This is a genomic window from Streptomyces viridochromogenes, assembly GCF_001270495.1.
Taxonomy (GTDB): domain Bacteria; phylum Actinomycetota; class Actinomycetes; order Streptomycetales; family Streptomycetaceae; genus Streptomyces; species Streptomyces viridochromogenes_A.
Window position 1 is genome coordinate 1 of sequence record NZ_LGUR01000207.1, and the last position, 57,671, is coordinate 57,671.

The window sequence follows — 57,671 nt, forward strand, 5'->3', positions numbered from 1 at the left end:
CCGTAAAGGAGGCCGTGTTCGAGCAGATAGCCCGCATCAGCGCGTTCCCGGTGAATGATCTGCACGCCGGTCAGCGGCTGGTGGACGACCTCGGGTTCGATTCGCTGATGCTGACCGACCTGTTCACGTCGCTCAAGCGGCGCTGGCCGTCCCTGACGGTCGACGAGAGGTGCGCCCGGCCGACGGTCGGGAGTGTCACCGCGATCGTCCGGAACGAGGCCCCGCCCCGTCCCCCGGCCGGTCTGCGCCTGGTACCCCAACCCATGGACGCCCCGGTCCCCGAGCCCAGGCACCCCGCCCCCGCACAGGCACAGGCACCGACACCGACACCGACAGAGTCCCCGGCTCCCCAAGTCGGTCTCATCCCACAGGATCAGACCCGCATCGAGTGCTTCCCCGAGGTGACCGCACATCAGGAGCGCATGCAGCTGCTGGACCGGCTCGACCTGCCGAACCCCTACTTCCGGGTGCACGAGGGCGGTATGGCGGACACAACGGTCATCGACGGCCGTGAGCTGGTCTCGTTCTCCGGCTTCAACTACCTGGGTCTGGCAAGCCACCCCCGTATCACCGAAGCGGTGGAGGAGGCCGTCGAACAGTGCGGCACGTCGGCGTCCGCCAGCCGGCTGCTGTCCGGCAGCCGCCCGCTCCACCTCCAACTGGAGCGGGAACTCGCCGACACCCTCGGGACCGAGGACGCGATCACCCTGACCAGCGGGCACGCCACGAACGTCACCGTGATCGGTCATCTCGTCGGGCCGGGCGACCTGATCGTCCACGACTCGCTCGCCCACGACAGCATCCTTCAGGGCTGCAAGCTCTCCGGGGCCACGCGACGGCCCTTCCCGCACAACGACGCCGCCGCCCTGGACACCCTCCTCACCCGGATCCGGCACCAGTACCGCCGGGTACTCGTCGTCATCGAGGGCGTGTACAGCATGGACGGCGACATCGCCGACCTGCCCGCGCTCATCGAGGTCAAGCGGCGGCACGGCGCACTGCTGATGGTCGACGAGGCGCACAGCATCGGCGTGATCGGCGCCACCGGGCGCGGCATCGGTGAGTACCACGACGTCGAGCGCGGGGCCGTCGACCTGTGGGGCGGCACCCTGTCCAAAGCGCTGGCCGGGTGCGGCGGCTACATAGGCGCCGGGCGAAGCGTCGTCGAGTACCTCAGGTACACCGCTCCGGGCTTCGTCTACAGCGCCGGCATGACGCCCGCCAACACCGCCGCCTCCCTCGCCGCGCTGCGGGTGATGCGTGCCGAACCGCAGCGCTTGGCGCGGCTACGGGAGAACTCCGCGTTGTTCGCGACCCTGGCACGCCGGGCCGGTGTCGACATCGGCAGCAGCCACGACTCGCCCATCGTCCCGTGCATCGTCGGGGACTCGGCGAAGACCCTCCAACTGGCCGAGGCGCTGTTCCGTCAGGGCATCAGTGTCAACCCGATCCTGTATCCGGCCGTACCCGAGGAGTTGACCCGGCTGCGGTTCTTCGTCACCTGCGAGCACACTCCCGAACAGATCCACCACACCGTCAGGACACTGCGCCGGCACCTGCCGTACGCCGCCGCCACAACCGCCACAGCGGCCTGAGGCTTTGACGTCGTGCAAGTGCCTGGACACAGGGATCTGAAACCGCCTCAGCCGACCGCGAGGTGATCCGTGCCATGGCGAGACCGCGGCGAAGAATCTCGCGGACCGCGCGGAGTACCCGAAGATCACCGCGATGGAAGAGCGCTGCGTACGGATGCTCGCCCGGCTCTGGCACGCACCGCGTCCGGAACAGGTCCGCGGCTGCTCCACCACCGGTTCGAGCGAGGCGGCCATGCTCGGCGGCCTCGCGCTGAAGCGCCGCTGGCAGGAGCGCCGCCGCGCCCAGGGCAAGGACACCGCACGCCCGAACCTCGTCAGCCTGAGCGAGACATTCTCCATGCCCCGCATGCCCAGGGTGTCCCATGCGCCTGCGGAATCGATAGTCACCTGTTCGCGCCCATATAGACCAGGGACACCTCGTGGACAGGAGCATCCTCAGATGCCCGAAGGGTCACCAGGCCCCCGTCGGCATGGGCTCCGCCCGAGACGACGGGGGCTGGCGATCCACGTGGAGACCGTCCGAGCTGCGGACAACGGGAGACTGAGCAGTGACAAAGCGCCACCCCTTCGTCGCCTCAGTGGTGACTGATGCAAGGTAAGTCCCCCCTCACGCCACCGAGGGCAACAGCTCCTCCTTTCCCAAACCGCCGTAATCAGTGGGCACGAGGAAGCCGAGTAGACCCGCCGCGCGCACGGCTTCCATGCTCCGGACGGGAAAGGCAGCCTCCTCATCGGCCTGGGCCGCATGCTCGCAGTGTCTTCACCATGGACGGCAGGACGTCGTCAACGCTCTGCCGAGACGCCGTCATTCCTGCAGCTCCGTCGCACGCAGTCCGGAGACCGCCTCCCACAGGGCCCCCGCGGTGGCAAAGGTGGTCGGCTGCAGCAACTCGTCCGGGATCTCCACGGCGTAGGTCTCCTCCAACTTGAGCAGCAACTCGACGCTGGCCATGGAATCCAGTCCTGCTGCCGCCAAGTCCTGATCGGGCCTCAACGGCGCATCATCCGGCAACGCCCGCAGCAGCGAACGCAGGATTGTCTCGAAGGCTTCATCCCAAGGGACCGTCATTCCTCAACGCCTTTCAGTTGTGTCGCAGTCACTTCGAGCCGTCGCACGTGCACCTCATCAGCGCCGTCGACAATTACCTCCGTAGCCGGAGGGTGGCTAAGAAAAGCCAGCAGGCTGGCGGTCAGGCCATAGGCCCCGGTGTTGGGGATCCGCAGCAAGTCTCCGGCCTCCGGCCGTCCGAGTGAGGCTGACCGATTGAGCACGTCGAGCGGGGTACAAAGGGGGCCCACCAGGGTGGTGGCATTCTCGGCCGGCTCGGAACATGCTCCCTCTCCCATGCCGTCGCCTCGACCGGCGTCCGTGCAGGGGACAGCAGCGGGGGCCATGATTCTCCCGAGCCCGGACATGCCGCCAAGGACATGCGTTCCCGCGTCGAGGATCACGTACGTCCGGCCACCGCTGCGCTTGACGTCCAGCACCGTGGTGAGCAGAGTGCCGCACTGAGCCGTCAGATGGCGCCCTGACTCGAAGGCGATGGCAGGACGGCCATGGCGCCACTCGGGAAAACACCTGTCGAGAGCCGTCTCCAGAACCTGCCGCAGGCCAGAGTAGTCCGGCAGATCTCCCGGTCGGGCAAAGGGCGCGGCGAAGCCACCTCCGAGATCGATCAGCGAAGGCACGAACCCCGTCTTCGCCCGGACGGCAGCCGCCGTCTCCACACTGAGCTCGAACTCACGCGCCAGCGCCGCCGGATCGGCGACATTCGTGGCGGGGAAGAAGTGCATACCCAAGGGCCGTAGTCGACCCGCGGCCCGGAACAGTTCTGGGGGGACGCACGCCTGGTCGAAGTCGATGCCGAACTGCGACGGGACGCCTGTCATACGCAGTCCGGTGCCCCCCGCAGCCGCGCCAGGAGCATTGATCCGTACCAGGTAATCAACGTCCTTGGCCTCGTCCGCGGCCGCGTCGGCAAGCCGGCTTCGCTCGGCCATCGACTCCACGGAGAACCGACGAACCCCGGCACGGATCGCCATGCGCATATCGCGGAGCGTCTTGCCGGGGCCCGTGTAGAGGATGTCGGCCGCGGCCTGCCCGGCCGCCAGGGCCGCTTGCAACTCGCCGGACGAGCTGATCTCCGCCTGCACTCCCACAGCCGCGAGTTCCTCCACGATCCGCGGGTGGGGGTTCGCCTTGAGTGAGTAGTAAAGCCGACAAGGTTCGGGGAGGGCCCGTCGAAGAGCAGCCGCTGCCTCCCTCACCTTCTCCAGTCGGTACACGTACAGCGGAGTACCGTAGCGTTCGGCGTACTCGATCACGTGGTGGTTCCCGTCGTGGTTCCCGTCGTGGTCTCGGCAACGTCAGCCACGTGTCCCGGCACGTTCCGCTCCGCCTGGCGCAGCCGCTGTCTGTCCACTCTCCTGTGCGGTGTCTGCGGAAGCCGGTCCTGCACCCAGCACTGGTCCGGGACCTTGGCGGGACCCGGCCGCTCGGACAGACCTCGCAGGACATCGGCGCCACCGCCCCGGGAGACGACCCAGATGTGCAACACGCCGTCCGCGCCGGGAGGATTGACAGCGGCCTGTGTGACCCCCGGAACGTCCAAGGCCGTCGCCTCGATTTTCGTCGTACTCGTCCGCCCACCTCGGCGCATGAAGATCTCGTCATCGCGCCCGAGGAACGTCAACCGGCCGACCCGTCCAGAACCCCGAAATCCCTCGTGAACGCCTCCGCCGTGCGTTCCTGTCTGATCCCTGCGGGCGCCAGGCGTGGACAGGCTCGTCATCCGGCGCGGCCGCCCGACATCAGAGTCCTGGATTCCAGCGCGAGCAGCTCGCGAACCTGGCGCTCGGCAGTGCGAATGTGTGTCAGGCCAGTCCTGTGTGCGTCGGGCCCGAACCGTGCGATCACCGTCGCCTCGACGTCGGCGCTCCGCGTTACTGCCTCGGTGATCACCTTCAGAAGGTGTGGCGAACGGCAGGAGAAGATCCGGTTCCCTGACGTCCATACCGATGCCTTCGCTCGGACGGGGTCCCGGAGACTGACTGTGCGCAGGACGTCCCCCTCCACGAGGGACAGCAGCCTGGGGTCCGTAGGCGTCGTGCGACTGTCCTCGGCGTCGTACTTGAATCTGATGCGAGTGCCGTGATGCGTCACCTCCGCCCATGTGCCCGATTCCTGACGGGTGATGTCCGGTCGGCTTGGGCTCGGCGTGTCCTGTCGGGTTCGGCGGAACTCCATCAGGTCACCGCGGCGCCATCCGTCCGGGACGCCTTCCAGCCCGCCCGCGACAAGTGCCGATCGCTCGAACGGTGGTGAGGTGTACCCGAGGTTGCCTGTGGTGATCCCATGTGGCTTCAGACCGCAGTCCCGGGCCCATCGCTGGATGGACTCCCGCTCCGCGAGCACACCTGGCCGTGTACCGATTGAGGGTTGAGCCAGCAGAATCTCGGCTCCCGGACGACTCAGGCGAGCGGCAGCCCAGAGGAACAGCCGGGTATCGGAGGTGTACCAGGGAGGGTCCGCGACCACGACCTTGGCCTTCAGAACCGGCAGGTCATCGCGTGCCAGGTCGCACTGCACGACATGGCCGGCCTGAACGTGCTCCATGGCCCGCAGGGCGGATACGGTCTCCTCGCTGCGTTCCAGTAGGTAACACGTTCGCCCGTCCTGAGAGGAGCGGATCGCCCGCTGGAAGAGGCTCGGCGTGCCGAGGAAAGCTACAACATCTCCCGGTTGAGTGGCCCTCAGGCATCGCTGCAGCAGCTCCTGTGCTGTGTCCTCCTCAAAGCGCCAGTCGTAGTCCAAGGGGTGAGGGATGGGCAGGGAACTATCGTTCTGGTCCGCTCCGGGCGCACCGCCGGCGAATGCGGTCGGCCGTAGCCTGCGAAAGGTGACCGAATCGATCAGCTGCCTGGCAGCGAGGGACTCGAGCACCTTGACGACCTCAGTGGGATAGAGGCCGGGGACCGAACGCAGAACGTCCGAAAAGGTTGCACAATGTGGTGCATGGTGTGCCACCATGGCGGAGATAGTGGCCTGATAGGCGTGTTCTTCAGCGCTCATACGATCCCCTCAAGCCGTTTGTGACGCCATATTTGCGGGCCGAGTCGACGACATCCCAGTAAATGGTGCGGCCGATACCCATGAGGCTCCAACCAGTAGCTAGACAGTTCCAGGCGCGATTCGGATGAGTTTGCGCCACCATGAACAAGTCCTCATGCCAACGTGGGATCATCGACTTGATACGGTCACGGTTGATCGGCTGCCAAAGCCTTTCACATCCGCGACTCTTCAGCCACGCGACAACGTCCGACCTCCCGGACGATTCATCTAATTTTCCCGTGGGTATCAATATATGTTGGCGTATAAAGTCCAGACGTCGGTTACGTCGCTCGGAGTCAGAAAATTCGTGGACCTTGACGGAAATCTCACTCCACCACGGCCTGCTGTAGTGGCGCCATGACACATTCGATATCGTGACGGTCAGCTGGGGAGGGACACTCCCCCGGGTCAGATCTGCAATATCGTATCCCGGCCCCAGTAGCTCAATGCTGATCTCGCCGCTGCCATTGATCGCGTCCCGATCCAGCCGAAAGAGTGCGTTGAGGCGGTTGTCCAGTCGATCGGTTGGCTCCAGGAGAAGAACCGCGCGGCCGTCAGCGAGCAGCGGGGCTGCTTCTCTCTCCAGGTCCCTTACAGGGAAGACCTTTCCACCTCGGTAATACTTCTTGGTCTCAATTCCTCCATCGGACCGCAGCATGAGACGATCGGTCTTACAAGCCGCTGCCATCGTCGCTATTGCCTCTGTCAGCGCGCCACTCCGGCCTGGAGGCACCATGCACGTGTTCACGACGGGTAACCCCAGCGCGTGGAGGTGACAGACGGTAGCCCATTTCGGCCACTGCCTGCTTCGACCCTGCTGCCATGCCTCGTCTTTTGTCATTTGATGCAGTGGAACAGGTTGATAAATGGACGCCATTTCTCGATCTCGCTAGGCGGCAGACGGATAAGGCTGCTGATGGTCAGACCGAGACGACGAGCAGCTTCGCAACCTGCTCCGCAGTAGCGTCTCCGGGATCCACGGCCTTCCAGTTCTCCTTTTCGAGGAAGGGACCGTACCCCTCCCTGAGGAGGTTCTGATACACAACGAAGTTGGCCATCTCCTGCTCCCGGGAAGGACGATCCTTCGCCGTGCTGCCCGTCTCCGCCCAGGAGAATTCTCCCTTGCGTGCCGCGGATTTCTCGGCTGTGACATCGAGATAGAAGACGGTATCCGGCTCCAGGAGACCCTCAAAGCAAGAAAGGACCGTTGCCAGTTCCTTTCCACTTGCCAGGCTGATGCGTAATACGAATTTGTAGAACCAGTTGTCGACCACGACTGTGGTACCCGCTGCGAGCAAGGGGCGTACGCATGCGTGCTCGAAGGCGAAAAAATAGGAGGCAACGGCGTGGATCCAGTGGTCGTAGCCCAGGAGATGAGTGGGGGCGTGCTTGGCCTTGGTCCAGATGATTTCTGCGAGTTTATCGAGGTGCTCCCTGACGTAAGGTTCATCGCTCACTACAGCACGTTTCGGCAGGAAAATGCAGGAGCCTCCCTGCTCGCGGATCGCATCGGAGAGCGCCTCGGCGGTTGTTGTTTTTCCGGAACCGTCAATTCCCTCAAAGACAATCAAGCTTCCCTTAGCACCCATACATGCCTCCAGTGGATATCGAGCAGGTTGTCACGATCCGGTAGACTCATTCGCTTTATCCCCTAGCCAGATAATCCCGCGAGTGAAACCTCCCTTCGCCTGGAATTTCCTTTGGCGGATGCGCTCCAGTTCCGCAGCCTCGATCCCCAATGATTGGGCAAGCGCCCGCACCACTTCCAGGACATCGGCAAGTTCTTCCGGCGCCTCGGCCTCATCGGCGTCCAAGAACTCCTGGACCTCTTCGTTCAGTTTCTCCCTCAGACGCTCCATGTATTCGGCGTTTTCCGCGATATAGGTAGTCGGATCTCCGCCATCCTGTCGAATGATCTCGGGAATTTTGTCCCGAACGAGCTTCCCTGCTTTGCGCATCACGAGTTCCTTGGAGGTCGCCGCCGCTCATCTTGCGGCGTGAGCACGCAGCGTAGTGAGAGATCGGCACACGATGCGACAGCGCATGGGCTGCGACGGGCGCCCGAAGTCGAACCGTCGCTCCGGACAGGGATCTCGGTCGAGGCTGGATGGTGCCGGCAATGTGCTGCTCGTGGTGGAACGACGGTGCGGGAGGAGGCGTCTGTTCGCCGAAGGGTGGATACCCTGCTCGGTCCCGGACGACCGCTCCGGCGACGTGATCGCGTTGCCCGAGCGGTCAGACGCCGATCTCTCTGCCCCGGCCATGCTCGCCGCCAGCTGCCAGCAGCTGATCAGCCATTCGGAAAGACCCGAAACGTCTCGATCGTCGAGCGAAGGTGCTCGATGCCGGGGAAAACAGCCCAGTCCCACTCGTCGGCTCGCCCGAGCTGGGCGACGATGATGCGGCGCACATACTGCGAAAGTGCGCTGGGCGCATCACAGATCCACATCTGGCCGTCATCGGAACGCAGCCACAGATAGGGTTTCTGACGTTCCTGAACCTGATGCCGAAGAGCGGGTAGGAAGTCGTTGACCGAGCGGAGTTCGAAATCTCTCCGCAGCCCTGCGGCGATGTCGATCTCGGGCACGGCGGGGAACATATGCAAGTGTGCGTGGTCAGTGCATGATCCCCCTCGGTTGCGGAACGACTCAGCGCCGTGCTCGAAGGCCAGCACGCGTTCGCCGTAACGCTCCCTGAGGAATCCGGCTGTTCGCCGGCATACGTCGTCCAGTTCGGCATCCAGAGCCGAGCCCAGATGCCCGAACGAAAGGACATGTTCTTTCGGTGAGATGAGCACGTACCCGTCACACACGGCCCCCACTCCAGGTATCACAACGAAGTGGTCACTCTCGAACAGGATGAAGTCCTCTACCGCGTAGTCCGGCAGGAGTTCGCCCAGTAGATTGTGTTCTTGCTTGAAGTGTATTTCGGCGCAGAAACTGCAGATTTCGCGATAGTCCTCATGCCTCACGAGATCGCTCAGATCCGGGGTGGTGACAGGTAAAATCTCCGTAGCATTATCCGCCGTCCCGATTGTGAACCCTTCACCAGTCACAGACGCCTCCCCCATAGTGTCGTGGTGCAACTCGGTTACTGAAAGGCGGCTCTTGCCGCGGCATGTCTTCGCGCTTGCGACGACTGAGGCCATCGGTAGCCTGAGGCAGAACCGGGCGAGGTGCAAGCGCTTTCTCGATCAACATAGGTTGCCGTACACGCCTCCAACCAGCCGACTGAGAGGCTGAATCGGCTCCTTACCTGCGGCCATGGTCGAAAGCCGAGCTTGCCCGACGGATGTGAAGTCGCAACTGTGCAACATGATGCATTGTCACCACCTTTGTCCTGCTGTTAGGTTGCGGCGTCCTTGCTACATGACGATCGAAAGCACCGCTAAGGGGAGCCGTGGGAACCATCGAGGGTGAATCTCCCAATTCTGGGACCATACCGCCTCATCCGCGCAGAGCGGACATAGGTCTTTTTATCGCCCTGAGTGACCCCTGGATGCACCAGGCCGGCGCCGAACGGTTACGAAAGACGCTGGTGGAGCGTCGAGGTGACATCGACTGGGAGTGGGTGGTCAATCAGGGAGTCCGTCACCGGACTCTGCCTCTGATCGGCTACAACGTTAAGAAATTCCGGCTCTACCGCTCCACCCTTGGTGATATTGAGCTCATACCCAATCACTGGGTGTTCACAAGCGTTTTCGAGGGCAATCGTCGCCGCAATGAGGAGCTTCGCGCAGAATTCGGACGGATCCTGGCGGCGCTCAACGAGACTGGGGTTCGCTACGCGATTCGGAAAGGGCCATTGCTGTGTGAGCGCCTATTTCCGGATCCGGGCGCTCGCCGCACAAACGATTTCGACCTGCTGGTGACATCTGCCGGGGCTCGGGAAGTGTCGGCGATGCTGGCGGATCAGGGCTATAAGCAGGGCCTACTCTCCACCGATGGCCAGGTACGGCCCTACAAGCGCTCCACCCGGGCCTTCTGGGGACTGCACGTCAACAACGCCCTGCCCTTCATCAAAGCCACTACCGCATCCGGGGTCGAGGCGTTCCTCGTCGATCTCTGCCTATCCATTCTTCCCGAGCGGGACCGCCGCGTGGTCGGCTCAGAGGAATTCCTTGCCCGTGCGGTTCCTGTGGTGTCCTGCGGCGTGGATGCATTCGCTCTGAGTCCGGCTGATGAACTCCTCGACCTGTGCCAGCACCTCTACAAGGAAGCCGACGCGAGCTTCTACATCTCCGCGGGGCGCGATATCGCGTTGTCTAAATTCATCGATGTCGCCAGCGCTGTCGCACTCGCTGACCAGGACACCCTCACCACCTTCGTCGAGCGCGCCAAGCACTACGACATCGTGCGCAACGTCTATTACGCCATTTCCCACACGGCGGAGTTCTACCGGGACGTCGTTCCGGCATGGCTGGTGGAGCAGCTTCGCCCCGAGGGCGACCTGTCGTATCTGGACGAGCACGGACATCTAGAAGGAAATGTCCGCAGTTGGCAGTCCGGCTTCGTGGAGCGGGCTTTCGGCTCTGACCGGACCTCGGCGGTGGAGGAAGGCGGCAGCGTTCCTCTCGCTTGATCTCGTGAAAAGTGCCCGAAGAGGTCGACGGGCGGGGTCCGCCGCACGGGTCCAGGCAGAGCACCGGAACCTGAATCTCTCAGGGCTGTCAACACTTGACGCACTGCAGTCACGTCCGGAACAGTGACTGCGATTCATCGAAGCGCTTCGACACGATCGATGGAGGAAACCCGACATATGTGTGCTGCGGCGGTCGCGTGCCTGATATCGGAGCCCTTATGGGCCCAGCGGGCAGCCGGTTTCGCTCGCGACGCCAACCCCACGCTCTTCGCAGCGGAGCGGGACGTGGAGAGCGGCCACTGGGACACCGCCGTGGTGGGGGTGACGCCCACGCGGACATGGTCTGTACGAGGTCGAGGCCAGTCACCGGCGATCGCTCCTGGGTGGGCACGATGATGTCGACACAGGCTGATCAGCCGGCAACCGGCGTGCTCAGGCTGGTCCTTGCCGCCCTCGAACGAGTGAACGCGGCAGAGCGATGGCGCCTCCTCCGGGCCCTGTCCGCAGCAGGAACGCCATTGATGTGCCTGACGATCACAGTGCAACTCATGCAGAGTCTGACACCGGCCGCCACGGCCGTGGCAATGGCGACGCTGGTCGAACATGTCGCGGTGGAAGCCACGCCATTCACGCAAGTGGCCGTGGTGTTGGGGATGTACGCGACCGTAATCGTCGCGAGCCACGTCCTTGAGGCGGTTTCCGTACCGCTGCAGTACGCCGTGAAGGCGCGCATGGATGGTGCGCAGCGCGCCGAGATCGCGAGCCTTGCGGCCACGTCGGAAACGATCGAGGTTCTGGAGAGGCCGAAGGTCCAGCAGTTGATCCGGCAGGCCAGAGCAGAGCCCGTCAACTGGACCGAGCGCACCGTCGGTGACGGCGCTCACTCACAGCTCGCCATCGTGACGGGGATGGTCGGCGTGATCGCCTCCTGTGTCGTTCTGGCTCAACTCGCCTGGTGGCTGGTGCCACTGGTCTTGTTGCCCGCCGTCCTCAACAGCCTCATCCGCAGCCGCCAAGCGCTGGAATTCTTCCACGAGTGGCGCCGTGGGGCTCCAGCCGGACTGCACGCAGAATCCTGGTCGCGGATCCTCATCGCGCCGGAGGCGAGCAAGGAGGTGCGGATCTTCGGATTCGCGGGACTCGCCACAGCCAGGATGCGCCGCCATATCCTCGGGATGTTCGAGCCTGTCTGGGGCATCGCGGTACGCAGTCTGCGACAGCAGTGGAGCAAGTTCGTACTCGTCACCGGAGGGCTGGGTATCGCCTACGTCGTGGCTGTGGTCGATGCCGTGGAAGGAAGCGGATCCGTGGCCCTCGAGACCGCGGTGTTCGCCGCCGGGTGGGCGATCTACCAGGGCTTCGGTCACGACCCTCGAGCGGTGACTGGCGCGCTGCCCGGCATCGCGGCGCTCACGGAGCTGCGAACCGCCTTCGCGGAACCAGCGCACGACCGGACGACGCAATCGACCGCTCACGACGGCGCCGATCGGGCGGACCACGTCTCAACCGCCGCACCCGGTCCGGCAGCGCGTCCGCCCTTGGTGCGGTTTGAAGGAATCGGGTTCCAGTACCCCGGAACCCAACACGCGGTTCTGGACGGCCTGGATCTGGAGATCCGACCGGGGGAGCTGCTGGCTGTCGTGGGCCTGAACGGAGCGGGTAAGTCGACTCTGATCAAGCTGCTCTCCGGGCTGTACCGCCCCACCAGAGGGCGTATCACGGCGGACGGCACCGATATCGAAGAGCTGGGTTTGGCCGCGTGGCGCAGGGGACTCTCGGTGGTCTTCCAGGACTTCGTCAAGTACCACCTGACACTCGCCGACAACGTCGCCCTGGGAATGGCGGACGCCCCGAGGGACCGGCGGATGCTCGAGGCCGCGGCCCAGGAGGCAGGGCTGACATCGGTGATTGACGATCTCCCGCAAGGCTGGGAGACCCCGCTGGCTCGCTCACGCCAAGGCGGTGTAGACCTCTCCGGTGGTCAATGGCAGCAGGTGGTCCTCGCCCGCACTTTGTTCGCCGCGCGTTCGGGGGCAGGGCTACTGGTGCTCGACGAGCCGACCGCACACCTTGACGTGCGGACCGAGTTCGAGGTGTTCAGGAAGATCGTCGAGCGCCGGCGCAAGGTGAGCATCGTATTGATCTCGCACCGTCTGTCGACCGTCCGCTTCTGCGACCGAATCGTGCTGCTCGACGGCGGGAGGATCACCGAGACGGGTTCCCACGACGAACTCGTGGCGCTGGGCGGCCAGTACGCGAGACTCTTCAAGATCCAGGCCGAGCGATTCGCCGCCGGATACGACGATCGCGCCGAGGAGGCAGCCCCATGACCAGGCGGTACCTCGGAGTCTGGCGGGAACTGCTGGCATTGTCGTGGCGCAAGGTGCCGGGCCTCACCGCATGCATGATCGGTGCCCAGGTGGTGTCCGTAGTCCTGCTGGCCGCCAGCGCTCTGGCCCTGCGGCATGCCGTCGACGCCACGCTGGCCGATGACCTCCCCGGCGCCGTGATCGGCGCGCTGTGCGCGGCGTGCGCATATGGGGCGACCGTGTTGGCCAACGCCTTTCGCAACACACTGCGCGTGTTGTTGGTGGAGCAGGTCGGGATGACCGACCTGCATGAGCGCATCCACATGGACATCGCGACCATCGAGGGCTTGGACCACCTGGAGAACAGTGAGGTGCAGGACCGGGTCACGGTCGTCGGCGGTGCCGCCTGGGGCATCGTGGACGGGATGTGGGGCGCGGTCGAATCCGTTTTCAGCGTCCTTCAAATAGTCGTCTCCCTGACGCTCCTCGGCGCCCTCAGCCCCTGGCTCTTGGTTCTGCTGCTGTTCGCACTGGCGCCCCTGTGGTGCGACAACCGTGGTCAGCGGCTGATCTCCCGGGCGGAGACGGACTCGGCTGAGGCATTCCGGCTCCAGCAGCATCTGTTCGGTCTGGTCACCGATGCCTCCACAGGTAAGGAGATCCGAGTCGCCGGAGCCGGACCGGAATTGACGCGCCGCCAGGTCAGTGCCTGGGACGAAGCACACGCGCTGCGCTATCGCGCTCGTGTCGCCGCGGCCGCTTGGAAACTGGCGGGATGGACGGTGTTCACGGCAGCCTTCGTCCTCGGGTTGGCCCTGGTGACGTACCGTGCGTTCCACGGGAACGGAAGTGTGGGCGATATCGTCCTGACCATCACCCTCGCCCTGCACCTGCGCCAAGCCGTCCACATCGCGGTGTCCCGGGCAGCCGCCACAGCAGGAGCCGGGCGGCTCATCGAACCGTTCCTCTGGCTACGCGATCACGCGGCCCGCGAGCGCGCGCTACCAGGGGGCACCGTGGCCGCCCCGCACCGGCTGACGGACGCTCTGGTATTCGACCAGGTCAGCTACACCTACCCGGGCACGGTCAACGCGGCTCTCCGGAACGTCTCCGTACGTATCCCGGCCGGCAGCGTGGTCGCTGTCGTCGGCGAGTACGGGTCAGGCAAGACGACGCTCGTCAAGCTTCTGGCCAAGTTCTACCGTCCGGACCAAGGGGCGATACGGCTGGACGGAACCGCACTCGCGGATCTCGAAACAGAGGGGTGGCGGTCCCGAATCAGCGCCGCGTTCCAGGACTTTGGGCGGTACCACACCAGCTTCGCCGAAGCGGTGGGACTGGGCGCTCCAGAGCACATCGAGGACCGGGAACGCATTGAGGAGGCCATCCGCTCAGCTGATGCGGAGCAGGTGGTGCGCCGACTGCCAGACGGCTTGGACACCCAGTTGGGCCGACGACTGGATGGCGTGGAACTCTCGGAGGGCCAGTGGCAGAAGACGGCCTTGGCACGCGCGTCCATGCGGCAGGAGCCGCTCCTCTTCATCCTGGACGAACCCACCGCGTCCCTGGACGCGCCGAGCGAACGCGCCGTCTTCGGGCACTACATGACCCGAGCGCGTCGCCTGGCCGAGTCGACCGGAGCGATCACCATCATCGTCTCGCACCGGTTCTCCACCGTCACCGGCGCGGACCTGATCCTTGTACTCGACCACGGTGAACTGGTGGAGGCCGGAACACACCCGGAGCTCATGGCTCGAGGCGGCCCCTACGCCGGGCTCTACCACATCCAGGAGCGCGCATACACCAAGGCCGTCACCGAGGGCGATGCCCTTTGGGACCCTCGCTGACACGGGATGGACAACAGCATGCAGAAGACCGCCTCTCATCTCCTCTCCTTCTCCGGCTGCACCTCCGGAACCCACTCCCTGGCCTGGGCGCAGATCGCAGCAGTGCGTTCGATCGAGCGAATCGGTGGCGCGCTCACCCCGCCGCACGTCCGAAAGGACGGCCCGCTGACCGGTGTACGGCGCATAGAGGACGTCCTCTCCGCGATCCTGAAGGTGGTTCAGCGGTACGAGGCGCTGCGAAGCCATTGGGAACGGACCGGGGACGGACGACTCGTGCAGGTCGTAAGAGCCGAGGGCGCCCTCTCGATAGATCAGTACGAGGTCGCGGCTGACGATGTGTCGGGCGCGGCTCACACTGTCAAGGAGCGGCTGGCTCTGGAGGACTTCGCTCCAGGGGAACTGCCCGTCCGAATCGCTTTGCTCACCGTGCGGGGAACTCCCGCGGCCATCGCCATGCTGCTGCACCACGTCTTCGCCGACGGGGTCGCGTCGGCGATCGTGTACGAGGAGATCGTCAACCTGAGCATGGGCCGTACCACGCCCGAGCCATCGGCATGGCAACCTCGCGAGATCGCCGCCTTCGAGGACAGCCCGCTTGGCAGGGCTCAGGCCCGGCGGGCGGATGTGTTCCTGCGGAAAGAGCTACGCAGGGCCCCTGTTCCGGCACCCCCCTGTGCGATTCCTGCGGACAGGCAACCAACCTTCGTGTGGGCCCAGTTGGAGTCCCCCGCCGCGGCTGCCGCCATCGCCGGCCTCGCCCGCGGACGAGGCGTCAGTTCGGCAAACGTTATCCTCGCGGCTTATTCGGCCGTCCTGGGGCGATGGACCCGGCAGCCGTCTGTAACCTTCCGCCTCACAGTCGCGAACAGAGCTCACCCCCGCACTCGACACGCGGTGACCAATCTCTTCCAGTCCGTCCCACTCACTGTCCCAGCACAGGCAGATTCCTTCGGTGACCTCGCCCGCGACGTCGCCGTGACCGCCCTCCGTGGCTATCGGCACGCGTGGTACGACCACGACCGGTTCATGGAGTCAATTTCCGAGATTTCTGCGGAGCGTGGTCATCACGTGACGGTGCCCTTCGGCGTGAATCTCCGCGTGATCGGGCAGAGTGATTTCGAGGGTCCACAGTCGCTGGCGGAGAAAAGCGTTCTTGACACGCTGGCCGATCTCAGCCCGGACGATCTGCGTAGGCTGACAGCCGCGTCGCAGCTGACGGAGAACTACGACTCTGCTGCTCTACCCGACCTGAACGTGCGGTTCTCGGTCTGGGCCCTCGCCCGAACCGCGGTTATGACGCTGATGGGTGACACTACGGCCATCGCACGTCATGGCCCAGGTCTTCTGCTTTCCGGACTCGACGCCATCCTGGTACGCGCCGCTCTCGCGTCTGCTGATGCTCCGCTGCACCAGCTTGCGGAGCAGGCGCTCGATCAGGCAGCGGACAAGCGACGCAGTCTCACGAAGGAGTCGCTGGGAGACGGCTGAATCCATAGCTATGGACGCTGCACGTGAAGGTCGTACGGCTCGGCGGCGGTCAGCACGTCCTCGCGTTGCTGCAGGGCTGCTCCGGTTCAGGCACGCAAGGTACCGAGATTTCTCGGCCACCCCAGGGCGATCTTGCTCATCCCAGGAAGCTCAATCGCACCTTCCGGTCGGGGTTGTCTCGGTTGGTGTCCGCCAAACTCCGTTAAGACAACGGTCAAGGTACCCGAGCGCGGAACCTCCACCGGATACATTTCGCGGTCTTTCGGGCGGGTGCCGGGGTCCTCAGTATCCGCCCGCATCGTGCGAGCCGTGGCGAGCTGCTTCTGCGACAGGTCGATCCCGGTCGGGTGGGCCCCTGCTCTGGCCGGCCAAGCGGAAACGTAGGAACTTGCCGCTCGGTCCGTGGATGCTGGACGGCCTTCCAGGCCCGGTACGTGCCCACGGGGAGCCATGGACCGTCCTAAAATGGAACAAATTATCCATCGATGATCGAGGGCAACGTGTCGGCCAACGGTGTGGCATCGAACTTGTACCCGTTCGGCGCCGCAAGTGTCGGCGAGGCGCCCGAGCGCGACGACGCGCTGGTCAGTGCCATCGTCGGTGCCGTGGAGCTGGCCGGAGCGCATACCGGAAGCGTGTTTCTGCTCTCCGGCGACCACCGCTCGCTCGTAGTAGCCGCGTCGTGCGGGTCGCCACCCTCCCTGCTCAGTGGGTGGCGTCGGATCCCGGTGAACAGCGGTCTGCCGGTGGCGGAGGCGTACCGCTCCGGGCGCATGGTCCATCTGGCCGGCGCGGAGGAGACGATGCGGCGCTTCCCGCAGCTCTCGGTCGCCCTGCCCTACCCGTTCGGCTCTGCGTCGGTCCCCGTACGGGCGGGCGAGCGGACCTTCGGCGCCATGGCCGTGGTGTGGACGGCCAGGCCGGACGGGACAGGGTTGTCGAGGGCGCAGCGCCGGAAGCTGCGCTCCGCCGCCGACCGGCTGGGCACCACCCTCGCCGGACTGCGGGCCCGCGGCGCGCTCGGTGAGTACGACGAGCGAACGGCTCCGGTGGTGGTCCCGCTGCCATCCGCTCCGGTGATCCGGGTGGGTCTGTTCGACTGGAATCTCGAGACCGGAGCACTCACGGCCGACGACGAGCTGTGCGCGATCTTCGGAATGCCGCCCCGCGAGTTCGACGGACGGGCGGCCACCCTGGCGGCCATGATCGAGCCCGCGGATCTGCCCGGCTTCCGGTCCGCCGCCCGTGCCGCGGTCCAGGAACGCCACGTACTGGCACACTGCCTGCGCATCCGGGACGGCCGCGGAGGCTGCCACACCGTCGAGCTGTGGGGCCGGGTGCCCGAGAGCCCTGACGACCTGGAGGCCCCGTCCCATCTGGTCGGCGCCGTAATCGACTCCGGGAGCCGCATGGCCGCCGTGGCGGCGATCGAGCGGCTCACGGACGGCTTCTTCGCGCTCTCGCCCGACGGACGCCTCTCCTACGCCAACCACAGCCTGGAGAATCTGCTGCGGGTCCGCCAGGACGAACTGCTCGGCCGACGCCCCTGGGACGTCCTGCCCTGGCTGGCCGATCCCGTGTACGAGGACCGCTACCGGGCCGCCCTGGTCTCCCAGCAACCGGTCTCCTTCCTGGCCCGCCGCCCACCAGACAACTGGCTGGTCTTCTCCCTCCACCCGGGTGCTCAGGGCATGACGGGGTGGGCGGCACCGGCGCGACAGCCCGTACGGGCCGACACCGGACCCGGTGCAACCACCCTCACGGCAGGGGGGCCGCCCGCCTCCTGGTCACCTCCGCCCGCGGCCCCGCGCGTGGGTTCCCTCTACCGGGTGCTCACGCTGGGCAGCGCGCTCACCGAGGCGGTCACCGCGCACGAGGTGTTCGAGGCCGTCGCGGAGCAGCTGCTTCCCGCTTTCGGCGGTCAGAAGCTGGCGATCGCTGTGGTGGAGGAGCGGCGCCTGCGCCTGCTCGATCAGCGCGGCTACTCGAAGCGCTTTCTCGCCCGGTTCGAAGGCACCCCGCTGCATGCCCGGCTGCCCGTGACGGACGCGCTGACCTCCGGGGCCCCGCTGTTCGTCGAGTCCCGTGAGGAGCTTCTCGAGACCTACCCCGGGATCATCGTCAGTCCATCCAACTCCTGGGCGTTCCTGCCCTTGATCGCCTCGAACCGCCCGGTCGGCGTCTGCCTGCTCGGCTTCGACGACGTCCACCGATTTCCCGACGAGGAGCGCGGAATCCTCACCGCGCTGGGCGGCCTCATCGCCCAGGCCCTGGAACGCGCCAGGCTCTACGACGCCGAATTCGCCCTCGCCCGCGGCCTGCAGAACGCGCTGCTGCCGCACGGGCTGCCCACACTGCCGGGCCTCGATGTCACCGGGCGCTATCTTCCGGGCACCAGAGGGATGGACATCGGCGGCGACTGGTACGACGTCATCCCCACCGGCGACGAGGTCGCGCTGATCGTCGGGGACGTCGAGGGGCACAATGTCGCCGCCGCGGCTGCCATGGGCCAGCTGCGCAGCGCGGTGCGGGCCTTCGCCACCGCCGACCACCGGCCGAGCGACGTCGTCGCCAACACCAACCGACTCCACATGGACCTCGACCCGGCGCTCCTCGCAAGCTGCTGCTACGCCCGCCTCCATCCTCGCTCGGGGGTCGTGCGCATCGTCCGTGCCGGCCACCCCCCGCCCTTGCTGCGCCTGCCCGACGGGCAGGCCGAAGTCCTGGATGTGCCCGGCGGCCCTCTGCTCGGCATCGACACAGCGGCACACTTTCCGGAGTCGGAGCTGCGCCTCGTACCCGGGTCGGTCCTGGCCCTGTACACAGACGGACTGATCGAGAGGCGTGACTCGGACATCGATTCCGACGTCGACCGGCTCCGGGCGTCACTGGCCCGCACAGGCGGGGGCCGCCTGGAGGATCTGGCCGACGCGCTGCTGCGGGACGCCCGCCGTTCCGCCGACAGGGCGGACGACATCGCCCTCCTGCTCACCGAGTACGCCCCGCCACCGCAGACGGCGACACAGCCGGCGTCCGCACGCGCCGGCTCCGGCCCGTCGCCGTGAGGCAGCAGGCTCTCCGACGCCGCCGTCGCCTGCCCCGGACCTTCTCCGTACGCCCCCTGGTAACCCGACGGGTCCCAGGTCCTGGCACTGTCCCTCGTGGCGGCGGCAGTGGGGACCGGTTCCGTCGGTTCCGCAGAAGGCACGCGGTCGGGCCGGGGCAAGCGGCGTCGGTGACCGCCGTGACCATCGTGACGGGGGACGTGGGGCTTCTGGCCGACACCGGCAGTGAGCCCGTACTCCCCGGCACCGTGGTTCTGCGCTTGGTGACGATCATGTCGGCGACCAGGCCAACGAGCCTGCGCAGCGGGCGCCGGTCGTCGTCGACGACGGTGTCGAGGGTGAGGGCCATCACCCTCACCTGGTCGCTGCCGTCCAGCATGGGCAGATACATCCGTACGCCGTCCGCCTGCGCGACCTCGACGGTGGTCGCGGTGAGGAAGGCATTGCCGGCAGAGGAGTCGGCGATCGGCTCGGGCCCACCGACCAGCAGTCCCCTGCCCGGCAGCGGCGCCAGCAGTTCCTGCCCGCAGTCCTGCGGCAGGATGGACACCTCGCGACCGCCGAACCTGGCGACCTCCTCCGCGACCAGAGGAGCGATGAGTTGCGGTGGCATCTCGTGGGCCCGGTCCAGCAACAGGCCCAGCAGCCGCTCACCGAACCCTTCCGACCGGTCGGGCAGCTCAGACGAGGCTGCCGGCTCTGCTCCCTTCCGCCGTGCCCCACCCTCCTCTCAGCGTCCTTTGAGCGGCCCTGTGCGCGTAGCCGAAGGAATGGAGGCAGAGGGCCCCGGGGGAGCGCAGTCCGTACAGAGACTGCCGCCGCACTGCGGCCGTACAGGGCCATCGCGCCGACTGCGGCATGTCACCCCAGCCGCGTGTCGTGGTGGCCGCGCCTCTCGGCGCCCAGCCGGACCCGCTTCACCGGCCGGCCTCGCTTCTGCCATGAGAGCGCAGACCGCGCCCGATTTCAGATGGAGGCTTGCGCGGCCGCCGGCTGATGAAGCAGACGTGTCCTTGCTCCGCAGTAGCGCCACGCGCTTCCCGCGGTGAGGAAGCGCATCCCTGTTTGCGGCCCGGTCTCAGCGGCTCCCGGGGAGGCGTCCGAGCTACCCGCCTCCTTCGGAGAGAGTTTCACCACCATGACCAGAAGTACCACGGTCCGCCCCCGCCCCCGCCCTCGGAGACATCAGGCAGCGACTTCGCCCGATTGTCGAGAAAGATCGCTGATGCCGGGCTGCTGGGACGCCGTCCCGGCTATTGCGCGCTGCGGATCACGGTGGTGGCCGGGCTCTACGTCAGTGGGTGGGCCGCCGTCGTACTCGTCGGCGCCAGTTGGTGGACACTGGCGGTCGCCGTCTTCCTGGCCGTCGTCTTCGGCCAGGTCGCCCTGCTCGCCCATGACGCAGCCCACCGTCAGGTGTTCCGGCGACGCCGGGCCAGTGCTTCCCGCTCCTCACGCTGGAGGGCTTCAACCGGCACGTGTCGAGCGTGAAGGCGCTGGCCAATCGCTCACTCAAGCACCGCACGCCCGACGACACCCTGCTGTTCGCGCACTTCGCGGCCTACCTGACCGTCCTGCTCCGGCTGCTGCCGCCCGGCATGGCGATCGCCTTCCTCGCCGTCCACCAGTGCCTGTTCGGCGTCTACCTCGCCTCCCTCTTCGCGCCCAACCACAAGGGCACGCCGATTCTGAAAGGCGAAGACCTCCCGGACTTCCTCCGCCGCCAAGTGCTCACCTCACGCAATTGCGCGGCGGCAGGTTCACCGACATCGCACTGGGCGGGCTGAACCACCAGATCGAGCATCATCTGTTCCCCCGCATGCCCAGCCCCAACCTGCCCAAGGCCCGCACCATTGTCCGGCGCTACTGCGAGGAACTGGGCGTGGACTACGTGGAGACCGGGCTGATCACCTCCTACCGAAAGGCTCTTGTCGGTCTCCACCAGGCCGGGGCACCGCTTCGCACACCGGCGTCCCGGCAGGAACGTGCCCTTGCCATCGGCGGCAGTGATTGACGGAGCAGATACGACCGGCGGGCCATCGGTGGCGATGAGGCGCGCGGAACTGCGGTGCACGAGCCGTCCCGGCGGAAATGGAGCGCACGCAGCGCGGCCTCGATCGCGTAGGCGACGGAGGAGACCGGGTCCGCGATCACGGCGGAGGCGAAAGCGAAGAAGAGGACCGAGCGCCGCGGCGAACGGCCGCGAACAGCGGAGGAAGCGGCCGCCGCTGCGGCCGCCTGGCTGGCTGGCTGTACGGGGTGCAGGAGATCGCCGGTGCGGCGGGCAGGGCGGTGTGCGGTGTGAACGTCGTGTAGCCGCTCCAGGACCCGAAGTCCGTGCCGTCGTTGGCCCGCACGCGGAAGCGCCGTGCAGGTCACGCGGCCACAAGCCATGACAGGACGACCCGCCCCAAACTCACGGGCAGCGGATTCACTCCGTTCAGGCGAAGTTGACCCTCCGACAGCCAAAAATTAACGTTTCGCGGGTCAGCGACCTGTACGAGTGGGGCGGGTGGGACTCGAACCGAAATTGGTGACGCGTCTCACCTGCGATTTCACCGACGGAACCGACATATCCATCCGTTTCCATTCGGCTGCATCCTGCTCGATCCTGCTGGATCGGGGGCCGTTAGGCGTTCGCCACACCGTTCCCTGTCCGCCCGACAGAGCTGGAGGCCCAGAGCACAGGCCCGCGACCACCTCCGGCTCTGCCGGAAGGCCCTCGCTCCGCGTTGAGGCTTCGCAGCCTGCGGCACTCACATCCACCCACGGTCCGCGATCACGTTCTGCAGCAGGTGATTGCCCCCGAGCACCGTTCGCCGCTCAGCGCCTCCACCCGCTCCGTGCGCGTCGAGACCGGAGCGCGGTGCGGCCGCGAAGCATGGCCGGGACTCATAGGGGCACGGTGCTTTCCCGGACCACGAGGGTGGGCCGGAGCAGGACCTGTTCGGCCTTGGCGTCCGGGTCCTTGAGCCGGTCGAGGAGGAGGCGCATGGTGTGGCGTGCGACCAGTTCCAAGGGCTGGGCGAGGCTGGTCAACCCCGGGTCGACGAAGTGTGCGCCGACGCTGTCGTCGAATCCCACGACGCCGACGTCGTGGCCGGCGGCCAGTCCCCGCTCGCGGCATGCTCGGAGCGCACCGATCGCGATTGTGTCGCTGACGCACACGAATCCTGTCGGTGCCGTCTTCCTGTCGAGGAGTCGGCCGGCGAGTTCCCGGCCCGTGCTGATCTCGTCGGGCCCGCGGACCGCGAGATCACGGGTCGAGAAGCCGTGTGAACGCATGGCCCGGCGCCAGCCGGACTCCCGGTCGTCCCCGAACCCGTTGCGTCCGTCCCAGCCCAGGTAGGCAATGCGCCGGTGACCGCGTTCGGCGAGATGGTCCACGGCCTGCTCCGTACCGGCGGCGCCGTCGACGTCGACCCACCACGTGTCCGACATGGGATGCCCCCAGGGGCGACCGAAGGAGACGAAGGGAATGCCGCGTTCGCGCAGGAAGGTGATACGAGGGTCGTGGTCCTGGGTGGCAGTGATCACGAAGCAGTCGACGGTGTTCGTGCTGAAGATCTCCTGGATGACCTGGATCTCTTCCTCGTCGGTGGCGGCGGGGTGGCAGTAGACCGCGTGGTCGGCTCGGTGTGCCGCTACCGAGAGTTCGTAGAGAAAGCTCGCCCATACCCCGCCCGACTGACCTTGGGTGGTCGGCAACAGCCGAAAGCCGACGGCCTGCGGAGACTGCGTGCGCAGTGAACGCGCAGCCTGATTGGGCCGGTAACCCAACTCGTCGACCGCTTTGAGGACCCGACGCAACGTTGTGGGGCTGAGACGGTCCGGAGAGTTCAAGGCGTAGTGAACGGTCTGCTTGGAAACTCCCACCCGCGCCGCCACCATGGCCATGGTCGGCCTTGACGACCCGGACGTTCCCTCAGCGACCGGTCTCCGACCGCGCCTCGGACCCGATGGTTGATCGGTAAAACCCATCCGCCCATTCTGGTGGGCATGAAGCGCGACAGTCAAGGATGTTCGCCCCGCCTGCCCGTTCGTCGCGCAGATCAGGCCGCAGGATCGCTGGGGGCCGTCGTCGAGCGTCCCTCGGGTGTGTCATGCGTGTACCTCGCACCGCAGAGAACGTCCGTGACCTGGTGGAATACCAGCGAAATGACCCGGGGGAATGCCGGGCCCCTCCGTTGGCGTCCCAGTGCGGGGGTCGCTGCGACGCTCGCCGTCTCGTGGGTGCAGACCTCTTGACTTGCTGCGGCAAACGCCTCTACGGTCCCCGTTTTATCGGTAACACAGCAGTCATATCGATGACACCGAGGGCCCGCGAACCCGCGCCCAAGCTCGACCAGGCGCCGTGACGCGGCGAAACGATCAAGGGCTGCTCTACGGCGACGTACCGTCAGCGGAAGGGACGACTGTGTTCAGACACGGGAATGCGATCAAGGAGGCGACTGCCACCTCGGCTGTCGACCGCCGCAACCTCCTCAAGGCGGGCATGTTTGCCGGTCTCGGTCTGGCCGCCGCGCCCGCGCTCGCGGCATGCGGCGGTGGCTCCGCGGGGAGTGGACCTGCACTGAAGTGGGCGGGCTGGGACGGGCCGCCCCAGTCGGAGGTGTTCCGTCGGTTCTCCGAGGAGATGACCAAGGAACTGGGCGTGAAGGTCACCTACCAACAGGTCGTGGGTGACTACCTCTCCAAGCTGGTGCCGCAACTGTCGGCCGGCGCTGCTCCGGACGCCTTCTACGTCGGTGACATCTACATGGCCAAGCTGATCGAGACCAAGCAGGTGCTCGACCTCACCGACTACCTGGACAGTGGTAAAGCCGCGGTCAAGCTCGATGACTTCCACGAGGGACTGTACCGCTGGTGCAGGCCCGCGGACGGCAGCCCTGGGCTGTTCGGGCTGCCGGTGGACTGCAATCCGATGGTGTTCTGGTTCAACAAGGACCTCCTGGCCGAGGCGGGCGTCAGCACCGACCCGGCCGCCCAGTTCGAGGCGGGCACCTGGACCCAGGACGCGCTGACCGACCTGCTCGACAAGGTCCGCGCCACCAAGAAGAGGGGTCTGGTACTCAACGGCAGCAACTGGCTCGACTGGTTCGGCTGGTTGTCCACCTTCGGCGGGACACTCTTCGACGAGTCCGGAAAGGCGGTGTTCGACACCGACCCCAAGTCCCAGGAGGCGCTGGCGTGGCTGTTCGAGCAGTTGAAGTCGGGAAACATCACCTACTCCGGCGCCCTCCCGCAGGGACAGCTCACTGACGCGGTGTTCTACGCCGGCCAGCTGGCCTGCCTCACCTACGCCCGCGTCGTCCTGCCGAACGTCAAGAAGGTCAAGTTCGGCTTCGACATCGCCCCCTTGCCCTCCCTGTCCGGTAAGGACGTCATGCCGGTACCGGTCAACACGGCGGCGCTGTCGGTCAACGCCAAGTCCAAGAACCGGGCCAAGGCGCTGGAGTTCCTCGGCAACTTCCTGAACGCCGAGGGGCAGAGGTTCCGCCTGTCCGGCGGCGGCAACGCGGTGCCATCGGTCAAGGGCCTGGACGACATCGTCACCGAGGGCAACGTGCCCGCGCACGGCAGCCTGTTCAACGACGTCGCAGCCAAGGGCTACGCCGTCCCCAGCGCCATCGCCGGCAACGCGAAGGTCGCCAAGGAGCTCCCGGTGCTGGTGGACAAGATGCTCAAGGCGGGCAACGAGACGCCGAAGTCGTTCAGCGGCAAGGTGGTCAAGCTGATCAACGGGGGCGCCTGATGGCCGTCAGCAGCGCCGGTTCCCGGGCCGGGGCGCAACTGAGGTCCGGGGACCAGGACGTCGCCCCGGACGCGCGTCCGGACCGACGGAGCCGGCGTCGGCGAGGCGGGGACACAGCCGCGGGATACCTGTTCCTGGCGCCCCAGTTGCTGGGGCTGGTGGTGTTCATGGTCGGCCCGCTGCTGTTCGCCCTGGTGCTGGCGTTCTACCACTGGGACGGGTTCGGCACCCGGTCCTTCGCCGGCCTGTCCAACTTCACCGACGTCGTGTCCGACCCGCGCATCCAGCGCGCGGCGGTCAACACCCTCTGGTTCACGGTGTTGCAGGTGCCGGGACTGATGCTCACGGGATTGTTCTTCGCCCTGCTGATGCAGCGGGCCGGCAAGCTGACCCCGGTGTACCGGCTGGCGTTCTTCGCCCCGGTGATCACCTCTTCGGTCGCGGTCGCGGCGATCTGGCTGTGGCTCTTCAACCCCGACATCAGCCCGGTCAACAACGCGCTGCGCGGGTTCGGGCTGCCCGCACCGAACTGGCTGCAGGACGCCCGGTTCGTCATCCCGGCCTTCGCGATCGTCGGGATCTGGCAGGGCCTGGGCTACCAGCTGATCATGTTCATGGCCGGGCTGCAGGGCATCGACCGCTCGTTCCTGGAGGCCGCCGTGCTGGACGGCTGTTCGGAGTGGCAGAAGCTGCGGCACGTCACCATCCCGCTGCTGTCCCCGACCATCCTGTTCCTCTCCATCACCTCGATCATCGGCTCCTTCCAGGTGTTCGACTACATCTACATCTTCTTCGACGACAGGGCTCCGGACTCCGCCCGCACCGTCGTCTACGAGGTGGTCCGGATCGCCTTCGGTGAGTTCGACTTCGGGGAGGCATCGGCTCTCGCCTTCCTCCTGTTCCTGGCCCTGCTCCTGGTCACCGGCTGCCAGCTCGCAGCCCAGAAGAGATGGGTCCACTACACAGAATGAGTACTTTCTCCAACCCGATCAGCCGCGCGGGCACGACCGCCAAGGGCACTTCCGGCTCCGGCCGGCCCGCCCGTCGTGGGCTGCTGCTGCACGCGGTCCTCCTCGTCTGCGCCATCGGCATGGCGCTGCCGTTCGCCTGGATGCTGTTCTCCTCGTTCAAGCCCTTGAGCGAGATCTTCGTGCAGCCGCCCAAGCTCTTGCCCCAGGACTGGAACGAGCAGGGCTACCGCACCGCTCTGGGCGGCGCCGACTTCGTCCGCGGGTTCTGGAACAGCACCTACATCGCCCTGACGGTCACCGCGGTCTCCCTGCTCACCTCGGCCATGGCCGCCTACGCGTTCGCGCGGATCGACTTCTGGGGCCGCCGCCCGCTGTTCATGGTCTTCCTCGCGACCATGATGGTCCCCGGCCAGCTCACGATCATCCCGCTGTACATCATCATGGGCTGGCTCGGCTGGGTGGACACCCATACCGCGATCATCGTGCCGCCCGCACTGTTCAACGCCTTCGGCGTCTTCCTGCTGCGCCAGTACATCAAGGGCATCCCCGTGGAGTTGGAGGAAGCCGCCCAACTCGACGGCGCCGGCCGGGTCCGCAGGTTCGTGACGATCATCCTGCCGCTGCTGCGCACCCCTCTCACGGCGTTGGGGATCTTCACCTTCCTCGGGCAGTGGAACAACTTCTTCTTCCCGCTGATCTTCCTCAACAGCTCCGAGAACTTCACGCTGCCGCTGCTGGTCAACCAGTTCAAGGGCCAGTACGTCTCTGACTGGCCCGCGCTGATGGCCGCCACGACATTGCTGGCGGCGCCGATGCTGATCGTGTTCGCGTTCGCGCAACGCCAGATCGTCGAAGGCATCGCCCTGTCCGGCTCCAAGTCCTGAGCCACGCACGTTCACCACGCCGGTTCCCCCCAACTCCGGGCCACGCCCAGGCCACCCTGCGCTCCTAACGCACGAACCCCACGACAACACCCATCCGAGAAGGGCACGCATGACCCCCCACGGAGACCCCTCCGACCAGGACAACCCCACCCACGACCCGGTACCCGCGAGGTCCCTGCACACCGGGTGGACGCTCAGCACCACCGAAACCGACGACGACTACGCGCCGACCTTCCTCGGCAACGGCTATTTCGGCGGCCGGATCCCCGCGGCGGGGACGGGATACGCGACGACGCCGATCGAAACCCAGGCGCATCTGGCCGGGTTCTTCGCCCAGGACGGGCCGGTCGAGAAGTACGCGAACATCCCGACCTGGTCCACGCTCGCGTTCTCCGACGAGTCGGGCACCTACGGCCGGCTGCCACAGGCGGCACGGGCAGGTGACGGGGAGGACCCGGAGCAGGGAGCGGTCAGCGACTACCGGCAGACACTGGACCTGCGGGCCGGGTTGCTGACCACACAAGCGACATGGACTTCACCGGCGGGCCGTCGCACCGATCTCACTTACCAGGTACTGGTCCACCGGTCCCGCCATCGGGTGGCCGCGGTCCAACTCACCTTCACACCGCACTGGAGTGGCAGCGCACGCGTGGCCGGGGTCTTCGACGGGACCAGCGCAAGGCTGACCGAACGGTCGAGCAAGGGCTACGACGGTACGGCGGCCGAGTCGTACGAGACGGTGACGACGCTCGGCACGGCTGTCACCGCAGCGCTCGCGTCACGGCTGGAACTGCCCACCGGGGTGGCGGCACACGTCGCCGAGTTCGAGACCGACCAGGTCCAGTCGGTCGGTGTGCAGGCGGCCTTCGATGTGCAGGCCGGCAGCACGTACACGGTCACCAAGTACGTCGGCGTGGCCGGCTCCCAGGACTCCGAAGACCCGCTGTCGGCTGCTCGCGCCGCCGCGGCGGCCGCCGCGGACACCGGGTACGGGAACCTGCTGGCCGAGCACGAGGCGGCGTGGGACGACCTGTGGCGGGCCGACATCGAGGTCCTGGGGGACCCGGTGCTGCAGCTACAGGTCCGCGCGAGCATGTTCTACCTGCTGGAGAGCACCCGCGCCGGGGTGAACTGGAGCCTGTCCCCGTGCGGCCTGTCCGGCGACGGCTACAACGGGCACGTCTTCTGGGACACCGAGACCTGGATGTATCCAGCGCTGCTGGCCCAGCACCCGGCCATCGCGGCGGGTATGAACACCTATCGGCAGCAGCGTCTGGCCGCGGCCCAGGAGTACGCGACCCGAACAGGGTTCGCGGGGGCGAGGTTCCCCTGGGAGAGCGCGCTGCACGGAGACGAACAGACCCCACCCGGCTGGGAAATGGGGGACCTCGAGCACCACATCACCGCTGACGTCGCGCTCGCCCACTGGCAGTACTACCTCGCCACCGGCGATCGCGGCTGGCTCGCCGAGAAGGCCTGGCCGGTGCTGAAGGGTGCCGCCGAGTTCTGGGCGAGCTCCGCCGTTCCCCATGACGACGGCGGCTACGACATCAAACAGGTGATGGGTCCGGACGAATACCACTTCCCGGTCGACAACAGCGTGTACACCAACGTCGCGGCCGCGGAGACCCTGCGGATCGCCACCCGGGCGGCAAAGGTCGTGGGCGTGGCCGCGAACACGGAGTGGGAACGGATCGCCGACGGCCTGCGGGTCCCGTACGACGAGGATCTGGCCATCCATCCGCAGTACGACGGCTACGACGGCGACACCATCAAGCAGGCCGACGTGGTGATGCTGCAGTACCCCTGGGAGCACCCCATGCCCGCCGAGGTCGCGCGGAACGATCTCGACTACTACGTGCCGCGCACCGACCCGGACGGGCCGTCCATGACCGACTCCATCCACTCCATCGCCCACGCCGCACTGGGTACGCCCGGGTCCGCGGCCTACGACTTCATGCGGCGCAGCGTGGACCCGTTCATGCGCGGACCGTTCAACCAGTTCGCCGAGCAGCGTCACGGAGGCGCGTTCACGTTCACCACCGGACAGGGCGGTTTCCTGCAGGTGTTCCTCTACGGCTTCAGCGGGATGCGCTGGCGTGAGGACCGACTCAGGCTCGACCCGACCCTGCCACCTCAGTTGGACGGGGTCACCCTGCGCCGGATGCTGTGGCAGGGACGCGAGTTCGACGTCGCGATCGGCCCGGAGCACACCACGATCACGCTGACCGGAGGTCTCCCGACGACAGTCGAGGTCGCGGGCGCGACACACCCACTGCGTCAGGGCGCGCCGCTGATCCTGCCAACCCGCCGGCCTGACCTGCTGCCCACCAGTGACCTCGCCGACGCGTCGAGGACAGCGTGACCGCAAGCTCTCAGTCCTTCTCCGCGTCCACCGGTGCCACGACAGGCAGTCCGGCCGCTGCCTGACCATCCACTTCGCGGTTGCTGCTCGCCGCAAGCCGGTCATCACCGAAGTCGTGGTGGCGGCGCATCAGGCCGAGGGCGACGACACCCGGATGCGCCGTCTCGACAGCTTCCCAGGAGATCGAACTCATGAGTTCACAACCACACCGGAACCCGGCAACCGCGTGCCAGGGGGCAGGAGCGGAGTATTCCTCTCGCCCAGACCGTCCCGCGGGCACAGCCACCACGACCTCGCCGGCCTATCGCGACCCTTCGAGGCCGCTCGAGGAACGCCTCGAGGATCTGCTCGCCCGCATGACGCTGCAGGAAAAGGTCGGACAGATGCTGCAGCTGGACGCCCGGGGCGACTTGGAGGACGCCGTGGCCACGAAGCTGGCCGGTTCGATCCTGCACGCCTCGCCCGAACGCATGCACGCTGCCGTCAAGCTGGCGGCAGCCACCCGGCTGGGCATCCCGCTGCTCGTCGCTGACGACTGCATCCACGGCCACTCGTTCTGGCCGGGTGCCACGATCTTCCCCACGCAGTTGGGGATGGCCTGCACCTGGGACACCGAGCTCATCGAGCGCATGGCCCGGGCCACCGCGGTGGAAGTAGCCGCGACGGGTATCCACTGGACCTTCTCGCCGGTGCTGTGCATCACCCGCGACCTGCGATGGGGCCGTGTGAACGAGACCTTCGGGGAGGACCCGCTGCTCATCGGGGAGCTGGGCGCCGCGATGGTCCGCGGGTATCAGGGAGCGGGACTGGACGACCCGACAGCGGTTCTGGCCTGCGCCAAGCACTTCGCGGGCTACTCGGAGACACAGGGCGGACGCGACGCGAGCGAGGCGGACCTGAGCCGGCGCAAGCTGCGCTCATGGTTCCTGCCGCCGTTCGAGAGGGCGGCTCGCGAGGGCTGCCGCACGTTCATGCTCGGCTACCAGGCGATGGACGGGGTCCCGATCACGGCGAACAGGTGGCTCCTGAACGACGTCCTCAAGGGCGAATGGGAGTTCACCGGCACGCTCGTGACCGACTGGGACAACGTGGGCCGGATGGTGTGGGAGCAGCAGGTCTGCGCAGACGCCGTGGAGGCCGCAACGGTCGCGGTGCAGGCCGGAAACGACCTGGTGATGACCACCCCCGACTTCTTCGAGGGCGCCCAGGAGGCAGTCACGCAGGGGCGGCTGCGAGAGGAGGAGATCGACGAGGCGGTCCGGCGGATCCTGAGACTGAAACTGGAACTGGGCCTGTTCGAGGACCCCCGCGCGCCGGACCAGGCACGCCAGGCCGACGTGATCGGGTGCGCCGAGCACACCGCCCTCAACCTCGAAGTCGCCCGTAGGTCCCTGGTGCTGCTGCGCAACGACGGCACCTTGCCCCTCGACGGCGGACTGACCGTCGACGGTCAGGGCCGGACCGTCGCCACCGGGGGCCCTCGTACGATCGCCGTGATCGGCCCCAACGGCGACGACCCGCAGGCCATGCTCGGCGACTGGGCCGGCGCATCCGGTCAGGTGGACTGGATGCCGGACGGGCACCCGCGCGAGACCGTCACGACGGTGCTCGACGGGTTCCGCGCAGCCGTTCCCGACGGGTGGACGGTCACCTACGCCCGCGGCGCCGACATCGGGCACGTCGTGCCGGACCCGCAAGGACCGGTGTACCCCGACGGACAGCCACGTCCGCCCCTGTTCGCGCCCGCCCCCGTCGACAAGGCTCAGATCGCGGAGGCGGTGAGCCTCGCGCGCGCGGCTGATTACGTCGTCGCCGTCGTCGGAGACACCGTCGCGTTGACGGGTGAAACCTGCTCGACCGCGACCCTGGAGCTGCAGGGCGGACAGGTCGCCCTCGTCGAGGCACTCGTCGCCACCGGCACACCCGTCGTCGTGGTGCTGGTCCACAGCAAGCCCTCGGTACTCCCCGACGCCGCGCTGGCGGCGGCAGCGCTGATCGAGGCGTTCAACCCGGGCATGCGAGGCGGTCAGGCGGTGGCCGAGCTCGTCCTCGGTCTCATCGAGCCGTCGGGACGCCTGCCCCTGACCGTGCCACGCCATGTCGGGCAGCAGCCCGTCTACTACAACCAGGTGCGCGGCCAGCATGGTGACCGATACGCCGACCTGACTCAGGAACCGCTCTTCGCCTTCGGGGAGGGGCTGTCCTACAGCACCATCGAGTACACCGACCTGGCCATCCTCGATGAAGTCGTGGCCTTGAACGGCGTGGTGCGCGCCGAGGTAACCGTCTCCAACACCGGCACTCGTCCGGTACTGGAGACCGTACAGGCCTACATCAGCGACGTGGTCACGAGCGTCACGTGGGCAAAGCAGGAACTCAAGGCCTGGCGGCAGGTCGCAATCCCACCCGGCGACAGCGTGCGGGTTCGACTGTCGATCCCCGCCGCGGCATGCTCCCTGGTCGACGCCGAAGGGCGCCGGACCGTCGAGCCCGGAGCGTTCGACCTGCTCGTCGGCCCCAACTCACGCGCCGCCGACCTGCTTCGCGCCCGTTTCACCCTCAGCCGACCATGACATCCGTATCGCTGCCACGGTTCAACGAGCTGCGGTGCCTCGTCGCTGTGATTGGGGGCCGAGCACATCTCTGCCGCCATGACAGTCGATCCCGACCAGTCGCCATTCGAGCCGCGGCCGAAGCCCGCTCGGGCTCGAGCGTGTCCCACTCGGGCATGCCGCGGTGGAACTCGTTCGTCGCACGCGTCACGCACGTTCGGCGCGGCTTACCCCCAACGAACCGAAAGGAATTGCCATGCGTCTGATGAGATGGCCAGCCGTGCTCGCTGCGGCCTGCGCCGCACTCGGCGGTAGCCTGATCGTCCCCACCACCGCACCGGCTGCGACCGCGACCGCCGACTGCCCGTGGGTCGGACAGAACGCCACGCCCACGCAACGCGCCGAGCAAGTGCTCGCCCGGATGACGCTGGACGAGAAGATCCAGATGGTGCACGGCGCGGCCAGTTCTTCGTATGCTGGCCTGATTCCGGGCATCGCCCGGCTGTGCGTCCCGGCGCTGAAGATGCAGGACGGCCCGGTCGGTGTGCGGATGAGAGACACGACCCAACTTCCCGCGGCGGCCGCTGTCGCGGCCTCCTTCGACACCTCCTTGGCGAAGTCGTACGGGCAGGTGATCGGGGCCGAGGACAAGGCGAAGGGCGTCGATGTCGACCTCGGCCCGACGGTCAACATCGTGCGTGACCCTCGGTGGGGCCGCGCCTTCGAGTCCTACAGCGAAGACCCGCACCTCACCGGTGAAATGGGATCCGCCGACATTGAAGGCATCCAGTCGCAGGGCGTCATGGCCCAGGTCAAGCACTTCGCCGTCTACAACCAGGAGACCAACCGCAACACGCCCGCCGACAACGCGATCGTCGATGACCGGGTGGTACGCGAGATCTACACCGCCGCCTTCGGCACGATCGTCGCCAAGGCGCGCCCCTCCTCGGCGATGTGCTCGTACTCGTCGGTCAACGGAACGTACGCCTGCGAGAACGCCTACCTCAACAACATCCTGAAGACCGGCTTCGGCTTCGACGGGTTCATCACCTCCGACTGGGACGGCACACACAGCACCGTGCAGTCGGCCAACGCGGGCATGGACATGCAGATGCCGAACGACTCGTTCTTCGGCGCCGCGCTCAAGCAGGCCGTGCAGAACGGTCGGGTGGCGCAGAGCCGCGTCGACGACATGGTCACCCGCATCCTGCGCCAGGAGTTCCGGTTCGGGCTCTTCGACCACCCGTCGGCGGACACCCCCGACGCCCACGCGTCCACCCCGGCGCACGTCGCGGTCGCCAAGCAGGCCGCCGAGGACGGCACCGTCCTGCTGAAGAACGCCGGGAAGATCCTGCCCCTGGACAACAGAAAGGTGCGCTCGATCGCGGTGATCGGCAACGGTGCCAAGGACAACACGATGAGCGGCGGCGGCGGCAGCGCTGCGGTCGCCGGCACCGGGACCGTCACCCCGTATGACGGCATCAAGGCACGCGCCGGATCCGGCGTGGACGTGCGGTACGCGCAGGGCAACGCCGGCACCACGGGCGACTACGGCGCCTTGCCTCCGATCGACAGCCAGTACTTGACCCCACCGTCGGGTTCCGGCCACGGCCTGAAGGGCGAGTACTACACGAACACCACGCTGTCGGGGACACCGGCCGCGACGCGGACCGACCGGCAGGTGAAGTTCGACTGGCTCGGTACGCCTGTCTCCGGCCTGCCCGCCACGAACTTCTCGACGAAGTGGACCGGCACGGTGACCCCGCCGGTCACCGGCACGTACACCTTCGGAGTCACCAGCGACGACGGCAGCCGGCTGTTCATCAACGGCGAGCAGGTCATCGACAACTGGCGCGACCAGGGGGCGACCACCGAGACGGCCAAGGTCGACCTGACCGCGGGCAAGCCGGTGCGGATCGAGGTCGACTACTACCAGGGCAGCGGCGGCGGCTCCGTGAGCCTCGGCTGGATGCCGCCGAGCGCCGCGCTGACGCAGCAGGCCGCGGCGCTGGCCGCGAAGTCCGACGTCGCGGTGGTGTACGCCAACAACTACGCCTCCGAGGGCAGAGACCTGGCCGACCTCGGCCTGCCCGGCGACCAGAACGACCTCATCGACGCGGTCGCGGCAGCCAACCCCCACACGATCGTCGTGCTGAACACCGGCTCCGCGGTCACCATGCCGTGGATCGACAAGGTCAAGGGCGTCTTCGAAGCCTGGTACCCGGGCCAGCAGGCCGGCAACGCCATCGCCGCACTTCTGTTCGGCGACACCAACCCGTCCGGCAAACTCCCCGTCACCTTCCCCACCTCGCTCGACCAGGTGCCCGCCGCCACGGAAGCACAGTGGCCCGGAACGGACGGCAAGGTGCGGTACTCCGAGGGCCTGAAGGTCGGATACCGCTGGTACGACGCGAAGAAGCTGACCCCGCTCTTCCCGTTCGGCCACGGCCTGTCCTACACCACGTTCAGGTTCTCCGGCCTGCGCCTGTCGGCACCCACGCTGCCGGGCAACGGACACATACGGGCAAGCGTCGACGTGACCAACACCGGGTCGCGGGCGGGCGCCGAGGTCGCGCAGTTGTACCTCAGCGCTCCGGCCACCACCGGTGAGCCGCCCAGGCAGCTGAAGGGCTTCAAGAAGGTCCACCTGCGGCCCGGCCAGACCAAGAGGGTGACGTTCGACATCAACGCCCAGGACGCCTCGTACTGGAACACCTCCGCGCAGGGCTGGACGCTCGCAGCCGGCACCTACACCGTGCGGGTCGGAGACTCCTCGCGCTCCCTGCCGCTCTCGGACACCTTCCGCGTCGCGCGCACGGTGACCCACGGCACGCAGTACACGACGGTGAAGTCTCCGACATCGGCGCAGCAGGGCTCCAACGTGTCGGTGACCACGAGGTTCACCAACGGCGCCACGGTGCCCGTGCGCAATGCCGTCACCGCCCTTACCGTGCCGCGCGGCTGGAAGGCCACGGCCAAGTCTCCGAAGAGCTTCCCGCGGGTGGGCCCGGGGCAGACGGTGTCGACCACCTGGTCGGTGACAGTGCCCGCCGACACACCCGGCGGCGCCGCGACACTGTCGGCGACCACCGGATTCACCGGCTCCAACCGCCGCGCACAGCCGAGCGGTTCCGCCACCTTGACCGTCGCCTACCGCGACCTGGCCACCGCGTACGACAAGGTCGGCGTCACCGACGACTCCGACACCTCGCCGGGCAACTTCGACGGCTGGGGGAACAGCTACTCGGCGCAGGCGCTGGCCGCCGTCGGCGTGAAACCGGGCAGCACGATCACCGCCGGGACATCAACGTTCACCTGGCCCGATGTCCCGCCCGGGAAGCCGAACCAGGTCAACGCCGCCGGGCAGATCATCGGGATGAACGGCTCGGGCACGAAGCTGTCCTTGCTCGGGGCGGGCGCGAGCGGCACCCAGAGCGGGCAGCTCACCGTGACCTACACCGACGGCACCACATCCACGGCGAGGGTGTCCTTCGCGGACTGGTGGGCGGACCAGGCGGTGGACGGCGGCACGCTCGTCGCGACCGCCGCGTACCTGAACCAGGGCGACGGCACCCGGAAGGACCAGCACGTGAGCCTCTTCGCGGCCGCGGTCCCGCTCACCGCGGGCAAGCAGGTCGCCTCCATCACCCTGCCCGACAACCCGAACCTGCACCTCTTCGCCGCCACGATCAGCTGACCCGCACGGCCCTCCCGCCGCTTCGCTGCGCACAGGGCACCGCCGGAGCAGCACACCTCCCCACGGGTGCTGCTCCGGCCGCACACAGCTCACCCACCCGACCCCACCCGCGGAGGGAACCCAGTGCACCAACTCGTCAAGACCGCCGAACCCCCGCCCCCGGCCCCCGAAGCCGCCACCGTCCCCCTGATCGACGGCACGCCGTTCCGCGTCCGTGCACACACCGGGGACATCGCCCGAGGGGGCCTCGCGCCACAGGTCGGCCTCGCATCGCCAGGCCGTCGTGACACAGCCACGCGTTCCCACCACGAGGAGGTGGTGTTCCAATGAAGGATCCAGTGACGGAGCACAGCGATGCCCGGGACGACGCAGGAGTGAGGCCCGGTACCTCACGCCGAAGGTCGGCCTGGGGCCGTTTGACGGCCGTGGCGACTGCCGCGGTCCCGAAGGCGATCCGGCCGAGTGACCACGCCGGATCCGGCACCCGGGGCCACTACCGGGCCGCGAAGTCCACGGTGCCGTCGGCGGCCATCCATCCACTCGCCCGCTCACGGAAGCCCTGGAGGAGAACGTCCATCGGGCTGGCCCTCGGCTGCCTGCTCCTGGGCACGGCCGCCGTGCCGGCCTCGCCCGCATCCGAACCGGGCAAGGACAGTGGCGACGACAGCTGGGTGCTGAGCACGAACGACACGTCGAAGAACTACTCACCGACGTTCGTCGGCAACGGCTACCTCGCCGCGCGGGTGCCCGCGGCGGGACAGGGATACAGCAGCACGCCCATCGTCACCCAGTCCCAGCTCGCCGGCTTCTACTCCGAGGGCACCGAGCAGAACGAGCAACGGGCCGCCCTGCCGACCTGGACCACGCTCCGCTTCGGCCGCGGCGGAGGCGCACAGCCACCGACGACGATCGACCCTGCCACCGACGGCACCACCAGCAAGTACCGGCAGTCGCTGAACCTGCGCACCGGAGTGCTGACCACGTCGTTCGACTGGACCTCACCCGCAGGTGACACCACCAGCTTCGACTACGAGGTCAACGCCAACCGCGCGGACGGCCATCTGGCCACGGTGAGCCTGCGGGCCGTGCCGCACTGGAGCGGGACAGCCACCGCCGTGGACGAGTTCGACGCCCGCGGACTCCACCACGCCTCCGTAACCAAGTCGCACGTGAGCGGCAGGACCGGCACCCTGTCCCAAACCGTCGTGACCGACGGGAAACTGGTCACCGCCGGGCTGAACTCCGTCCTGCGCGTCAACGGTAAAACCGTGCCCACCCAGGCGATCGCCCCGACCAACGACGGCACCGCCGGGCAGAGCGCGGCCTTCCCCGTCCGCGCCGGCCGGCCGATCCAGATCACCAAGTTCGTGGGCATCGCCTCCAGCGTCGACACCGACCGGAAGCTTGCGTCCGCGACCCCGCAGCAGGCCGCCGCGACCACCGCGGCCCGCGCCGCCAAGGGCGGCTACCAGCGCGCGCTCGACCGCAACAACAAGGCATGGTCACGCCTGTGGCAGTCGAACATCTCCATCCCCGGTGACACCGCCATGACCGCACAGATCCACGCGTCCATGTTCTACCTGCTCGCGAGCATGCGCGCTGGTGTCAACTGGAGCACCAGTCCCGGTGGGCTGTCCGCGGACAGCTACAACGGCCACGTGTTCTGGGACATGGAGACCTGGATGTACCCGGCGCTGCTGGCCCAGTACCCGGACGTAGCGGCCGCGGCGAACTCCTACCGGCACAGGACGCTGTCCGTGGCGCGGGAGAACGCCGCCAGGCTGTCCACGCCCAGCCAGCCGATCAAGGGCGCCAAGTTCGCCTGGGAGAGCGCGCTGACCGGCAAGGAGACGGCCCCGGACCCGTGGGGCACGTACGAGATCCACATCAACTCCGACATCGCCCTGGCGCAGTGGCAGTACTACCAGGTGACCGGCGACAAGAGATGGCTGCGGGACAAGGCGTGGCCAGTGTTGGAGGGCATCGCCGACTACTGGGCCACCCGCGCCGTACCCGACTCCTCCGGCGGATACGACATCAATGACGTCATGGGGCCGGACGAGTACTACTACCCGGTCGACAACAGCGTGACCACCAACGCCGGCGCACAGGCGTCACTGCGCATCGCGATCCGCGCCGCGCACCTTGTGGGCCGGACCGCCGATCCGGCGTGGAAGAAGGTCGCCGACGGCCTGAAGATCCCGGTGGACACGGCACTCAACATCCACCCCGAGTTCGACGGCTACAAGGGGCAGACCGTCAAGCAGGCCGACGTCACCCTGCTGCAATACCCCTGGGCGGTGCCGATGTCGCCCAGCCTGGCCCAGAACGACCTCGACTACTACAAGGGGCGCACCGACCCCAACGGCCCGTCCATGACGGACGCGATCGCCGCCATCAACAGCGCGGCCCTCGGATCGCCGGGCTGCCAGGTCTACGACTACCTCCGCTACAGCGCGGATCCGTACCAGGCCGCCCCGTTCAACCAGTGGTACGAGACCCGCAGGGGCGGAGCGTTCAACTTCACCACCGGCCAGGGCGGCTACCTGCAGGAATTCCTCTACGGGTTCACCGGGCTGCGCTGGGGAACCGACGCCGTCACCGTCGATCCGTTCCTGCCGACCCAGCTGCCGGGCGTCGATGTCACCGGGGTGAAGTGGCACGGCAGCACCTTCGACATCTCCGTCGGACAGCAGACCACGAAGCTGACCCTGCGCTCCGGCCCCCCGCTGGCGGTACGCGACGGAGCCGGCACCCTGCACCGGGTCACCGCCGCCGCGCCGCTGAGGATCCCGACCCGCCACCCGGCTGCGACACCCAAGCCCTTCAGCTGCACCGGGCTGATCACCCCGGCCGCCGAGACCAGCCGCTGCGTGGACATCCAGTGGGGCGACAACAGTGACGGGACGCCGCTCCAGATCTGGGACTGCAACGGCACCGTCGCGCAGGACTGGGTGCGTCCCGGCAACGGCACCGTGATGGCCACGGGCAAGTGCATGGACGTGCGCGGCGATTCCAGCGCCGACGGGACACCCGTGCAGATCCATACCTGCGACGGCAGCCCTTCACAGCAGTGGACGTACGACCAGGACACCGATGAGTTGAAGGCCTTCGGCAAGTGCCTCACCCCCTCCGGCGGCGGCACGAGCAACGGCACCCCACTCGTGATCGAGACCTGTAACGGCAGCACCAGCCAGCAGTGGCGCCTGCCGTCCTGACGCTCCAGCCGGGGCTGTGCGGCGCCCCCGACCAGGTGCCGCACAGCCCGGGGGCGCGCTCCCGGGTGGACCGGGCCGCTGATCGCTGCCCACACCCAGGTCCGCCTCGCCAGGCACCCTGGCGGTCGACCTGCGCCGTCCCTGGAAAAAAGGTCGAACGGCACCGCGGGCTTCGTCGTGGAGGTGCTCGACGACGTATGCGCGCACGTCGTCGCGGAAGGCCTCGGCATCCCAAGCGGCCCGGCACAACAGATGCTGCATGCCGTGCGGGCAGGCCTCCCCAGTCATCCGTTCCGTGCCCAGCCCGGACCGTACTTTGGAGGGGGCGTCCTCGATGACCAGCCACTCCCCCGCATCGGCCCAAGGCAGCCCCGCGCCCCTCAACCACTCCATCCTCAACAGACCGTCACGCACGAGGCCCCGGGGGAGATACGCCGTTCAGGGGCAGCGGGGTGGTAAGAATCAGTGCCCCCGGTCAAGAGCTGCCCCCGGCGCCTCAGGATTCCCTGTCTCCAGGGAGTCCTGAACTTCATGATCCTCCGGGGGCGACAACCCCTTACCCGTGCTTAAAACGCTCCTTCAAAGGCAACCCATGGTGGACGGGTGGGACGGCCACACCACCGATCCCACCCCTAAAGCCCAGGTCACAAGGGTTCAGAGCCGACGTGAGACGTGCGAAGACGACCGTTCGCCACACCGATTCCAAGCAACCGCCTCACACAAGACGCCCTTCAAACCGCGTTTTCGCAGGTAAGAACGTTTCTCCATGGCTGAGCGCTGGTGGGGCGGGTGGGACTCGAACCCACGGCCGACGGATTATGAGTCCGCTGCTCTGCTCGACGCCGAAACGCGCTCCTTCCGGGCTTCCCGGTCGCCGCATACAGCCAGCCGCCCAAGAGGCTGCTGACAGAGCTCCTACAGGATTCAGCACGCGCCAAGCCCACGGGGCACAGTTCCCCAGCCCCGCTCCTTGCCCCATTCGGTGCGGCCAGACTTTGCCACCACATGATCACCGGCGTGTCGTTCTGGCACTCCGAGCAGGCATGCGACTCCTGACGGGCCTCCGAGCCGGAGGCCCGGCGGCGGGTGGCCATGGCCCCGTAAGTCGTCGAGGAGCGGGAAGGCTTCTACCGTGGCCGCGAACTCGCCATCCCCCAGCGGTAGTCGCGGGCGAGCGGGACGCCGCTACTGACCGACGTGATCGATGAGGCGCCCTGGGCCAGCGGTCACTTAGCTGGAGAGAGCGACGGGGGGGTACCGTCGGTAGACCTGCTCCGCCTGCTGCCCTTTGGGCCCCTGGGTGACCTGGTATTCGACATTGTCCCCCTCCTGCAGCTCCTTGAAGCCTCGTCCTGGACGGCGGAGAAGTGGACGAACGCGTCCGGGCCGCCGCCGTCCGGTTGGATGAAATCAAACCCAATGATGCCGCGGTAACGGTCGTCGAGGCCGTAGACGGTGGTATTGAACTGGTCGTGCGACCGTACCGTCGTCAGCAGCAAGTGCCCCGGCGGGACTTCGGGCGCGGTCGGTGGGTTGACGGTGAAGCGCGCCTTGCCGGTCGGCGTGGGGAAAGTGCGGGAGTCGCGCGGTGCTCGGGGGAGCATGAAGCCGCCGGGCTGCCGGACGCGTTGCTCGAAGGCATGGAATCCGGAAACCACATGCTCGATGTGGCGGCGGATCACGGCGTAGTCGTCGCGCATGATGCGCCAGCCGAGGTCGTCGCCGAAGAGCGCGTGCCCGAGATCGGCGATGATCGCGACCTCGCTGCGCAGGCGCGGTGATCCGGGAAGGAGCCGTCCGCGCGATGCGTGCACCATGGCCATCGTGTCAGCGGTCGGCGAGCTTCGTACCCGGGCCGACCAGGCCGCGCGCGGTCTGCGGGTTGTGGAAGCGGCCGAAACCGGCCTCGGGGAGCGGGTTGGCGGCGATGATGCGGGCGCCGCGCCGCTTGGCCTGTTCGAGCGCGGTGAGCATACGGGGGTGGCAGGTGCCGGGGTTCTGGCCCACCACGATGATCAAGTCTGCGTGATCGGTGATGTCGGAGAGCGCGATGAGGCCCTTTCCGACGCCGATGGTCTCGCTCAGGGCAGCCCCGCTCGACTCGTGGCACATGTTCGAGCAGTCCGGCAGATTGTTCGTGCCGAGCCTGCGCGCCAGCAACTGGTAGAGGAAGGCGGCCTCGTTGCTCGTCCGACCGCTGGTGTAAAAGACGGCACGGCTTGGATCGGCGAGGCCGCGCAGGCGATCGGCGGTGAGCGCGAGCGCGCCCTCCCACGGGATGGGCGCATAGTGGGTCGCGCCGGGGGCGAGATGCATCGGCTGCGCCAGCCGGCCCTGTGACTCCAGCCAGCGACCGTCCCGCTCCCGCAGAGCAGCGACGGAGTGCTCGGCGAAGAACGCCGCGTCGACGCGTTTGCGCGTGGCTTCCCAGGCGACGGCCTTAGCGCCGTTCTCGCAGAACTCCGCGATCTTCCGGTGGTCGGGATCGGGTTCGCCCCATGCGCAGCTCGGACAGTCGAAACCGCCGACTTGGTTCACGGTCAGCAGCGTCTGCAGACTCCGCTTCGGCCCCATCTCGCCCATGGAATACCGCGCTGATTCGATGATGCCGTGAATTCCGACGCTGGACTTCTTGGGGCCTGACGAGGTCGGATCCGATGAGGGCGGAGGGACGCCCGCCGACCCGTGTGCATCCGTCGGGTTGATCGGTTGCTCAGCCATGACTGCCTCTTTGCCCCACACGGGCCATGGGTCTGCGAGGGCGTAGTTGACCGCAGCCGCGTACGCGACGTGCGTGAGCCGGGCACTTGTGCGCACCCACCGCAAGGCGAGTGCGCACTCGGTGTCCGGCCTGACTGCGGCCGGACACCTGTGGCTTCCTTCCCGCTCTTATGCCGCGAGCGCGTGACCGGGATGCAGTACGACCTTGGTGTAGCCCTCGATCCGCTGGTCGAACTTCTCGTACGCGCTCGGCGCCTGGTCCAGCGGCAGTTCGTGGGAGACCACGAAGCTGGGCTTGGCGCGCCCCGCGATGATCAGGTCACGCAGCTGGCGGTTGTACTGCTTGACGTTGCACTGACCAGTGCCCATCCGCTGGCCCTTCTCGAACATCCTGCCGATGGAGACCAACAGCTGACCGTGCTTGGCGTTCTCGTCGGGTCCGCCCGGGTCGGACGGCACGTACAGGCCCGGTACGCCCAGCATGCCCGTCGGCCGCACCGTCTCGACGAGTGTGTTGAGGACGACGGCGGGTTCCTCATGGCTCGCGTCGTGCGCCTGGGCCTGGTAGCCGACGGCGTCGACACCCTTGTCCGTTCCCTCGCCTCCGGTCTGTTCCTTGATCTGCTCGGCCGGGTCGCCCTTGGTGAAGTCGATCGGAATGGCTCCGATCTCCTCGACCTTGGCGAGCCGCTCAGGCACCCGGTCAACGGAGAACACCTTCGACGCTCCGCGCAGCAGCGCGGAATACGCAGCCATCAGCCCGACCGGTCCGGCACCGAAGACGGCCACGCTCTCTCCGGGGATCACCTGGGCGAGCTCGCATCCGTGGTAGCCGGTCGGGAAGATGTCGGCGAGCAGCACGAAATCGGTCTCGAACTCGTTGCCCGACGGCAGCTTCAGACAGTTGAAATCGGCGAAGGGCACCCGCAGGAGCTCTGCCTGCCCGCCCTTGTACGGGCCCATGGCCACGTAGCCATAGGCTCCGCCGGCGAAGCCCGGATTGACCGTCAAGCAGAAGCCGGTCTTCCCGGCGAGGCAGTTCTTGCAGAATCCGCAGGCGACGTTGAACGGCATCACGACGCGGTCACCTTTGGACAGCGAAGTCACACCGGCGCCGGCTTCCTCGACGATGCCCATGTTCTCGTGTCCGAAGACGATGCCCGACTCGGCGGCCGTGCGGCCCTCGTACATGTGCAGGTCCGATCCGCAGATAGCGGTCGATGTGACGCGTACCAGCACGTCGTTCGGATGTTGGATCTGCGGATCGTCGACGTCCCTGACGGTGACGCTGAAGGGCTTCTCATAGACGACGGCTTTCACCTGGATCACCTCCGCGGCGAACGCTGGGTGACGACGACCGCCCTACCGAGGCCCTTGCCGGGAGAACACGCAACTGGACGAAACCCCTCGGTCCGTGTCGTAGCCCCAGGCGCTCTTGCTTCACCACTCGATACTTCCAGGGAACGCCCGTACCGCATGCGCTGCAACCCCCATCGGCAGGAATCCCGGCACAAGCACCGCACTGCACACGGATGATCACTAAGCGAGACGAGGCGGGGCTCGCTCCTGACGAGGGTTCCCGATCCGCGTGACCGCCGCTGAATGCGCTTCCCCGCTCAACGCTGCCCGCAGCGCGCCCTCCTCGCGCTGGCCGCCGGGTCGAGTTTCCACCCTGTCGGCAGCTGTGCCATGGGCATCGGCTCCGACCACGCGGTTGCCCCGGACGTGACCGTGGACGGCATCGAGGGCCTTCGGGCGGTGGACGCGTCCGTCATATCCACAATCGTCTCAGACAACACGAACATCGCAGCGATCATGATCGCGAGAAGAGGGCCGCCCCCATCCGCGGGGGAGACGGGCACAACGAACGCAGAAGCCGGGTCCTCCCCGTGGCGCGGGGCTCATTTCCCGATGCTTCCGACGGGGCTACAGTCCCCCAGCCCCACTCCTTGCCCATTCAGTGCGGCCGGACTTTGCCCCTACAGTCTCACCAGAACTCCTGACTGAGGAAGCTCAGCCGGACCCGACGTTCCGTGTTACTCGTGTTCGTGTCCGCCAAACTCCGTTAGGGCAACGCCAGTTTAGCTCGCCCGCAGTGGGTGAGCCATTGAGCAGAGCAACAACGATCAACTGCCGATGACCTACGTCGCCTCCGGCAATTGGCCGTGTACCCGGCTCGTACAGGACGCTCCCATCAACGCGCACTACGGCCAAGCCTTCGCACGGAACCTGGCAGAGGCAATGGAGGCATCCGAGATCGGCCTCAAAGCCCTGGGGAACAAAGCCGGGGTCTCGCACGCGACCATCAGCCAACTGCTCCGTGGAATGGCCCTGCCCGACCTGGGGACTCTCGCCCGCTTGGAAGTGGTACTGGGCACGGGTCTGTGGCCCGGACCGGCGGCCCGGAGCGATCGGCATCGCGTCTGAACCGTGGTGCGCCTGTGGGCACATGCCCGGTGCCCATCGTCCGCCGAGGGCGGGTGTTACTGCGGGATGGGCGACGCTCATCTCGGCGTGTGCCCGCGGACCGTGCCGCGGAAGGCGATCGGGGTCTGGCCGGTGCGCTGGTGGAAGTACTTGCTGAAGTGGGTGGCGCTGGAGAAGCCGAGGCGGTCGGCAATTCGGGCGGCACTCTGATCGCTGTGGGCCAGGAGACGCTTGGCTTCGAGGACGACCCGGCGGTCGATGAACTCCTTGGCCCCCAGGCCGGCCGAGGCGAGGGTGGCGCGCGAGAGGGTGCGGGGCGAGTAGCCGAGCGCGTCGGCGTAGTCCTCGACCCGGCGGGTGCGGGCGAAGTCCTGTTCCACGGCGTCGCGGAAGCGCAGGTAGGTGGCGTCAGGTTCGGGGGCGGGGCTGCCGATGGGCGCGGTGAGGTGGGCCAGTCGCAGGACGAGTACAGCCAGTAGGTGGCGCAGGGTCGCGGTGTGGATCTCCAGGGGCAGGTGTCCGAGTGCGTGGAACTCGCCGGCGAGATGGTCGACGGCCTGTTGTAGTGCCTGACCACCCCTTCCAAGCCTTCGATTCACACGGAGAACCATCATGAGCAACGCCAAGAACACCGTCCTGACCGCAGCCGGTGAGCTGTTCGGAAAGAAGGACCCGAGCGTGGTGGACCGCTGGGTCGCCGCCGACTACCGCCAGCACAGCGCCCTGGCCGCCGACGGCCCCGAGGCCCTGCGTCAGCTGGTCGCCGGCCTGCCGGACGGATTCCGGTACGAGGGCGCCCGGGTGATCACCGACGGCGACCTGGTCGCCCTGCACGGCACGTACCACGGCTTCGGCCCCGACCCGCTGGTCGCCTTCGACATCTTCCGCGTCGACGCCGACGGCAAGCTCGCCGAGCACTGGGACGCCCTGACCCCGCTGGTCGAGGACACCGTCTCCGGCCGCTCCCAGACCGACGGCCCCACCGAGCCCGCCGACCTGGACCGGACCGAGGCCAACCGCGCCCTGGTGGCGGAGTTCGCCGAGAAGGTCCTCAAGGGCGCCGACTACTCGGTCCTGACCGACTACATCTCGACCGAGACCTACCACCAGTACAACCCGGAGGCGGCCGACGGACTCGACGGCTTCGGCGCCGCCGCCGCGCAGTGGGCCGAACAGGGCAAGAACCTCGTCTACAAGACCGTCCACAAGGTCATCGCCGAGGGCGACTTCGTCCTGCTCCAGTCCGAGGGCGAGTTCGGCGTCCCCGTCGCCTACTACGACCTCTTCCGCGTCCAGGGCGGCAAGATCGTCGAGCACTGGGACGTCGTCGCCCCGATCCCGGCCGAACTGCCCCACGGCAACGGCCTGTTCTGACACGCCCCGGCACCGGCCTGCGCTACGAGACCCTTTCACGGCCCGACCAAGGGCGCGGAGGAGACCGTCGACCTCCACACCGCCGAGGTGGCCCCGGCCTGTTCATGCTCGGCTGGGTCGAAGCCTCCGGCATGACGGTCACCCACCTCATGAACCTCAACACCCGAACCATCCACGCCTTCTGGACCTACGAGACGGACAACGGCCGAGTCGCCGAACTCCACACCGGAACCCTCGAACCCGCCTGAAGGCTGCCCTCACACGCCACCGTGCCCCCACCAGCCCACGAGTGAGGGCACGGCGGCGTGCGCCCACCCGCCGGGAGGACCACCGTGTACGCGACCCCGCTGCCGCTCGCCGCCTACCACGCCGCCATCGCCCTCGACGAGCCCTTCCGGTCCGACGTCGCAGACCTCCGCCGGCCTAAGGTCCGACGCCGACCTCGCCCCACTCGTGAAGAAGGGCGACCTCGCCGTCGTCAGCGCCTACTACTCACTCGACACCGGCCGGGTGGCAGTCCTCACCGGTGCACCTTCTGCCTGACGGAACAGATCTTTCCCGCGTCGACTCGATCGAGACCCCGCCCTCACTGTCAAACCATGCTCGACGGAAGGAGTCCCATGCCCCGCACGAACCGCATGCGAGTACGAGAAGGTCGGATACCGCACCGGTCTCTGGCTGGGTGAACTGACACACTTCTACGACGTCGCAGAACAGGCCGGATTCGCAGTCACCATCGCCGGCATCGAGGGCGGACTCGTGCCACTGGACCCGGAGAGTCTCGCGCACACCGTCCTCGGCGACCTCGGCACCGACAAGCGGTATGCCGACCGCCTGTTCATGGACAAGCTCAAGGAAACCGTGACCGTGTCCCAGGTCGACGTCACCGGCGGTCACGGTGTGATGTTCGACTATCACCAGAGCCAGGCGCTGGAGACGCTCGTCGCACGGTTCTACGAGACCGGCCGGATCGTCTCGGCCGTCTGCCACGGGCCGTGCGGCCTGCTCGACGTCACACTGAGCGACGGCGAGCCCCTGGTGAAGGGCAGAAAGGTCACCGGCTTCTCCTGGCGGGAGGAGGAACTCGCCCAGCGGGCGCACGCCGTCCCCTTCAGCCTTGGAGGACCGGCTCAAGGAACTTGGTGCGTCCTACAGCATCGCGGAGAAGCCCTTCGACATTCACGTCGTGGAAGACGGCCGCCTCACGATCACCGAAGTACGCCGGAGCTCCTCTCAAACTTTCCTCACTGTCAGAGGCACGCTTCGCAACGAAGGATCCGAAACGGCTGTCGTTCCCGCCCAACTGCGCGGAAACGAGCTGGAGATCGTCAGGAACGGCCCATCCCTGGGCGGTGCGACGCTTGTGGACACCGCCGAGCGGAAGGTCTACTACGTCCTCCGCGACACGGACGGCCGGCCCCTCACGACCACAGGATTGTCCTTGCTCAAGGCGGGCGAGACCGTACCCGTGTACATGCAGTTCCCCGCCCCGCCCCAGGGCACGGCTGACGTCGAGTTCCGACTTCCGACGTTCGTTCCTGTCCCTCTACGACTGCCCACGTGAAGACATACGGTGTCCCCAAACGGACCGACGGCGGTCAGCGTATGCATCCAATGATCCACAAGCCCCGGGTAGTGCGCACGCAGAGAGAAGAACATCCGCGCCAGTGCTTGCCTCCGCCCATTGTCGCGATCGGGAGCGAGCTCGGCGACGCGGACGAGTGGACTGGGCGTCCGACCCGCGGGTCATGCGTCCGGGTGTGCGCGGATGAGCGTGTCGAGGCGCCGCCATGCCGGCGACGCGGCGTTGACCGTGCCCTGGATGAGGGCGGGGATGTCGGAGGTTGCATCCAGCTGGGGCGGTTCGTCGGGTCCGTAGCGTTCCTGGGTCGCCTCGGCGATCCGGCGGGCGAGGTCGTCGATGCGGGGGTCGTCGGCGTCGAGGTCGTGCGCGTGGTCGTAGTCGAGGAAGAGCCGCCGTAGCGCCGGGTCGGCCAGGGTGTCGGCCTGGTCGTGAAACAGGGTGATCGCACGGTCCGGGTGGGTGGCGAACACAAGGATCCACAAGTCGCGTTGGAGGTCCACCCAACGAGGGGTGAATCCCCAGCGAGTCAGGTCCTCCAGGTGGGCACCGACCTCGGCGGGCAGCGGCGCCAGCCGCCCGGCGGCGAGCCGGCGCAAGCGCCCCTGCGTTGCCCGCAGGCCACGGATGCGGGCGGTGAGCTCGTCGTCGATCTCGCGCAGCGCCTGCTGGAACTCCTCGTCGGTCGCTGACCTCAGGTCGCGGATACGGGCCAGGGGGACGCCGGCTTCGGCGAGAGTGCGGATCTTGATCAGGGCGATGGCATCGTCGGCGCCGTATCGCCGGTAGCCGGACGCATCGCGGTCGGGCTCGGGGAGCAGCCCTTTGTCGTGGTAGACACGGACGGTCTTGATCGACACTCCGACGTACCTCGCCAGCTGCCCGATGGTGATCACCCGGCCATGGTCCCACTTGCCCCCTCCCCTGGGGCAGGGTTGCAGCATGGCGTCATGGCGAACATGAATGTCGATCGGCAGACCCTGCGCGAGCTGGCAGACGAGGGCAACGAGACCGCTTTGGACCGGCTGGCCGACCTCGCCGACGCAGCCGACGACCTCGGGGAGCTGAGCGAGCTGTTGGACGAGGGGTCCATGCACGCCGGTTTCCTGCTCACGCGACGCGCGGTGGCGACCGGCGACCTGCGCGAGCTGCAACGGATCTCCGACGCCGGGTACGACGAGGCCGGCAACGAGCTGGACCGGTTGTTGGAGGCACCGGTCGACGGACCACGGGACCAAGGGTGAGCGGCCGCCGCGGTGGGGTCCAGATCGCGGCCACGGAGTTCGGCGCACCGCCGGCGTGCTCGGGTCTGAGCGCTCGGCCTGGCCGAACCGGTGCGTGAGCGATAGACGGCAGGGAGGGCCGGCGCCTGCGGTGGACGCTGCGGCCACCTGGTCCCGGTGGTCACCTGGTGCTCAGATGGGATTGGGGTGTTCGAGCATGTAACCGTAGCCGCCGTGCAGTTGGACGCAGCGGTCCACGACCCAGCTGGGCTAACGCACGCGCAGCCCTCGCCGCAGCCCGTCCATCACGTCTGCGAGCATCGTCTCGCTGATGGCCGCGCCCGTGAGCCCCACCGAGCCGTGGAACGTCCCCGGGTAGAGGTGGAACTCGGTGGTGACTCCCGCCTGTACCAGCCGTTGCGCGTAGCTCATCCCTTCGTCCCGCAGCGGGTCGAACTCGCAGACGTAGACGAACGCCGGCGGCAGCCCGTAGAGGTCCCCGGCACGGGCCGCGGCCGCGTACGCGGGAACGTCGGGGCCTCCGCGGCGGCCCTCGCCGCCCAGGTAGTGGCTCCAGCAGATCTCGGCGATGGGGCGGTTCCACACCGGAGTGTCGGTGAAGGCCCGCATCGACGGTGTCTCCAGCCGATCGTCCAGCATCGGAACGCCCAGGTACTGCATGCGGAGCGCCGGACCACCGCGGTCCCGGGCCAGCAGGGCCACGGCCGTGGCGAGTCCGCCGCCCGCGCTGTCGCCGCCGACTGCCAGCCGGGCCGGAGCGATGCCCAGCTCCACCGCGTGCCCGGCCGTCCAGACCAGCGCGGCGTAGGCATCCTCCAGTCCGGCCGGGAAGGGATGCTCGGGCGCGAGCCGGTAGCCCACCGAGACCACGACCGCGCCGACCTGGTCGGCGATGCGCAGCAGGTCGGAGTGGCAGAAGTCCGGACTGCCGAGCACGTATCCGCCGCCGTGCATGTACACCAGGCCGGGCAGGCCGCTGTCCGCCGCCTCGGCGCCGGCCGGGGTGTAGATCCGGACCGGGACCTGCGGTGCGCCCTCAGGCCCCGGGACGAGAGTGTCGCGGACGTCGACCGGCCGGGCCGGCTCGTACACGGGGAGGTTCGCCGTCATCTCCTTCTCGGCCGCGCGGGCGGCGGCGATGTCGGTGAACGGCAGATCGTTGATCATGGGGACAACATGGGCCAGCTCCGGATCGAAGGCGTAGGACATAGTGCTCTGCTCCTCGGAAGCGTCTCGCTCGCGCGATCTTCGGGACGACAGACAGCATTCCGCGCCATACGTGACATGCAGCGTCAGGATTCCCAGGGCATTTTCCGCAAAGCCGGCCGCTTTCGATCACGAGTGCGTCAGGACGACCGGGTGCGCCAGAGCGCGGTGACGTCGTCGGCCGGGGGTTCGGTGATCATGTGGTCGGCGTGGGCCGGGGAGCCGCCGATGGCGCGGGAGTTGGCCGTGGCTTGCGGGTCGTACGGCGGCCAGCCCGGGGAGCCGGTGGCGGCGAAGACGGCCCAGGCGCCGACGAGGGTGTCGCGAGCGGTGCGGTGTTCGGGGGTGTCGGCGCCGACGTCGGAGAGTTTGCCGAAGACGTGGAGCAGGTCGGCGCCGTGGAAGGCGCCCATGGCCGGTCCGCACGGTTCGTCGACGAGGAGGTAGTGGTAGGCGCGGCCTCTCGCCCCTGCCTGGGCCCGGGCCAGACGCGTGGCCGGGATCCGGTAGAGGGCGTCGGTGAGGAAGGCGCCGCGCAGGGCTGACAGGTCGTCGGGGTCGGCGGTGCGGTTCCGGTAGGCGTCGAGGAGCTTGTCCGGGTCTGTGACTCCGGCGCGCCGCATTTCGGTGTACAGGGCGGTTTCGTCCTCGGGGCGGAAGGAGTCGCCGCCGATCATCTGGAAGACGCGGACTTCGTCGCGGGTGGCGCCGACGAGCAGGGGGATGCCGGCGGCGGCGCCGTCGGCGACGGCCTGCTGCGGGGCGACGGGCAGCACGCTGCCGTCGAGTACGGCACCCCAGGACCGGCCGCCGGGCAGGTTGCGCTGTCCGATGTCGCCGGTGACGACGGTGCTCTGCGCGTCCAGGATCCGCCAGCAGGTGACGGTGAGGAGGTCCTCCGGGCCGTCGAGGCCAAGTGCGGTGATCAGGTCCTCGGCCAGGGTGGTGGCGGTGGCCCGGTCGAAGATCCGGGAGGTGCTGCCGCTCTGCAGGATCGCTTTGTGGAAAAGGCCGGTGGCGGCGGGGGCGGCCAGCAGGGCTGCGATGGAGAAGGCGCCGGCGGACTGCCCCGCCAGGGTGATGTTGCCGGGGTCACCGCCGAAGGAGGCGATGTTGTCCCCTACCCAGCGCAGGGCGGCCATCTGGTCCTGGAGGGCGGAAATGAGCATTCCGCCCATACGTGACACCCGGCGTCAGGATTTACGCTCACTCGTGTGAAAGCCGACCGACTGCTGTCCATCCTGCTACTCCTGCAGACCCGCGAGCGGATCTCCCACGTCGAGCTCGCCGAACGCATGGAGGTTTCGGTCCGCACCGTTTACCGGGACGTCGAGGCACTGTCCGCGGCCGGCGTCCCGGTGTGGACGGAGCGCGGGCGCAGTGGCGGTGTGCGGCTGCTGCCCGGCTACCGCACCGACGTCACCGGGCTGACCAACGACGAGGCACGCGCCCTGTTCGTCCTCGCCACCGAGGGCACGCACGACGCGCTGGGCCTCGGCGAGGCGATCCGCTCGGCGCTGCGGAAGGTCATGGCCGCGCTGCCCGCCCCGCACCGCGGCGACGCCGCACGCACCAGCGAGCGCATCCTCGTCGACCCCGTCCGCTGGATGCACGGCACCGAGACGGCCTCCGACGCCCACCTCGCGGAGCTCCAGCACGCCGCCTTCACCGACCGCCGGCTCCAGCTGACCTACCGCAGCGGCGACGCCCGCGAACCGCGCAGCCACACCGTGGACCCGTACGGGCTGGTGAGCAAGGCAGGCATCTGGTACCTGGTCGCCGACCGGGACGGTGAGCCCCGGCTGTTCCGCGCCGACCGCGTCCTTGCCGCCGCGGTCACCGACGAACCCGTCCACCGCCGTCCCGGCCAGAACCTCGCCAGCGTCTGGGCCCTGCTGCGTGAACGCTTCGAGCGCCTGCCGGACGGCATCCGCGTCCGCTGCCGCGTGCGCCGCGAGCAACTGGACGTCTTCCAGCGCCTGTTCACCTCCCAGCTGGTCGCCCCGCCTCGCACCACGGACGGTGGCTGCGTCCGCGCCGAACTCGCCTTCCGCGAACTTCCCGACGTACGCGGTCTACTCTCCCTGGGCGCCGCCGTCGAGGTCCTCGACCCGCCCGAGGCCCGCGCCGAACTCGCCGCGGTGTCCGCCGAACTCGCCGCGCTCTACGATGTGCGGGCCTGACGGCACCGACCGACCCACGCCGATGAACAGATCCGCAGCGAGACCGCCATCGCATTCGTCGGGCTGCGCCGCCTAGGTGTTCGGTCTCGGGAGGTTGTGGACGGGTGAGCCAGGTCTCGGCTGAGGGATCTTGAACAGGGCTCTTGCTGTCGTCGGCGAGCCGTGCGCAGGTACGGAAAGGTTCCGCATCGTTCATCCCGGCCAGTTCTTCCAGAAGGTTCGGGGCCGGCAGTGACGAGGACGACCTTGAGCGGGTTGACCGCCTGAGGGCGGGCCTTGGCTGCCGAGCCCTGGGCGAGTTTGTACATCCGGCCGCGCCGCACCGGTCAATCGCCCGCCTTGATCCGGGCCCGGACCCGCACGATCAGCACCACCCGGGCCGCGTTCTGGGCATCGAGCGGGTCCGACTTGCCGCGCCGGCGGCGCTCGGCCCGGTTCACGTCGAACACGTCCACGCCCCGAGCCAGCAGGCAGCGGAGCAGTGCCGCCCCGAAAGAGCCGGTCTCCTCTCCTCCACCCCGGCCCACCCCAGCAGTTCACGATATCCGGCCGCACCGGCCTGGAACACCTCGATGCCGATCACTACCGCAGGCCAAGCGCGGCCCGTCGCGCTTCGAAGCCGTACCCACAGCGTGCCCGCCAGTGGGGGACACCCACGGTGGACGGCAGTGTGGAAAGGCCCGCGCGCCGATACGGAAACCGGGAATCCACGCAGGTCAGCAATCGTATGGCCGCGCAAGCGCCGTCACTTCCCAAGTTGCTGCGCCCACTCCGTAGCGCACGTTCACGGTGACCACCACCATCGTCGGCGATGCGGTCGTGGCGGGTGACCTGACGAGGGCAGCCATCGCAAAGCATCGAAATCCACGTGTCTTCAGCGCCGCCCATGTGCCTTCTCGGCGTCGCAGGGCCATGCGGTCTCAGATGACGTCGGTCGCGGAACAACTGCGTCTGGCGGCCGCCCGGGTGTGCTGTCCGGCTCTCGGCCCGCACGTCGCTGTACGCGCCGCGCCCGTGCCGGGACGCGCTGTTGTCCGTCCTGCGGTCCGGCGGTGCTTGAACCGACCTGACCGCGCCACCGGTTCGGCGAATCCGGTGCGGATCACCTGGGCGTGGAACGTCTCGGGATGTCTCCTGCGGCAGTCGTGCTGTCGGAACCCGAAAGAGCGGGACACGTTCGTTCGGCGGCCCGGGTGTGGAAGAGCCGGGTGGTGTGGGCGACGGGCCGGGGGCCGGCTCGGGGATACCTGGGCCGGGCTTCGTGAAGGAATGGCCCGTATGACCATTTTGACGACACCGTTGACAGACCCGACATGCGTACGTAGCTTCCCTCACTAGAACGATCCCTCTAGCGGTGGAGGCCACATGCCCGAGACGGCCCCGGTCGCCGTTGCCATCCAGGACGCCCGGCTCGCAGCGACCCCCTCCATCCTGAACAAGGCCTTCGCGGTCCTGAACGCGTTCGACCAGAACAATCGCCGCATGCCCCTGGCCGAGGTCGCCCGGCGCAGCGAGCTGCCGAAGTCGACGGTGCACCGGGTGCTGGGCATGCTGACCCAGCTCGGCGCCGTGGTCCGGGAGGGCGACCGCTACCGCATGGGCCTGTCGATGTTCCAGCTCGGGTCCTGTTCCCCCGAGGTGGCCCTGCGGGACGTCGCTCTGCCACACATGGAGGCCCTGCACCGGGCCACCGGTCAGACGCTCCACCTCGCCGTGCTCCGGGGAGCGGACGTGATCTATCTGGAGAAGCTGCGCAGCCGTTCGGCCCGGCCGTTGCCCACCGTGGTCGGCGGGAGTCTGCCCGCTCATCTCACCGGAGTCGGCAAGGTGCTGCTGGCACACGTCGGCGCGGCGGAACGCGACGCCGTGCTGAGCGGAAGCCTGCGCGGCAGGACCGCTCAGTCCGTGGTCGATCCGGTGGTGCTGCGGCGTGAGCTGCGTCGGATCGAAGGAGAGGGTGTCGCCAGGGACCGGAGCGAGGCCGTCGAAGGGCTCAGCTGTGTCGCGGCACCGCTGCGTCTCGGCGGCCAGGTCGTCGCGGCCCTGTCGGTGGCGTTCCCGGCGGCCTCGGGGAACGGTGATGTGCTGATCAGGCCGCTCCGGGAAACGGCTGCCGCCGCGTCCAGGTCTCTGACACACGCCTCGGGGTCTCTGTGACAGCCCGACCCGCCGTCAGCTCCGTGGCCGCCGGGTTCGAGGACAATACGCGCATGACACAAGAGGCCGGAGCATCGTCCAAGCAGGTGTTCCTCGACGCGGCGGAGGAGTTGCTCGCCCGGCGCGGTTATGCCGCCATGTCGATCTCCGCGGTGTGCAAGGCGGCCGGTCTGCCGGTCGGTTCTCTCTACTGGCACTTCAAGAACAAAGCCGACCTGGCGGTCGGCGTGCTCCGGCACGGGACCGAGCGCTTCTTCGACGCCCTGCCCACCGGGACCGGCCTCGACGGTTCGCCCCTCGAGCGGCTGGAGAGCTACTACATGCGGGCGGCTGAGGTCTTCGAGCGGTTCCCCAGGTACCTTCGGGTGTACCTCCTGCTGCGCCTGCACGAGCACGACGATCTGGACGTGCGCTCGGAGACGCTACACATCCACGAAATCCTCGTGGATCGCATCGCCGGGGTGATCGAACCCGTCGCCCGTGACGCGGGTCTGGCCGACGCCGCGGCGGTCGCACGGGAGCTGGCCGCCATGACGCTCGACATCACCGACGGCGCCACCGTGGCCTACTCGTCGACAGGCCAGGACTACGTCACCAGCCTGCGGCGCGCCCTGAACGCCGTCCTCGCGGTGATCGGCCGACGCGCGAACCCCAGCTTGCCCGCATGACGCCGGCCGTCCGGTCCGCGGCCCGCACGGCATCCCTTCCCGATGTCACCGCTTTCCCGGTGAAGCCGCCGATCACCACCACGGCCGCGGACAGGGCGGCGCCGAGCAGGAACACCTGGACGTACGACGACGACTGCGGGTAACTCCGTCCCTCCGGCGCGGTCAGCAGGGCCGCGACCGCGGCGCTCGCCGCCGCCGAACCGATCCAGCGGCTCAGCGCGTTGATGCCGTTCGCGGCGCCGAAGTCCTCGGCCGGGACGTGACGGGCGAGCAGCACCGGCAGTGCCGAGGCGCCGACACTGACCGCGCCAGCCACGACGGCTCCGAAGACCATCAGCTGCCAGGCGGCGTCGTGCAGCAGGGCCAGGCCCACGTAGCCGGCACACCCGGCACCACCGCCCACGACCACGGCACTGCAGCCCCCGTACCGCTTGACGAGGCGGCTGTCCAGAACGGACCCGCCCATGGCCGCCACCAGACCCGGCACCATGAAGACCAGCGAGGCCGACAGGACGGACGCCCCGAAGCCGTACCCGGCCAGGGACGGGGGTGTCTGCACGAACTGCGACACCGGCAGCCGTCCGACGATGATGAGCGCTCCGCTCAGCAGCGCCAGGCCGTTGATCAACAGCACACTCCTGCCGTGCAACGCCCGCAGGTCCACCAGCGGTTCGGGCGTACGCAGCTCGACCATCACGAAGACCAGGCACAGCACCGCGCCCCCGCCGGTCGCGGCCAGCACGGCGGGCGACGACCAGCCCCACACGCGGCCCTGGGAGAGCACGGTGAGCCACGCGACGAGAAAGCCGGCCAGGAGCGTCGCCCCCCACCAGTCCACCCGTCCACCGCTGCCCGTCCGCACCGCACGCGGCAGCGTTCGCACCGCCGTGGCCAGAAGCGCCGCGGCGAGAACGCAGTGAACGGCGAACACCAGCCGGTAGTCACCGCCCGTGCCGCTCAACAGACCCGCCATGACGACACCGAGACTCGCGCCCAGGCCCAGAGCCCCGGCGATGAGCGACGTGGCGCCGGGCACCCGGTGGGCCGGGAGCTCCTCCCGCACCAGGCTCACCGCCAGGGTGTACAAGGCCCCACTCGCACCTTGCAGCACCCGTCCGAGGATCAACACCGGCAGGGACGCGGAGCCCAGGCACAGCAAGGAACCGACGACGACCGAGGCCAGGCAGAGCAGGATCAGCGACCGTCTGCCCCGCAGATCGGACATCCGTCCCAGCACCGGAGCGAGCACGGCCGACGACAACAGGTTGGCCGTCAGGACCCAGCCGGCCGCGCCCACACCGACTCCCAACTGCCTGCCGATCCCCGGCACCAGGGGCACGACCACGGTCTGCAGGGACGCCGAGAGCGCCGCGGAGCAGGCAAGGGTCAAGGTCATGGCCCGGCGTGCGTCGGGGGAAATGTCGGTGTGAGGCGGCATGGGCCGCAACGTAGGGAAGATCCCGGTGGTCGCGGTTCCCGCGTTCCGGCCACCGGGACGACAACTGCCCGCGTTCCGGCGGCCGGAACGTCCGCGTGCCGAGACCGCCGAGGGCTTCCTAGCTTTCTGCCGTCCGGCACGGAGCGGAGGAACACATGCGGGGCAGCACAGAGCATCACGTGATCGTCGGGGGCAGTGCGGCAGGCGTCGCCGCCGCACTCGCCCTGCGCGACCACGGATTCGCCGGAAAGGTGACCGTGGTCGACGCGGGCGCCGAACTCCCCTACGAACGCCCGCCCTTGTCCAAGGCGCTCACCGGTACGGAGTCGCGGTTCGTCGTGCCCATCGTGCCTGCCGAGGTCTACGCCGAGCGGGACGTCGACCTCCTGCTGGGCACGCGTGTGCTGGCCCTCGAGCCCGCGCGCCGCCTCGTCGTGCTGGACGACGGCCGCGCGCTGCGGGCCGACCGCGTGCTCCTGGCGACGGGAGCCACGGCTCTGCTGCCGGAGGTCCCCGGCGTCCGCCTGCCCGGCGTGCTCACCCTGCGGGATGTGCGCGACGCGCGGGAACTGGCCGGCCGGCTCGGACGCGGTGGCCCCGTGGTGGTGGTCGGCGGAGGGTTCATCGGCCTGGAGGTCGCCGCGGTGGCCCGGGAGGCGGGGGCGGAGGTCACCGTCGTCGAACAGGCGCCCCGACCGCTGGAGCGGCCGCTCGGGCCGGACCTGGCCGGACGGGTGACCGGTCTGCACACGCGCCGCGGCGTCCGTGTCCGCACCGGGGTGTCGGTCCTGGAGTTCACCGGGAGCGGCCAGGTCGACGGCGTCCGGCTGGCTACCGGCGAGGTGCTGCCCGCGGCCACCGTGGTGGTGGGGGTGGGGGTGCGCCCGGACTCCGGCCTCGCCGAGCGCGCCGGTGTCGTGTGCGACCGGGGCGTGGTTGTCGACCGGCAGTGCCGCACCAGCGATCCGTGGATCCTCGCCGCCGGCGACGTCACGTGCCAGCCGAACCCCCACCTCCCCGCCCCCGGACGCGTCGAGCACTGGGACAACGCACAGAAGCAGGGAGCCGTCGCCGGTGCCGTGATGGCGGGGGCGGCGGATCAGGAGCACACCGAGCTGCCGTACTTCTACTCGGAGCAGTTCGGCCACACCCTGCAGATGTACGGCCGCTTCGCCGACGGTCACACCTTCGTGCTGCGCGAGGACGCCACGGACACCTCCTTCCTCGGCTTCTGGCTCCGTGACGGCCGTATCACCGCCGCGGCGGCCCTGGACCGGCCGAAGGACCTGCGGACCGTCCGGCCGCTCATCGAAACCGGCGCTCCGGTGGTGACAGCGGACCTCTCCTCACCGGACACGAACCTGCGCGCGCTCGCGAAGTCCGCGAAGGCGTTCAAACCACTGGAACGATCGCTCGCGTCCGGTGCCGGTGCCGCCTGAGACTTCCTTCCACGCACCACACGAAGGAGCACCTCCGATGCCCTGGATCCGTGCCTGCGCGGGGGGCGAACTGGAGGAGGGCGACGCCGTCGTCGTCCCCTCAGAGCCGCCCGTCGCCCTGTTCCACTCCGACGGCGAGTACCACGCCACCGCGGACACCTGTACCCATGGCCAGTTCTCCCTGGCCGACGGCTTCGTCGAGGAAGCCGTCGTGGAGTGCGCGCTGCACTCCGCCAAGTTCTGCCTGCGCACGGGCAAGGCACTGACCCTGCCCGCCACCGAACCCCTCCGTACCTTCCCCGTCCGCGTCGAGGACGGCGAGGTCTACGTGGAGATCGACGACGCAATGATCAAGGAGCCCGTCTCATGAGTGAAGTCATCGCTCTCGCCTACATCGGGATCGAGGCGACCGACGTCGACGCGTGGCGCACGTTCGCCACCGACACCCTCGGCCTGCAGGCCGTGGACGGACCCGACGGCGCGCTGCGGCTGAGAGCCGACGAGCGCGCCTACCGCGCGGAGATCCGCCGGGCGGACGCCGACGGCCTCTCCCACCTCGGCCTGGAGGTGCGCGACGCGGCGGCCCTGTCCGAGCTCGCCGAGAAGCTGGAGAAGAACGGTGTCGCGGTCAAGCGCGACCAGGCCGAGCTCGCCGCCCGGCGCCAGGTCACCGACCTGATCGTCGTCGAGGACCCGGCCGGCACCACCGTGGAGATCTTCTACGGCCAGATGTACGGCGAGACCGCCTTCGTGTCCCCGACAGGGGCCCGGTTCGTCACCCACGGCACGAAGGG

General features: G+C 68.0%; 40 protein-coding genes and 10 pseudogenes (1 of these 50 running past the window's edge). 29 read left to right on the forward strand and 21 right to left on the reverse strand.

What is annotated here, in order from left to right; all coding sequences use genetic code 11:
- Window positions 1–1,595, forward strand: a 1,595-nt coding sequence (locus ADK36_RS25235) for an aminotransferase class I/II-fold pyridoxal phosphate-dependent enzyme (protein WP_159391192.1), incomplete at its 5' end; no start/stop codon positions are given.
- Window positions 1,596–1,674: 79 nt separating this feature from the next.
- Window positions 1,675–1,911: pseudogene (locus ADK36_RS46580) on the forward strand (pyridoxal-dependent decarboxylase); the annotation flags it as partial.
- 291 nt (window positions 1,912–2,202) lie between these two features.
- Here ADK36_RS46580 and ADK36_RS51530 read toward each other — a convergent pair.
- The 8 genes and pseudogenes from ADK36_RS51530 to ADK36_RS25270 form a co-directional block, all read right to left on the reverse strand.
- Window positions 2,203–2,334, reverse strand: a pseudogene (locus tag ADK36_RS51530) (acyl-CoA dehydrogenase family protein); the annotation flags it as partial.
- 66 nt (window positions 2,335–2,400) lie between these two features.
- Entirely contained in the window at window positions 2,401–2,664 is a 264-nt protein-coding gene (locus ADK36_RS50390; protein WP_048587551.1) for a phosphopantetheine-binding protein, read from the reverse strand.
- On the reverse strand, window positions 2,661–3,920 hold the full coding sequence (locus ADK36_RS25245) for a hypothetical protein (RefSeq protein WP_053199154.1): 1,260 nt from the start codon (window positions 3,918–3,920) through the stop codon (window positions 2,661–2,663). Before ADK36_RS25245 ends, ADK36_RS50390 begins: the two co-directional genes overlap by 4 nt.
- A gap of 463 nt (window positions 3,921–4,383) precedes the next feature.
- Window positions 4,384–5,667 carry a hypothetical protein gene (locus ADK36_RS25255; RefSeq protein ID WP_159029112.1) on the reverse strand — a complete coding sequence of 428 codons (1,284 nt, stop codon included), beginning with the start codon at window positions 5,665–5,667 and terminating at the stop codon, window positions 4,384–4,386.
- Window positions 5,657–6,364, reverse strand: a complete 708-nt coding sequence (locus tag ADK36_RS48965; RefSeq protein WP_159391193.1) for a hypothetical protein — start codon at window positions 6,362–6,364, stop codon at window positions 5,657–5,659. Before ADK36_RS48965 ends, ADK36_RS25255 begins: the two co-directional genes overlap by 11 nt.
- Before the next feature lie 262 nt (window positions 6,365–6,626).
- Entirely contained in the window at window positions 6,627–7,295 is a 669-nt protein-coding gene (locus ADK36_RS25260; protein WP_078916108.1) for a dTMP kinase, read from the reverse strand.
- A 30-nt stretch (window positions 7,296–7,325) separates the two neighbouring features.
- The gene (locus tag ADK36_RS25265) at window positions 7,326–7,664 is read right to left on the reverse strand and encodes a nucleoside triphosphate pyrophosphohydrolase (protein WP_053199158.1); all 339 of its coding nucleotides are present in this window, start codon (window positions 7,662–7,664) and stop codon (window positions 7,326–7,328) included.
- Between the two features lie 332 nt (window positions 7,665–7,996).
- Window positions 7,997–8,761, reverse strand: a complete 765-nt coding sequence (locus ADK36_RS25270) for a hypothetical protein (protein WP_159029114.1) — start codon at window positions 8,759–8,761, stop codon at window positions 7,997–7,999.
- A 344-nt stretch (window positions 8,762–9,105) separates the two neighbouring features.
- On the opposite strand from ADK36_RS25270, the gene ADK36_RS46590 reads away from it, so the two are divergent.
- The 5 genes from ADK36_RS46590 to ADK36_RS25295 all read left to right on the forward strand — a co-directional run bounded on the left by ADK36_RS46590 (window position 9,106) and on the right by ADK36_RS25295 (window position 18,996).
- Window positions 9,106–10,287, forward strand: a complete 1,182-nt coding sequence (locus ADK36_RS46590) for a nucleotidyltransferase family protein (protein WP_159391194.1) — start codon at window positions 9,106–9,108, stop codon at window positions 10,285–10,287.
- 548 nt (window positions 10,288–10,835) lie between these two features.
- Window positions 10,836–12,617 (forward strand): ABC transporter ATP-binding protein, encoded by a 1,782-nt coding sequence (locus ADK36_RS25280; RefSeq protein WP_199830239.1) that lies wholly within the window; start codon window positions 10,836–10,838, stop codon window positions 12,615–12,617.
- A complete protein-coding gene (locus tag ADK36_RS25285; RefSeq protein ID WP_048580370.1) occupies window positions 12,614–14,443 on the forward strand; it encodes an ABC transporter ATP-binding protein in 1,830 nt (609 codons plus the stop codon). The genes ADK36_RS25280 and ADK36_RS25285 overlap by 4 nt, the downstream gene beginning before the upstream one ends.
- 18 nt (window positions 14,444–14,461) lie before the next feature.
- Window positions 14,462–15,931, forward strand: a complete 1,470-nt coding sequence (locus ADK36_RS25290; RefSeq protein ID WP_159391195.1) for a condensation domain-containing protein — start codon at window positions 14,462–14,464, stop codon at window positions 15,929–15,931.
- Between the two features lie 485 nt (window positions 15,932–16,416).
- Window positions 16,417–18,996: a SpoIIE family protein phosphatase gene (locus tag ADK36_RS25295; protein WP_053199166.1), complete on the forward strand. Its 2,580-nt coding sequence runs from the start codon at window positions 16,417–16,419 to the stop codon at window positions 18,994–18,996.
- A 247-nt stretch (window positions 18,997–19,243) separates the two neighbouring features.
- Here ADK36_RS25295 and ADK36_RS25300 read toward each other — a convergent pair.
- A pseudogene (locus ADK36_RS25300) lies at window positions 19,244–19,675 on the reverse strand (serine/threonine-protein phosphatase); the annotation flags it as partial.
- A gap of 527 nt (window positions 19,676–20,202) precedes the next feature.
- On the opposite strand from ADK36_RS25300, the pseudogene ADK36_RS25305 reads away from it, so the two are divergent.
- Window positions 20,203–21,010 (forward strand): annotated as a pseudogene (locus tag ADK36_RS25305) (fatty acid desaturase family protein).
- An 878-nt stretch (window positions 21,011–21,888) separates the two neighbouring features.
- On the opposite strand, the gene ADK36_RS25310 reads toward ADK36_RS25305, so the two are convergent.
- Both ADK36_RS25310 and ADK36_RS51535 read right to left on the reverse strand, forming a co-directional pair.
- The gene (locus tag ADK36_RS25310; RefSeq protein WP_199830249.1) at window positions 21,889–22,704 is read right to left on the reverse strand and encodes a substrate-binding domain-containing protein; all 816 of its coding nucleotides are present in this window, start codon (window positions 22,702–22,704) and stop codon (window positions 21,889–21,891) included.
- A gap of 66 nt (window positions 22,705–22,770) precedes the next feature.
- Window positions 22,771–22,977 (reverse strand): annotated as a pseudogene (locus ADK36_RS51535) (LacI family DNA-binding transcriptional regulator); the annotation flags it as partial.
- A 436-nt stretch (window positions 22,978–23,413) separates the two neighbouring features.
- Between ADK36_RS51535 and ADK36_RS25315 the strand changes: the two are divergent.
- The 4 genes from ADK36_RS25315 to ADK36_RS25330 all read left to right on the forward strand — a co-directional run bounded on the left by ADK36_RS25315 (window position 23,414) and on the right by ADK36_RS25330 (window position 28,971).
- Window positions 23,414–24,751, forward strand: a complete 1,338-nt coding sequence (locus ADK36_RS25315; protein WP_199830240.1) for an ABC transporter substrate-binding protein — start codon at window positions 23,414–23,416, stop codon at window positions 24,749–24,751.
- Complete coding sequence (locus ADK36_RS25320; RefSeq protein ID WP_078916113.1) at window positions 24,751–25,722, forward strand: carbohydrate ABC transporter permease; 972 nt, start codon at window positions 24,751–24,753, stop codon at window positions 25,720–25,722. Before ADK36_RS25315 ends, ADK36_RS25320 begins: the two co-directional genes overlap by 1 nt.
- The gene (locus tag ADK36_RS25325) at window positions 25,719–26,606 is read left to right on the forward strand and encodes a carbohydrate ABC transporter permease (RefSeq protein ID WP_078916114.1); all 888 of its coding nucleotides are present in this window, start codon (window positions 25,719–25,721) and stop codon (window positions 26,604–26,606) included. The genes ADK36_RS25320 and ADK36_RS25325 overlap by 4 nt, the downstream gene beginning before the upstream one ends.
- A 109-nt stretch (window positions 26,607–26,715) precedes the next feature.
- Complete coding sequence (locus ADK36_RS25330) at window positions 26,716–28,971, forward strand: glycosyl hydrolase family 65 protein (protein WP_053199171.1); 2,256 nt, start codon at window positions 26,716–26,718, stop codon at window positions 28,969–28,971.
- 10 nt (window positions 28,972–28,981) lie between these two features.
- On the opposite strand, the gene ADK36_RS25335 is transcribed toward ADK36_RS25330, so the two are convergent.
- Window positions 28,982–29,164, reverse strand: a complete 183-nt coding sequence (locus ADK36_RS25335; RefSeq protein ID WP_048580375.1) for a hypothetical protein — start codon at window positions 29,162–29,164, stop codon at window positions 28,982–28,984.
- 163 nt (window positions 29,165–29,327) lie between these two features.
- Between ADK36_RS25335 and ADK36_RS25340 the strand changes: the two genes are divergently transcribed.
- From ADK36_RS25340 to ADK36_RS25355, 3 genes are all read left to right on the forward strand, one after another.
- The gene (locus ADK36_RS25340; protein ID WP_234329864.1) at window positions 29,328–31,544 is read left to right on the forward strand and encodes a glycoside hydrolase family 3 N-terminal domain-containing protein; all 2,217 of its coding nucleotides are present in this window, start codon (window positions 29,328–29,330) and stop codon (window positions 31,542–31,544) included.
- Between the two features lie 244 nt (window positions 31,545–31,788).
- Window positions 31,789–35,220 carry a glycoside hydrolase family 3 C-terminal domain-containing protein gene (locus tag ADK36_RS25345; protein ID WP_159391196.1) on the forward strand — a complete coding sequence of 1,144 codons (3,432 nt, stop codon included), beginning with the start codon at window positions 31,789–31,791 and terminating at the stop codon, window positions 35,218–35,220.
- A gap of 425 nt (window positions 35,221–35,645) precedes the next feature.
- Window positions 35,646–38,438 (forward strand): ricin-type beta-trefoil lectin domain protein, encoded by a 2,793-nt coding sequence (locus ADK36_RS25355; protein ID WP_159391197.1) that lies wholly within the window; start codon window positions 35,646–35,648, stop codon window positions 38,436–38,438.
- Window positions 38,439–39,668: 1,230 nt separating this feature from the next.
- Here ADK36_RS25355 and ADK36_RS50400 read toward each other — a convergent pair.
- From ADK36_RS50400 to ADK36_RS25370, 3 genes and pseudogenes are all read right to left on the reverse strand, one after another.
- Window positions 39,669–39,862 (reverse strand): annotated as a pseudogene (locus tag ADK36_RS50400) (cold-shock protein).
- A pseudogene (locus ADK36_RS46605) lies at window positions 39,854–41,159 on the reverse strand (molybdopterin-dependent oxidoreductase); the annotation flags it as partial. The pseudogenes ADK36_RS46605 and ADK36_RS50400, both read right to left, overlap by 9 nt.
- A 168-nt stretch (window positions 41,160–41,327) precedes the next feature.
- Window positions 41,328–42,479: a glutathione-independent formaldehyde dehydrogenase gene (locus ADK36_RS25370; protein ID WP_053199290.1), complete on the reverse strand. Its 1,152-nt coding sequence runs from the start codon at window positions 42,477–42,479 to the stop codon at window positions 41,328–41,330.
- A gap of 282 nt (window positions 42,480–42,761) precedes the next feature.
- Here ADK36_RS25370 and ADK36_RS46610 point away from each other — a divergent pair, with 282 nt between their 5' ends.
- Entirely contained in the window at window positions 42,762–43,166 is a 405-nt protein-coding gene (locus ADK36_RS46610; RefSeq protein ID WP_078916118.1) for a GMC oxidoreductase, read from the forward strand.
- A 129-nt stretch (window positions 43,167–43,295) separates the two neighbouring features.
- Window positions 43,296–43,586: a helix-turn-helix domain-containing protein gene (locus ADK36_RS51540; RefSeq protein ID WP_053084652.1), complete on the forward strand. Its 291-nt coding sequence runs from the start codon at window positions 43,296–43,298 to the stop codon at window positions 43,584–43,586.
- 77 nt (window positions 43,587–43,663) lie between these two features.
- Here ADK36_RS51540 and ADK36_RS25385 read toward each other — a convergent pair.
- Window positions 43,664–44,155: pseudogene (locus tag ADK36_RS25385) on the reverse strand (helix-turn-helix transcriptional regulator); the annotation flags it as partial.
- 43 nt (window positions 44,156–44,198) lie between these two features.
- Between ADK36_RS25385 and ADK36_RS25390 the strand changes: the two are divergent.
- From ADK36_RS25390 to ADK36_RS50410, 5 genes and pseudogenes are all read left to right on the forward strand, one after another.
- On the forward strand, window positions 44,199–44,960 hold the full coding sequence (locus ADK36_RS25390) for a nuclear transport factor 2 family protein (protein WP_053199179.1): 762 nt from the start codon (window positions 44,199–44,201) through the stop codon (window positions 44,958–44,960).
- Between the two features lie 17 nt (window positions 44,961–44,977).
- Window positions 44,978–45,208, forward strand: coding sequence for a MoaF-related domain-containing protein (locus ADK36_RS51545; RefSeq protein ID WP_425315288.1), 231 nt, complete (start codon window positions 44,978–44,980; stop codon window positions 45,206–45,208).
- Window positions 45,209–45,371: 163 nt separating this feature from the next.
- A pseudogene (locus ADK36_RS51260) lies at window positions 45,372–45,503 on the forward strand (carbonic anhydrase); the annotation flags it as partial.
- Window positions 45,504–45,704: 201 nt separating this feature from the next.
- Window positions 45,705–45,986, forward strand: a pseudogene (locus tag ADK36_RS50405) (DJ-1/PfpI family protein); the annotation flags it as partial.
- A 91-nt stretch (window positions 45,987–46,077) separates the two neighbouring features.
- A complete protein-coding gene (locus ADK36_RS50410; RefSeq protein WP_053084653.1) occupies window positions 46,078–46,524 on the forward strand; it encodes a hypothetical protein in 447 nt (148 codons plus the stop codon).
- Between the two features lie 182 nt (window positions 46,525–46,706).
- Here ADK36_RS50410 and ADK36_RS25405 read toward each other — a convergent pair whose 3' ends face one another.
- Window positions 46,707–47,438 (reverse strand): MerR family transcriptional regulator, encoded by a 732-nt coding sequence (locus ADK36_RS25405; RefSeq protein WP_053199180.1) that lies wholly within the window; start codon window positions 47,436–47,438, stop codon window positions 46,707–46,709.
- A gap of 54 nt (window positions 47,439–47,492) precedes the next feature.
- Here ADK36_RS25405 and ADK36_RS25410 point away from each other — a divergent pair, with 54 nt between their 5' ends.
- Window positions 47,493–47,786: a hypothetical protein gene (locus ADK36_RS25410; RefSeq protein ID WP_048580384.1), complete on the forward strand. Its 294-nt coding sequence runs from the start codon at window positions 47,493–47,495 to the stop codon at window positions 47,784–47,786.
- Window positions 47,787–48,035: 249 nt separating this feature from the next.
- Here the strand turns inward: ADK36_RS25410 and ADK36_RS25415 are convergent, their stop codons facing one another.
- A complete protein-coding gene (locus tag ADK36_RS25415) occupies window positions 48,036–48,995 on the reverse strand; it encodes an alpha/beta hydrolase (RefSeq protein WP_053199182.1) in 960 nt (319 codons plus the stop codon).
- A gap of 137 nt (window positions 48,996–49,132) precedes the next feature.
- The gene (locus ADK36_RS25420; protein WP_053199184.1) at window positions 49,133–50,170 is read right to left on the reverse strand and encodes a carboxylesterase family protein; all 1,038 of its coding nucleotides are present in this window, start codon (window positions 50,168–50,170) and stop codon (window positions 49,133–49,135) included.
- 36 nt (window positions 50,171–50,206) lie between these two features.
- Here ADK36_RS25420 and ADK36_RS25425 point away from each other — a divergent pair, with 36 nt between their 5' ends.
- Window positions 50,207–51,175 carry a helix-turn-helix transcriptional regulator gene (locus ADK36_RS25425; RefSeq protein WP_048580385.1) on the forward strand — a complete coding sequence of 323 codons (969 nt, stop codon included), beginning with the start codon at window positions 50,207–50,209 and terminating at the stop codon, window positions 51,173–51,175.
- Window positions 51,176–51,501: 326 nt separating this feature from the next.
- On the opposite strand, the gene ADK36_RS51015 is transcribed toward ADK36_RS25425, so the two are convergent.
- Window positions 51,502–51,630 (reverse strand): hypothetical protein, encoded by a 129-nt coding sequence (locus ADK36_RS51015; RefSeq protein ID WP_267887420.1) that lies wholly within the window; start codon window positions 51,628–51,630, stop codon window positions 51,502–51,504.
- 910 nt (window positions 51,631–52,540) lie between these two features.
- Between ADK36_RS51015 and ADK36_RS25435 the strand changes: the two genes are divergently transcribed.
- Together ADK36_RS25435 and ADK36_RS25440 are read left to right on the forward strand one after the other, a co-directional pair.
- Window positions 52,541–53,332 (forward strand): IclR family transcriptional regulator, encoded by a 792-nt coding sequence (locus ADK36_RS25435; RefSeq protein ID WP_199830242.1) that lies wholly within the window; start codon window positions 52,541–52,543, stop codon window positions 53,330–53,332.
- A 23-nt stretch (window positions 53,333–53,355) separates the two neighbouring features.
- Window positions 53,356–54,000, forward strand: coding sequence for a TetR/AcrR family transcriptional regulator (locus ADK36_RS25440; protein ID WP_159391198.1), 645 nt, complete (start codon window positions 53,356–53,358; stop codon window positions 53,998–54,000).
- Here ADK36_RS25440 and ADK36_RS25445 read toward each other — a convergent pair.
- Window positions 53,924–55,438, reverse strand: coding sequence for an MFS transporter (locus tag ADK36_RS25445; protein ID WP_053215246.1), 1,515 nt, complete (start codon window positions 55,436–55,438; stop codon window positions 53,924–53,926). The genes ADK36_RS25440 and ADK36_RS25445 overlap by 77 nt on opposite strands.
- A 155-nt stretch (window positions 55,439–55,593) precedes the next feature.
- On the opposite strand from ADK36_RS25445, the gene ADK36_RS25450 reads away from it, so the two are divergent.
- The 3 genes in view from ADK36_RS25450 to ADK36_RS25460 are tightly spaced (at most 37 nt apart) and all read left to right on the forward strand, a layout consistent with a single transcriptional unit that may run on beyond the window.
- Window positions 55,594–56,877 (forward strand): NAD(P)/FAD-dependent oxidoreductase, encoded by a 1,284-nt coding sequence (locus ADK36_RS25450; protein WP_048580389.1) that lies wholly within the window; start codon window positions 55,594–55,596, stop codon window positions 56,875–56,877.
- 37 nt (window positions 56,878–56,914) lie between these two features.
- Window positions 56,915–57,247, forward strand: coding sequence for a bifunctional 3-phenylpropionate/cinnamic acid dioxygenase ferredoxin subunit (locus ADK36_RS25455; protein WP_048580390.1), 333 nt, complete (start codon window positions 56,915–56,917; stop codon window positions 57,245–57,247).
- Window positions 57,244–57,671, forward strand: the 5' end (the start) of a protein-coding gene (locus ADK36_RS25460; RefSeq protein WP_048580391.1) for a VOC family protein. 484 nt of this gene lie beyond the right edge of the window; the window shows 428 of its 912 coding nt (coding positions 1–428); it begins with the start codon at window positions 57,244–57,246; its stop codon lies beyond the right edge, outside the window. The genes ADK36_RS25455 and ADK36_RS25460 overlap by 4 nt, the downstream gene beginning before the upstream one ends.

What these genes read in the sequence shown, in the direction of transcription:
- ADK36_RS25390 (WP_053199179.1), top strand. Translation starts at nt 44,199, where the DNA reads ATGAGCAACGCCAAGAACACCGTCCTGACCGCAGCCGGTGAGCTGTTC.
- ADK36_RS25450 (WP_048580389.1), top strand. Translation starts at nt 55,594, where the DNA reads ATGCGGGGCAGCACAGAGCATCACGTGATCGTCGGGGGCAGTGCGGCA.
- ADK36_RS25345 (WP_159391196.1), top strand. Translation starts at nt 31,789, where the DNA reads ATGAGATGGCCAGCCGTGCTCGCTGCGGCCTGCGCCGCACTCGGCGGT.
- ADK36_RS25420 (WP_053199184.1), bottom strand. Translation starts at nt 50,170, where the DNA reads ATGGGCGGAATGCTCATTTCCGCCCTCCAGGACCAGATGGCCGCCCTG.
- ADK36_RS48965 (WP_159391193.1), bottom strand. Translation starts at nt 6,364, where the DNA reads ATGCTGCGGTCCGATGGAGGAATTGAGACCAAGAAGTATTACCGAGGT.
- ADK36_RS50390 (WP_048587551.1), bottom strand. Translation starts at nt 2,664, where the DNA reads ATGACGGTCCCTTGGGATGAAGCCTTCGAGACAATCCTGCGTTCGCTG.
- ADK36_RS25435 (WP_199830242.1), top strand. Translation starts at nt 52,541, where the DNA reads ATGCCCGAGACGGCCCCGGTCGCCGTTGCCATCCAGGACGCCCGGCTC.
- ADK36_RS25320 (WP_078916113.1), top strand. Translation starts at nt 24,751, where the DNA reads ATGGCCGTCAGCAGCGCCGGTTCCCGGGCCGGGGCGCAACTGAGGTCC.
- ADK36_RS25295 (WP_053199166.1), top strand. Translation starts at nt 16,417, where the DNA reads ATGATCGAGGGCAACGTGTCGGCCAACGGTGTGGCATCGAACTTGTAC.
- ADK36_RS25445 (WP_053215246.1), bottom strand. Translation starts at nt 55,438, where the DNA reads ATGCCGCCTCACACCGACATTTCCCCCGACGCACGCCGGGCCATGACC.
- ADK36_RS51540 (WP_053084652.1), top strand. Translation starts at nt 43,296, where the DNA reads ATGACCTACGTCGCCTCCGGCAATTGGCCGTGTACCCGGCTCGTACAG.
- ADK36_RS46610 (WP_078916118.1), top strand. Translation starts at nt 42,762, where the DNA reads ATGCGCTTCCCCGCTCAACGCTGCCCGCAGCGCGCCCTCCTCGCGCTG.
- ADK36_RS25415 (WP_053199182.1), bottom strand. Translation starts at nt 48,995, where the DNA reads ATGTCCTACGCCTTCGATCCGGAGCTGGCCCATGTTGTCCCCATGATC.
- ADK36_RS25260 (WP_078916108.1), bottom strand. Translation starts at nt 7,295, where the DNA reads ATGGGTGCTAAGGGAAGCTTGATTGTCTTTGAGGGAATTGACGGTTCC.
- ADK36_RS25325 (WP_078916114.1), top strand. Translation starts at nt 25,719, where the DNA reads ATGAGTACTTTCTCCAACCCGATCAGCCGCGCGGGCACGACCGCCAAG.
- ADK36_RS25340 (WP_234329864.1), top strand. Translation starts at nt 29,328, where the DNA reads ATGACGCTGCAGGAAAAGGTCGGACAGATGCTGCAGCTGGACGCCCGG.
- ADK36_RS25290 (WP_159391195.1), top strand. Translation starts at nt 14,462, where the DNA reads ATGCAGAAGACCGCCTCTCATCTCCTCTCCTTCTCCGGCTGCACCTCC.
- ADK36_RS25410 (WP_048580384.1), top strand. Translation starts at nt 47,493, where the DNA reads ATGGCGAACATGAATGTCGATCGGCAGACCCTGCGCGAGCTGGCAGAC.
- ADK36_RS25280 (WP_199830239.1), top strand. Translation starts at nt 10,836, where the DNA reads ATGCAGAGTCTGACACCGGCCGCCACGGCCGTGGCAATGGCGACGCTG.
- ADK36_RS25330 (WP_053199171.1), top strand. Translation starts at nt 26,716, where the DNA reads ATGACCCCCCACGGAGACCCCTCCGACCAGGACAACCCCACCCACGAC.
- ADK36_RS25455 (WP_048580390.1), top strand. Translation starts at nt 56,915, where the DNA reads ATGCCCTGGATCCGTGCCTGCGCGGGGGGCGAACTGGAGGAGGGCGAC.
- ADK36_RS25265 (WP_053199158.1), bottom strand. Translation starts at nt 7,664, where the DNA reads ATGCGCAAAGCAGGGAAGCTCGTTCGGGACAAAATTCCCGAGATCATT.
- ADK36_RS25255 (WP_159029112.1), bottom strand. Translation starts at nt 5,667, where the DNA reads ATGAGCGCTGAAGAACACGCCTATCAGGCCACTATCTCCGCCATGGTG.
- ADK36_RS25335 (WP_048580375.1), bottom strand. Translation starts at nt 29,164, where the DNA reads ATGAGTTCGATCTCCTGGGAAGCTGTCGAGACGGCGCATCCGGGTGTC.
- ADK36_RS25285 (WP_048580370.1), top strand. Translation starts at nt 12,614, where the DNA reads ATGACCAGGCGGTACCTCGGAGTCTGGCGGGAACTGCTGGCATTGTCG.